The 57,521-nt window shown below is 67.1% G+C and carries 48 protein-coding genes, 2 tRNA genes and 1 riboswitch (2 of these 51 only partly in view); of the genes, 28 read left to right on the top strand and 22 right to left on the bottom strand.

Annotated elements, in window-relative coordinates; genetic code table 11:
* The 5 genes from AL3_RS09935 to AL3_RS09915 form a co-directional block, all read right to left on the bottom strand.
* On the bottom strand, window positions 1–653 hold the 5' portion of the coding sequence (locus AL3_RS09935; RefSeq protein WP_066300065.1) for a bacterial proteasome activator family protein. Its footprint begins 94 nt before the window's first position; 653 of the gene's 747 nt are visible here — the first part of the coding sequence; the start codon lies at window positions 651–653; its stop codon lies off the left edge, out of view.
* Window positions 654–693: 40 nt separating this feature from the next.
* The gene (locus tag AL3_RS09930; protein WP_066300062.1) at window positions 694–948 is read right to left on the bottom strand and encodes a hypothetical protein; all 255 of its coding nucleotides are present in this window, start codon (window positions 946–948) and stop codon (window positions 694–696) included.
* A gap of 115 nt (window positions 949–1,063) precedes the next feature.
* Entirely contained in the window at window positions 1,064–1,258 is a 195-nt protein-coding gene (locus AL3_RS09925; RefSeq protein ID WP_066300059.1) for a YbdD/YjiX family protein, read from the bottom strand.
* Window positions 1,258–3,573: a carbon starvation CstA family protein gene (locus tag AL3_RS09920; protein WP_083521641.1), complete on the bottom strand. Its 2,316-nt coding sequence runs from the start codon at window positions 3,571–3,573 to the stop codon at window positions 1,258–1,260. The genes AL3_RS09925 and AL3_RS09920 overlap by 1 nt, the downstream gene beginning before the upstream one ends.
* A 179-nt stretch (window positions 3,574–3,752) precedes the next feature.
* Window positions 3,753–4,730, bottom strand: coding sequence for an NAD(P)H-quinone oxidoreductase (locus AL3_RS09915; RefSeq protein ID WP_066300055.1), 978 nt, complete (start codon window positions 4,728–4,730; stop codon window positions 3,753–3,755).
* 62 nt (window positions 4,731–4,792) lie between these two features.
* On the opposite strand from AL3_RS09915, the gene AL3_RS09910 reads away from it, so the two are divergent.
* The 4 genes from AL3_RS09910 to AL3_RS09890 all read left to right on the top strand — a co-directional run bounded on the left by AL3_RS09910 (window position 4,793) and on the right by AL3_RS09890 (window position 12,695).
* Window positions 4,793–4,880, top strand: a tRNA-Ser gene (locus AL3_RS09910).
* A gap of 178 nt (window positions 4,881–5,058) precedes the next feature.
* Window positions 5,059–5,628: a septum formation family protein gene (locus AL3_RS09905; protein WP_083521640.1), complete on the top strand. Its 570-nt coding sequence runs from the start codon at window positions 5,059–5,061 to the stop codon at window positions 5,626–5,628.
* A gap of 219 nt (window positions 5,629–5,847) precedes the next feature.
* Window positions 5,848–10,314, top strand: coding sequence for an ExeM/NucH family extracellular endonuclease (locus AL3_RS09900; protein ID WP_066300050.1), 4,467 nt, complete (start codon window positions 5,848–5,850; stop codon window positions 10,312–10,314).
* A 1,286-nt stretch (window positions 10,315–11,600) separates the two neighbouring features.
* Complete coding sequence (locus AL3_RS09890) at window positions 11,601–12,695, top strand: chaplin family protein (protein ID WP_083521639.1); 1,095 nt, start codon at window positions 11,601–11,603, stop codon at window positions 12,693–12,695.
* 131 nt (window positions 12,696–12,826) lie between these two features.
* On the opposite strand, the gene ctaD is transcribed toward AL3_RS09890, so the two are convergent.
* The 6 genes from ctaD to AL3_RS09860 all read right to left on the bottom strand — a co-directional run bounded on the left by ctaD (window position 12,827) and on the right by AL3_RS09860 (window position 21,086).
* The gene (ctaD, locus tag AL3_RS09885; protein ID WP_066300042.1) at window positions 12,827–14,578 is read right to left on the bottom strand and encodes an aa3-type cytochrome oxidase subunit I; all 1,752 of its coding nucleotides are present in this window, start codon (window positions 14,576–14,578) and stop codon (window positions 12,827–12,829) included.
* Window positions 14,579–14,712: 134 nt separating this feature from the next.
* Entirely contained in the window at window positions 14,713–15,900 is a 1,188-nt protein-coding gene (gene hutI, locus AL3_RS09880; RefSeq protein ID WP_066300248.1) for an imidazolonepropionase, read from the bottom strand.
* Window positions 15,901–15,941: 41 nt separating this feature from the next.
* Window positions 15,942–17,351 (bottom strand): formimidoylglutamate deiminase, encoded by a 1,410-nt coding sequence (locus AL3_RS09875; protein WP_246168648.1) that lies wholly within the window; start codon window positions 17,349–17,351, stop codon window positions 15,942–15,944.
* A complete protein-coding gene (locus AL3_RS09870; RefSeq protein ID WP_066300039.1) occupies window positions 17,348–18,547 on the bottom strand; it encodes an allantoate amidohydrolase in 1,200 nt (399 codons plus the stop codon). Before AL3_RS09870 ends, AL3_RS09875 begins: the two co-directional genes overlap by 4 nt.
* A gap of 126 nt (window positions 18,548–18,673) precedes the next feature.
* A complete protein-coding gene (hutU, locus tag AL3_RS09865) occupies window positions 18,674–20,380 on the bottom strand; it encodes a urocanate hydratase (protein ID WP_066300037.1) in 1,707 nt (568 codons plus the stop codon).
* A 49-nt stretch (window positions 20,381–20,429) separates the two neighbouring features.
* Window positions 20,430–21,086 carry an IclR family transcriptional regulator gene (locus AL3_RS09860; RefSeq protein ID WP_066300035.1) on the bottom strand — a complete coding sequence of 219 codons (657 nt, stop codon included), beginning with the start codon at window positions 21,084–21,086 and terminating at the stop codon, window positions 20,430–20,432.
* Between the two features lie 215 nt (window positions 21,087–21,301).
* Between AL3_RS09860 and AL3_RS09855 the strand changes: the two genes are divergently transcribed.
* Window positions 21,302–21,733 (top strand): DoxX family protein, encoded by a 432-nt coding sequence (locus AL3_RS09855; protein WP_066300033.1) that lies wholly within the window; start codon window positions 21,302–21,304, stop codon window positions 21,731–21,733.
* 105 nt (window positions 21,734–21,838) lie between these two features.
* The gene (locus AL3_RS09850; RefSeq protein WP_066300247.1) at window positions 21,839–22,483 is read left to right on the top strand and encodes an NADPH-dependent F420 reductase; all 645 of its coding nucleotides are present in this window, start codon (window positions 21,839–21,841) and stop codon (window positions 22,481–22,483) included.
* 44 nt (window positions 22,484–22,527) lie between these two features.
* Here AL3_RS09850 and AL3_RS09845 read toward each other — a convergent pair whose 3' ends face one another.
* A complete protein-coding gene (locus AL3_RS09845) occupies window positions 22,528–24,564 on the bottom strand; it encodes an FAD/NAD(P)-binding protein (RefSeq protein WP_083521638.1) in 2,037 nt (678 codons plus the stop codon).
* A gap of 75 nt (window positions 24,565–24,639) precedes the next feature.
* Window positions 24,640–24,825 (bottom strand): hypothetical protein, encoded by a 186-nt coding sequence (locus AL3_RS09840; protein ID WP_066300030.1) that lies wholly within the window; start codon window positions 24,823–24,825, stop codon window positions 24,640–24,642.
* A 326-nt stretch (window positions 24,826–25,151) separates the two neighbouring features.
* Here AL3_RS09840 and AL3_RS18655 point away from each other — a divergent pair, with 326 nt between their 5' ends.
* The 11 genes from AL3_RS18655 to AL3_RS09790 all read left to right on the top strand — a co-directional run bounded on the left by AL3_RS18655 (window position 25,152) and on the right by AL3_RS09790 (window position 38,143).
* A complete protein-coding gene (locus tag AL3_RS18655; RefSeq protein ID WP_161599350.1) occupies window positions 25,152–25,241 on the top strand; it encodes a potassium-transporting ATPase subunit F in 90 nt (29 codons plus the stop codon).
* A complete protein-coding gene (gene kdpA / locus AL3_RS09835; protein ID WP_066300027.1) occupies window positions 25,241–26,929 on the top strand; it encodes a potassium-transporting ATPase subunit KdpA in 1,689 nt (562 codons plus the stop codon). Before AL3_RS18655 ends, kdpA begins: the two co-directional genes overlap by 1 nt.
* Window positions 26,930–29,116, top strand: coding sequence for a potassium-transporting ATPase subunit KdpB (gene kdpB / locus AL3_RS09830; protein ID WP_066300021.1), 2,187 nt, complete (start codon window positions 26,930–26,932; stop codon window positions 29,114–29,116). It abuts the gene before it with no gap.
* 64 nt (window positions 29,117–29,180) lie between these two features.
* Window positions 29,181–29,783 carry a potassium-transporting ATPase subunit KdpC gene (kdpC, locus tag AL3_RS09825; RefSeq protein ID WP_066300019.1) on the top strand — a complete coding sequence of 201 codons (603 nt, stop codon included), beginning with the start codon at window positions 29,181–29,183 and terminating at the stop codon, window positions 29,781–29,783.
* Between the two features lie 3 nt (window positions 29,784–29,786).
* Window positions 29,787–32,297: a DUF4118 domain-containing protein gene (locus AL3_RS18800; protein ID WP_066300017.1), complete on the top strand. Its 2,511-nt coding sequence runs from the start codon at window positions 29,787–29,789 to the stop codon at window positions 32,295–32,297.
* Window positions 32,294–32,968: a response regulator gene (locus AL3_RS18795; protein ID WP_066300007.1), complete on the top strand. Its 675-nt coding sequence runs from the start codon at window positions 32,294–32,296 to the stop codon at window positions 32,966–32,968. The genes AL3_RS18800 and AL3_RS18795 overlap by 4 nt, the downstream gene beginning before the upstream one ends.
* An 85-nt stretch (window positions 32,969–33,053) precedes the next feature.
* On the top strand, window positions 33,054–33,548 hold the full coding sequence (locus AL3_RS09810) for a MarR family winged helix-turn-helix transcriptional regulator (protein ID WP_066300004.1): 495 nt from the start codon (window positions 33,054–33,056) through the stop codon (window positions 33,546–33,548).
* Between the two features lie 795 nt (window positions 33,549–34,343).
* A riboswitch (TPP riboswitch) is annotated at window positions 34,344–34,433 on the top strand.
* Window positions 34,424–35,248 (top strand): hydroxyethylthiazole kinase, encoded by an 825-nt coding sequence (thiM, locus tag AL3_RS09805; protein WP_066300001.1) that lies wholly within the window; start codon window positions 34,424–34,426, stop codon window positions 35,246–35,248. (Overlaps the previous riboswitch by 10 nt.)
* The gene (thiE, locus tag AL3_RS09800; RefSeq protein ID WP_083521635.1) at window positions 35,245–35,967 is read left to right on the top strand and encodes a thiamine phosphate synthase; all 723 of its coding nucleotides are present in this window, start codon (window positions 35,245–35,247) and stop codon (window positions 35,965–35,967) included. The genes thiM and thiE overlap by 4 nt, the downstream gene beginning before the upstream one ends.
* Window positions 35,964–37,568 carry a bifunctional hydroxymethylpyrimidine kinase/phosphomethylpyrimidine kinase gene (locus AL3_RS09795; RefSeq protein WP_066299999.1) on the top strand — a complete coding sequence of 535 codons (1,605 nt, stop codon included), beginning with the start codon at window positions 35,964–35,966 and terminating at the stop codon, window positions 37,566–37,568. The genes thiE and AL3_RS09795 overlap by 4 nt, the downstream gene beginning before the upstream one ends.
* Window positions 37,569–37,633: 65 nt before the next feature.
* Complete coding sequence (locus tag AL3_RS09790; protein WP_151724005.1) at window positions 37,634–38,143, top strand: hypothetical protein; 510 nt, start codon at window positions 37,634–37,636, stop codon at window positions 38,141–38,143.
* 48 nt (window positions 38,144–38,191) lie between these two features.
* Here AL3_RS09790 and AL3_RS09785 read toward each other — a convergent pair whose 3' ends face one another.
* Window positions 38,192–39,076, bottom strand: a complete 885-nt coding sequence (locus tag AL3_RS09785) for a LysR family transcriptional regulator (RefSeq protein ID WP_161599351.1) — start codon at window positions 39,074–39,076, stop codon at window positions 38,192–38,194.
* A 145-nt stretch (window positions 39,077–39,221) separates the two neighbouring features.
* On the opposite strand from AL3_RS09785, the gene AL3_RS09780 reads away from it, so the two are divergent.
* Together AL3_RS09780 and AL3_RS09775 are read left to right on the top strand one after the other, a co-directional pair.
* On the top strand, window positions 39,222–39,995 hold the full coding sequence (locus AL3_RS09780; protein ID WP_066299992.1) for an SDR family NAD(P)-dependent oxidoreductase: 774 nt from the start codon (window positions 39,222–39,224) through the stop codon (window positions 39,993–39,995).
* 18 nt (window positions 39,996–40,013) lie between these two features.
* Entirely contained in the window at window positions 40,014–40,676 is a 663-nt protein-coding gene (locus AL3_RS09775) for a hypothetical protein (protein ID WP_066300241.1), read from the top strand.
* Between the two features lie 192 nt (window positions 40,677–40,868).
* Here the strand turns inward: AL3_RS09775 and AL3_RS09770 are convergent, their stop codons facing one another.
* The 5 genes from AL3_RS09770 to AL3_RS09750 all read right to left on the bottom strand — a co-directional run bounded on the left by AL3_RS09770 (window position 40,869) and on the right by AL3_RS09750 (window position 43,855).
* Entirely contained in the window at window positions 40,869–41,633 is a 765-nt protein-coding gene (locus AL3_RS09770; RefSeq protein WP_066299990.1) for an ABC transporter permease, read from the bottom strand.
* Window positions 41,630–42,406: an ABC transporter ATP-binding protein gene (locus AL3_RS09765; RefSeq protein ID WP_083521659.1), complete on the bottom strand. Its 777-nt coding sequence runs from the start codon at window positions 42,404–42,406 to the stop codon at window positions 41,630–41,632. The genes AL3_RS09770 and AL3_RS09765 overlap by 4 nt, the downstream gene beginning before the upstream one ends.
* Window positions 42,399–42,782, bottom strand: a complete 384-nt coding sequence (locus AL3_RS09760) for a DUF1048 domain-containing protein (RefSeq protein ID WP_066299985.1) — start codon at window positions 42,780–42,782, stop codon at window positions 42,399–42,401. Before AL3_RS09760 ends, AL3_RS09765 begins: the two co-directional genes overlap by 8 nt.
* A 2-nt stretch (window positions 42,783–42,784) precedes the next feature.
* Window positions 42,785–43,114, bottom strand: coding sequence for a PadR family transcriptional regulator (locus AL3_RS09755; protein ID WP_066299980.1), 330 nt, complete (start codon window positions 43,112–43,114; stop codon window positions 42,785–42,787).
* Window positions 43,115–43,222: 108 nt separating this feature from the next.
* Entirely contained in the window at window positions 43,223–43,855 is a 633-nt protein-coding gene (locus AL3_RS09750; RefSeq protein WP_066299977.1) for a TetR/AcrR family transcriptional regulator, read from the bottom strand.
* A gap of 110 nt (window positions 43,856–43,965) precedes the next feature.
* Here AL3_RS09750 and AL3_RS09745 point away from each other — a divergent pair, with 110 nt between their 5' ends.
* The 3 genes from AL3_RS09745 to AL3_RS09735 all read left to right on the top strand — a co-directional run bounded on the left by AL3_RS09745 (window position 43,966) and on the right by AL3_RS09735 (window position 47,907).
* Window positions 43,966–45,426 (top strand): purine-cytosine permease family protein, encoded by a 1,461-nt coding sequence (locus AL3_RS09745; protein ID WP_066299974.1) that lies wholly within the window; start codon window positions 43,966–43,968, stop codon window positions 45,424–45,426.
* Between the two features lie 37 nt (window positions 45,427–45,463).
* The gene (locus AL3_RS09740) at window positions 45,464–47,080 is read left to right on the top strand and encodes an amidohydrolase (protein ID WP_066299971.1); all 1,617 of its coding nucleotides are present in this window, start codon (window positions 45,464–45,466) and stop codon (window positions 47,078–47,080) included.
* 164 nt (window positions 47,081–47,244) lie between these two features.
* A complete protein-coding gene (locus AL3_RS09735; RefSeq protein ID WP_161599352.1) occupies window positions 47,245–47,907 on the top strand; it encodes a dihydrofolate reductase family protein in 663 nt (220 codons plus the stop codon).
* Between the two features lie 45 nt (window positions 47,908–47,952).
* Here AL3_RS09735 and AL3_RS09730 read toward each other — a convergent pair whose 3' ends face one another.
* The gene (locus AL3_RS09730) at window positions 47,953–48,591 is read right to left on the bottom strand and encodes a trimeric intracellular cation channel family protein (RefSeq protein ID WP_066299967.1); all 639 of its coding nucleotides are present in this window, start codon (window positions 48,589–48,591) and stop codon (window positions 47,953–47,955) included.
* Window positions 48,592–48,803: 212 nt separating this feature from the next.
* On the opposite strand from AL3_RS09730, the gene AL3_RS09725 reads away from it, so the two are divergent.
* From AL3_RS09725 to AL3_RS09705, 5 genes are all read left to right on the top strand, one after another.
* Entirely contained in the window at window positions 48,804–50,930 is a 2,127-nt protein-coding gene (locus AL3_RS09725) for a prolyl oligopeptidase family serine peptidase (RefSeq protein WP_066299964.1), read from the top strand.
* Between the two features lie 72 nt (window positions 50,931–51,002).
* Window positions 51,003–51,093, top strand: a tRNA-Ser gene (locus tag AL3_RS09720).
* Window positions 51,094–51,447: 354 nt separating this feature from the next.
* Entirely contained in the window at window positions 51,448–52,806 is a 1,359-nt protein-coding gene (gene mgtE / locus AL3_RS09715) for a magnesium transporter (protein ID WP_066299961.1), read from the top strand.
* A 53-nt stretch (window positions 52,807–52,859) separates the two neighbouring features.
* The gene (lhgD, locus tag AL3_RS09710) at window positions 52,860–54,062 is read left to right on the top strand and encodes an L-2-hydroxyglutarate dehydrogenase (RefSeq protein WP_066300239.1); all 1,203 of its coding nucleotides are present in this window, start codon (window positions 52,860–52,862) and stop codon (window positions 54,060–54,062) included.
* A gap of 104 nt (window positions 54,063–54,166) precedes the next feature.
* The gene (locus AL3_RS09705) at window positions 54,167–55,189 is read left to right on the top strand and encodes an aldo/keto reductase (protein WP_066299958.1); all 1,023 of its coding nucleotides are present in this window, start codon (window positions 54,167–54,169) and stop codon (window positions 55,187–55,189) included.
* Here AL3_RS09705 and AL3_RS09700 read toward each other — a convergent pair.
* Entirely contained in the window at window positions 55,186–55,854 is a 669-nt protein-coding gene (locus tag AL3_RS09700) for a hypothetical protein (protein ID WP_066299956.1), read from the bottom strand. The genes AL3_RS09705 and AL3_RS09700 overlap by 4 nt on opposite strands.
* Before the next feature lie 104 nt (window positions 55,855–55,958).
* On the opposite strand from AL3_RS09700, the gene AL3_RS09695 reads away from it, so the two are divergent.
* The gene (locus AL3_RS09695) at window positions 55,959–56,783 is read left to right on the top strand and encodes a crotonase/enoyl-CoA hydratase family protein (protein WP_066299954.1); all 825 of its coding nucleotides are present in this window, start codon (window positions 55,959–55,961) and stop codon (window positions 56,781–56,783) included.
* Here AL3_RS09695 and AL3_RS09690 read toward each other — a convergent pair.
* On the bottom strand, window positions 56,770–57,521 hold the 3' portion of the coding sequence (locus tag AL3_RS09690) for a sensor histidine kinase (protein WP_066299951.1). The gene runs 544 nt beyond the window's last position; 752 of the gene's 1,296 nt are visible here — the last part of the coding sequence; its start codon lies beyond the right edge, outside the window; it ends in the stop codon at window positions 56,770–56,772. The genes AL3_RS09695 and AL3_RS09690 overlap by 14 nt on opposite strands.

Here is a 57,521-nt window from a genome sequence, read left to right as displayed (position 1 = left end):
GGTTCACCGTCTTCCCCGACGACCACACCGGGGGCGATCACCGTGCCCGGGGGCAGCTGGCGCAGCTGCAGACGGCCCTGCAGCTGCTGGTTAGCGGTCTGTTGTGCTGCGATCGCGGTCTGAATTCCGCGGAACAATCCTTCAAGCCAGCCCACCAGCTGGGCCTGGGCGATGCGCAGCTCCGCGTCGGTCGGCGTCGACTCTTCCAGGAACGGCAGGTTGATCCGCTGCAGTTCGGTGACGAGCTCCGGAGCCAGGCCGTCGTAAAGTTCCTTGAGCGACCGCTCATGGATCTCAGCCAGCCGGTTCCGGGCGGCGTCGTCAAGGGGTGCGTTGCGCACTTCTTCGAGCAGCTGCTTGATCATGGTGCCGATCCGCATGACCTTCGCGGGCTCATCCACCAGTTCGTTCAGCTTGGCCGGGCCGTTTTTCTCATGGGAGCCGTCCGCCTGGCCGTCCGCACCCTGTGGGGTGCCTTGTTGGGTGCCCGGCTGGGCAGGTGCTGCGCCCTGCGCCTGGGCCTGGTCCTGCGTCGGAGGAGCCGCGGGGCGGGGACCGGCGCCGCCGGGCGACGGGGACTGGGCCGTTTCTCCGGCCGGAGCCGCAGGGGACTGTGCCCCGGGGGCGGCCGCAGATCCGTTCTGTTCAGTCATGGATTAATGCTCTCACGCTTGGGGCTGGTTGTTCCGGGCTTCAGTCGCTTTCCAGCTCTTCCTCCCGCTTTTCGGCATACTCGCCGTTCGGGCTCAGACCTGGCGCGTACTGCCCGGCGTTGAGCTGGCCCGAGGTGTAGTGGTGCGCGTCGAATTCGGGTCCGGCCGCCTGCTCGTCCGGCGGGAGGTTGATGTCCTCGGCCAGATGCTCATCCTCATTGTCCGGCTCCGGGAGCGGAAGGCTGATGTCCTCGCGAAGGTGGGGATCGTGCGGCAGATCGTCGTGTCCAGGCATCTATCCAGCAAAACAGGAACGGGCATCCGCTACAAGGGGGGCCGGACTGAGCTGGAAATGGAAAAGGCAGCGGGCCCGGTGCCCGCAAAACGGCACCGGGCCCGCTGGTGTTCTGTCAGCAGCAGCGTCCGCCGGGATTGTGGTCCTGGCGGTCCATCTTCTCCTTCCAGAACTCCCGCTCGGTCAGCGGCTCCCCGGCGCAGCCCGACGCGGCGTGGTGCGCCTGGTACTTGCGGTAGGCGTCCTCCCCCATCACGTCGCGGAAGAACCGGACGAAGCCGCGCAGGCTGCCGGCAATGGCCGCCGGCATCAGTGCCCGGCTCCCGCCGTCTTGGCCGCCGGTTTTTTGTCCTGCGGCAACGCCTTCCACTGCGCTTCAATCTCCTTCTCCAGCGGGGTGCCGAAGAACCCTGACGGCGCGAAGATGCGGGACGGCACCGCAGGGTCTTCGGCGCTCGGGGCGCCTCCGGAACGGTAGGAGCGGACGGAGGCGATGACCGCGGTAATGATCACGATGATCGCCAGGGTCACGAAGAGGATGGACAGGATTCCCTGCACAAAAGTGTTGCGGACCACGGCGTCCATGGCTTCCACGGTCTTGGCTGTGCCGAAGCTGGTTTCCCCGGCTTCCAGGGCGTTCCTGAAGGCGTTGTGCTGGGCCCAGTAGCCCACACCCGGGACCGGGGAGAAGATCTTGTACATCGAGGCTGTGATGGTCACGACCGAGGCGAAGCCCAGCGGCAGCACCACCACCCAGATGTATTTGAAGAGGTTCTTCTTGGCCAGGATCGCCAGGCAGATAGCCAGGGCAATGGCTGCGAGGAGCTGGTTGGCGATGCCGAACAGCGGGAAGAGCGTGTTGATTCCGCCCAGCGGGTCGGTCACGCCCATGATCAGGATCGATCCCCAGCCCGCGACCATAACGGCCGTACAGATCCAGGCTCCGGTCCGCCACGAAGTGTCGCGGAACTTGGGAACGAAGTTGCCGATCGAGTCCTGCAGCATAAAGCGGGCCACACGGGTTCCGGCGTCGACGGCGGTAAGGATAAACAGCGCCTCGAACATGATGGCGAAGTGGTACCAGAAGGCCATCATGGCCGGTCCGCCGATGAAACTCTGCATGATCATGGCGAGGCCGACGGCGAGGGTCGGCGCGCCGCCGGTGCGGGAGACCACGGATTCTTCCCCGACGCCGGCTGCCAGGGACGTGAGCATGTCCGGTGTCAGGTTGACCCCGGCCAGGCCGAGGGAGTTGACGAAGGCGACGGCGCCCTCCACGGTGCCGCCGGTGGCCGCTGCCGAGGAGTTCATGGCGAAGTAGATTCCGCGGTCAATCGAGAGCGCGGCGACCAGGGCCATGATGGCCACGAAGGACTCCATCAGCATGCCGCCGTATCCGATGAACCGGGTCTGGCGTTCCTTCTCAATCATCTTCGGCGTGGTGCCGGAGGAGATCAGGGCGTGGAACCCGGAGAGCGCACCGCAGGCGATGGTGACGAACAGGAACGGGAAGAGCGGCCCGGCGACCACCGGCCCGTCCGACCGGGACGCGAACTCACTGAACGCGGGAACGCTGATCTCCGGGCGGACAATGATGATGGCCACGGCCAGCATCACGATGGTGCCGATCTTCATGAAGGTGGAGAGGTAGTCGCGCGGGGCGAGCAGCAGCCAGACGGGCAGGACAGCGGCAATAAAGCCGTAAATGATGATGCCCCAGGCGATGGTGACCCGGTCCAGGGAGAACAGCGCTACGCCCCACTCGGTGTCCGCGATCCAGCCGCCGCCGACGATCGCCAGCATCAGCAGCACAAAACCGATGATGGAGACCTCGGTGACCTTGCCGGGCCGCAGGAACCGCAGGTACACGCCCATGAACAGGGCGATCGGAATGGTCATGGCGACGGAAAAGACACCCCAGGGGCTCTCTCCGAGGGCGTTGACGACCACCAGGGCGAGGATCGCGACGATGATGATCATGATGGTCAGCGTCGCGATCAGGGCTGCTGTGCCGCCGATCAGGCCGAGCTCTTCGCGGGCCATCTGGCCCAGCGAGCGGCCGCCCCGGCGCATGGAGAAGAACATCACCAAATAGTCCTGGACCGCGCCGGCCAGGATCACACCGACGATGATCCAGACGGTGCCGGGGAGGTAGCCCATCTGGGCTGCCAGCACGGGGCCGACCAGCGGTCCGGCGCCGGCGATCGCGGCGAAGTGGTGGCCGTAGAGCACCCGCCGGTCAGTGGCGGCGTAGTCCTTGCCGTCGGCCTTGTATTCGGCCGGGGTGGCGCGGCGGTCGTTGGGCTTGAGCAGGTGCCGCTCGATGAACTTGGAGTAAAAGCGGTACCCGATGAAGTAGGTGCAGACGGCGGCGAACACGAACCAGATGGCGTTGACCGTTTCACCGCGGACGATGGCAAGCATCGTCCAGCTGATGCCGCCCAGCAGGGCTATCCCGACCCACAGGACGATCTTGGCCGGTGTCCAGCGGCGATCCTCGGCCTCGGCATCGGCGTCATCCAACGCGACCGGAGGCAGATCCGGATCCTGGACCAGGACGTCTGGCCCCGTATCCACCGGATCGTGCCCGGCCGGCCCCTTCCGGTGCCGTCTGTTCTCACTCATGGTGCTTCCCCTTGTCAGCAGTGCGGTTCCGCACCTTGTGGCGGGGTGCGGGTGATGCGCACGAGGGTAGCAGCGGCAGGGGTGTTCCAGGTCACATACACACCGGCACGGCCACCGGTGTTCGGCGGCCGTGCCTGTTTTTGCGCTAAGTGGAGTTTTGCGGCGGGCGACCGCCGGGGCTAGACCGTCAGCAGGATTTTGCCGGTATGCCGGCCGGAATCGAAGTACTCGTGCGCGGCGGCTGCTTCCGCGAGCGGGAATGTGCGGTCCACCAGCGGCTTGACCGTCCCGTCCCGAAGCATCGGCCAGACGTACTCCCCGACGGCGGCCATAATGGCGCTCTTCTCTTCCTCCGGCCGCCCCCGCAGGGTGGTGCCCATCACCGCACAGCGTTTGGACATCAGGGCACCGAGGTCGATCTCCGCACGGGTTCCGCCCTGCAGCCCGATGATAACCAGCCGGCCGCCGGCCGCGAGCGCCTCGACGTTCCGCTGCAGGTACTTTGCGCCCATCACATCGAGGATCACATCCGCACCGTGACCGCCTGTGGCTTTCCGGACTTCTTCCACAAAGTCCTGCTCCTTGTAGTTAATGAGGCCTTTGGCTCCCAGGCTGCGTGCGAGTTCCAGCTTCGAGGCGCTGGAGGCAGTAACCAGCGGCACTGCACCGAAGGCGGCCGTCAGCTGGATTGCCATGGTGCCGATTCCGCCCGCACCGCCGTGGATGAGGACATACTCACCTTCCCGGACACCGGCAGCCATAAAAAGGTTCGAAAAGACCGTTGCGGCCACCTCCGGCAGGGCCGCGGCAGTGACCAGGTCCAGTTCCGGCGGCACCGGCAGCACCTGGCCGGCGGGCACCGCCACCTGCTCGGCGTAACCGCCGCCGGAGAGGAGGGCGGCGACGTCGGCCCCCACCTCCAGACCCTCGACACCCGTTCCCACCGCGGCCACCCGGCCGGAGACCTCCAGCCCGGGGTATTCGGGGGCGCCCGGCGGCACGGGGTAGTTACCCATCCGCTGCAGGACATCCGCGCGGTTCAGTCCGGCAGCGGCCACATCAATCAGGACCTCGCCCGGGCCGGGCACCGGGGCGGGGACGTCCCGGAGTTCCAGGACCCCGGGACCGCCCGGTTCGGTGATAACGATGGCTTTCATGAGGCCTCCTGAGGGTGGCGAAGATTTTGGCGAATTGGGCTCATCTGCCAGACTACTAGCGGGGAAGGTTGTCCGAGCGGCCGATGGAGCTGGTCTTGAAAACCAGTGTGCGGTAACCCCGTACCAAGGGTTCGAATCCCTTACCTTCCGCATTTGCACCCCGGTTCACTGAGCCGGGGTGCTTTTTTGTGCCGTTGCATGTCAACGCATATTGCACCCGCATATTACTTTGCGGATTCATCAGCATGCTTTCCCTCAAATATGGTTGACACGTGGTTTCCGGCCCATTTGGGGGGTGGACCACTAAACCATTTTCTATCGAGGAGCTATGACTATGTATTCGGCCCACAAGACGTCTCTGTCCCGAGCCGGAAGAATCCTCGCCGCAGCATCGCTGACGGCACTGCTGGCAGGCTGCGCCGTTCCGCTGTCCTCCGGCGGCGGCAATGCTGCGGCGGACGAGAAACCGTCCTCCGCAGCCGCTTCCCCTACCGCTGAGAAGGTAGTTGAAGAAGTTGAAGACGTTTCCCCGGAAACGGTGGACGCGATTGATCTGAACGTCGGCGACTGCCTGATCGAACCTGACGGCGATCAGATCACCGAAGTGGACGTCCTGCCGTGCACGCAGGAGCACGACAGTGAAGTTTATGCCGCCATGGACATGGCGGGCAGCGAGTACCCGGGCGAGACAGCCGTTGACGAAGCAGCGGCGGAATTCTGCGTCGCCGAGTTCCAGCCCTACATCGGCGCGGATTACCAGACCTCGGTCCTGGACATCGGCCTCATCACGCCGACGTCCTACTCCTGGACCCTGGGCGGGGACCGGGAAATCCTCTGCACGGTTTACCGGGTGGACGGCTCACCGCTGACCAACTCGGTGCGCAACGCGCAGATCTAACTTTCCGCCTGCAGGAGGGCCTCGGCACACACTGTGCCGGGGCCCTCTTTCACTTTGTCAAGAGCCAGTGCCGGTTCGGACTTCAAACCGGTGAATTCCACTGGTCAAAGCCCTTGGGCTGGGATATGCAAAGAGGGTTCACCGCACCCCACTGCCGTACCATCCGGGCCGCTTCTGCTTGCCCTGCTGCGGCACCACTTTCTTCGAGGAGCATGAGGCATGAGACCTACGAGATGGAAGGCGGTGCTGGGAACAGCACTGTCAGCCGGCCTGCTGGCCGGCCCCCTGGCGGCACTGCCCGCCCACGCCGAGGAAGGCGGGGGCGGCGTCATCATTAATGAGGCGTACCTGAGCGGCGGCAGCGCCAACGCCCCCTTTACCAATAAATTCGTAGAGCTCTACAACCCCACCAGCGCCCCGGTCAGCCTGGAGGGCTGGTCACTGCAGTACCGCGCCGCGGGAACAACCACGGCGCCGTCCGGAATCGGCCGGCTCAGTGGAACCATTCCGGCCGGGGGCCACTACCTCATCCAGGGCGCCAGCAACGGCACAACCGGCACCGCCCTCCCCACCGCGGATGCAACCATCGGGGCCAGCTTCTCCGGTGCCGCCGGAACCCTGGTGCTCGCCAACCAGGCGACGGCCGTCAACCCGCTCCCCACCGGCTCGGTGATCGGCCAGCCCGGCGTCGTTGACCTGCTGGGCTACGGCACCTCGAACACCTTCGAAACCGCACCCGCCGCCGCACCCGCGGGCAACAGCGACCCGAAGTCCTTAAACCGCACGGGATTCGCGGACACGAACAACAACGCGGCTGACTTCACGCTCAGCGGTACGGTCACCCCAACCAACACCGCCGGCGGCGGCACGGGCCCCGTTGATCCGACCGACCCGCCGGATCCCACGGATCCGCCCGACGGTACGGTCGCCATTGCCGCCATCCAGGGAACCGGCGATGCGAGCCCGCTCGTCGGGCAGAACGTCACCACCCGCGGCAAGGTCACCGCGGCCTACCCCACGGGCGGATTCAGCGGCTATTACCTGCAGACCCCGGGAACCGGCGGCACGATCGATCCCGCCACACACACCGCTTCGGACGGCATCTTCGTGTTCTCCGCAGCTACCGTGGGCCAGGTCGCTGTTGGCGACTACGTCGAAGTCACGGGCACCGTGGGCGAGTACTTCGGGCTCACGCAGCTCACGGTCGCCGCCGGCGCCCTGACCAAACTCACCGAGCCGGCCGAAGAGGTTAAGCCAGCCAACGTCGCCTGGCCTGCCACTGACGCGGAACGGGAAACCCTGGAGGGCATGCTCCTTGCTCCCCAGGGCGACTTCACCGTCACCGATAACTTCTCCCTGAACCAGTACGCGGAGATCGGCCTCGCAGCCGGTACCGAACCACTGGTCCAGCCCACCGCCGTCGCACCCCTGGGAACGCCGGAGCACGCGGCTGTTGCCGCAGGGAATGCGGCCAAGGCCGTGAAGCTCGACGACGGCGCCACCACCAATTTCCTTGCTGCGGCGAACCAGTCCAAACCGCTGCCGTACCTGACCCCGTCCGGCCCGGTCCGTGTTGGGGCGCCGGCTGCGTTCACCACGAATGTGATCCTGGATTTCCGCAACAGCGCCTGGAAGTTCCAGCCGCTCACCGAGCTGACCCCGGCCAACGCGGCCACGGTCCAGCCGGCGTCGTTCGAGAACACCCGCACCGCCGCACCGCAAAGCGTCGGCGGGAACCTCAAACTGGCGTCCTTCAACGTGCTGAACTACTTCAGCACCACCGGTGACCAGCTCACCGGCTGCACCTATTTCAACGACCGTTCCGGAGCCCCGATCACGGTCCGCGGCGGCTGCGACGCCCGCGGTGCCGCCGACGCGGCCAATCTGGAACGCCAGCAGGCCAAGATCGTCCAGGCGATCAACGCACTCGGCGCCGACGTCGTCGGGCTGATGGAAATCGAGAACTCCTCAGCGCTGGGGCAGGACCGTGACACGGCACTCGCCCACCTGACTGCGGCCCTGAACGCGGTGTCCCCCGGCACCTGGGACTACGTCCGCTCCCCCGCGGCCCTCCCCGACGCCGAAGACGTCATCCGCACGGCCTTCATCTACCGGACCGCGAACGCTGAACCTGTCGGCGAATCCGTGATCCTCAATGACGAAAGCGTGTTCTCCAACGCCCGTGAACCGCTGGCCCAGGCCTTCAAGCCTGCCGGCGGAGCGGACAGCGAATCCTTCGTGGCCATCGCGAACCACTTCAAGTCCAAGGGCTCACCCCCGGCCTCCGGGGAAAACGCGGACAACGGCCAGGGCGGCTGGAACGCCGACCGGGTCCGCCAGGCGCAGGCACTGGTGTCCTTCGCCGACACCGTGGCGGCCGACGCGGGCACGGAGCGGGTTTTCCTGCTGGGTGACTTCAACTCCTACGCCGCCGAGGACCCCATGCGCATCCTGGCAGAGGCCGGATACGTGAACCTGGGTGACGCCACGGGCAAGCACTCCTACGCCTTCGGCGGCCTGGTCGGGTCCCTGGACCACATCCTGGCGTCCCCGGCAGCGGCCGAAGACGTCACCGGAACGGACATCTGGAACATCAACTCCGTGGAATCCGTGGCACTGGAATACAGCCGGTTCAACTACAACGTAACCAGCTTCTACGCTCCGGACGCCTACCGGTCCTCGGACCATGACCCCATCCTGGTGGGCCTGAACCTGACCCCGGCCGAGGCGGAAACCACCGAGCTGAACCTGCTGAACATCAACGACTTCCACGGCCGGATCGACGGCAACACCGTCAACTTCGCCGGAACCGTTGAACAGCTAAAGGCCGCCGCGCCGGAGGGCAGTTCGCTGTTCCTCTCCGCCGGCGACAACATCGGCGCGTCCCTGTTCGCTTCCTCGGTGCAGCAGGACCAGCCGACCATCGACGTCCTGAACGCCCTGGGCCTGCGGGCCTCGGCGGTCGGCAACCATGAGTTCGACGGCGGTTTCGCCGACCTCACCGACCGGGTGGTTCCTGCCGCGGACTTCGAGTACCTCGGCGCCAATGTCTACCTCAAGGGCACCACCACTCCGGCGCTGCCCGAGTACGCCCTCCTGGACGTCAACGGCGTGAAGGTGGCCGTGATCGGCGCGGTGACCGAGGAGACCGGTACGCTGGTCAGCCCCGGCGGCATCGCCGCCCTGGAGTTCGGGGACCCGGTGGAAGCCGTGAACCGCGTGGCCGAACGGCTCGTGGCTGAGGGCCTGGCCGACGTCATCATTGCCGAATACCACGAAGGCGCCGGTGCGGGCACGCCCGACGGCGCCACCCTCGAGGAGGAGGTTGCCGGCGGCGGTGCGTTCGCGGAGATCGTGACGGAAACCAGCGCGCTGGTGGATGCCATCTACACCGGGCACACGCACAAGCAGTACGCGTGGGACGCACCGGTTCCCGGCGTCGAGGGCAAAACCCGCCCCGTGGTCCAGACCGGTTCCTACGGTGAGTTCATCGGTCAGATCGAGCTCGAGTACAACGCCGAGACGGACGAGGTGCTTTCCTACACGGCCGGTAACGTCGCACGGACCGCCACCCCTGCTGCCGAACTGGTGGCGGCCTACCCGGCCGTCGCTGAAGTGAAGCGGATTGTCGACGCCGCCCTGGCGTTCGCGGCCGAGGTCGGCAACCAGCCGGTCGGCTCGGTAACCGCGGACATCACGACGGCCTTTACCGGCGCCTCCCGGGATGACCGGTCCAACGAATCCACGCTGGGCAACCTCGTGGCGGACTCGCTGCTCTCTTCGCTGGGCGCTCCCGAGCGCGGCGGTGCGGAAATCGGCATCACCAACCCCGGCGGGCTCCGCGCGGAGCTGTATTACGGCCCGGATGGTGTCATTACCTACGCCGAAGCCAACGCCGTCCTGCCGTTCGTGAACAATCTGTGGACCACCACGCTCACGGGTGCGCAGCTGAAGGCAGTCCTGGAGGAGCAGTGGCAGCCGGACGGAAGTTCGCGGCCGTTCCTGGCACTGGGCCTCTCCGACAACGTCACCTACACCTATAACCCGGACCTGGCCCGCGGTTCCAGGATCCAGTCGGTAACCGTCAACGGCGCTCCGCTGGACACCGCCCGGGCCTACCGGGTGGGGACGTTCAGCTTCCTGGCACAGGGCGGGGACAATTTCTCCACCTTCGCCCAGGGCACCGACACCCGGGACTCCGGGCTGATCGACCGCGATGCCTGGATCAGCTACCTCCAGGCCAACAGCCCGGTCTCCCCCGATTTCGCCCGGCAGGGCGTTATCGTCAAGGGCGCACCTGCCACTGTGAAGGCGGGTGCCAGCGCCACCTTCACAGTGGAGAAGCTGGACCTGACCTCGCTGGGCAGCCCGGCCAACACCACGCTCGCAGTGAGCTGGGTTCCGGCCGCCGGTGCAGCCATCGCCCTGGGATCGGTTCCGGTGACCGGCGGAGCGGCGAGCGTTACCGCGGCCATCCCGGCGTCGGCATCCGGCAACGGTTCGCTGGTCCTCACGGCGGCCCCATCGGGGACCACGGTGACGATTCCGGTCACGGTCGAAGCCGGACCGCAGCAGCCGACCTGCGTGCGGCCCATCCCGCCGAAAAACTGGTGGGACCTGCGCGGCTGGCTGAAATACGCGGTTGACTATGCACGGTATCTGCTCTGCACGGTGGGCCGCGGCTAGTCCGCACCTGCTAGCTAATTCTGAGCGCTGACCAAGCGGCGCCGTCCGGGGTTCAAGACCACCGGGCGGCGCCGCTTCTCGTTCAGGACGGGAGCCAGACTGTAGACACCCTGTTTTTACTGTGCTTATAGTGAAGGAAGTGCTTATTTGTTGGACTGGGGGGCATCGGAATGAGGGCGTCACGAGGAGCTTGGCGGTTCGTCCGCCCTGTGCTCCTGGGAGCCGCCGCAGCCGCCTCCTGGCTGACTCTGTCGGCCACCGGTGCTTCGGCCGACCCCCTGCCTGAACCGGATTCCCTTCCAGCAAGCGTGAGTGTTTCTGCTGCGGGCCTCGTGGATTCCGCCGTGAATGCCGTCGATCAGGTGACGGACGGCCTGCTGCCTTCCTCACAGACACCGGCCCAGGCTCCCGCGCCGGAAATTTCCCTGCCAGATGTGCCCCGTCTCCAGCCGGCAGTCCATGGGGTAGCAACGGCAGTCGACGAGCTGGTACAGACCGTTCCGGTGGTGAGGACGGTGGTACCCGCGCAGACGTTGCCTGCAGCCACGGATCCCATCCTGACTGTGGTCGACGACATTGCCGGCTTTGCGGTAGAGACAATTCGGCCGACCGCAGACGGCCTCCTCGAGACTCTGCATCCCGTCCTCCCCCCGGCCAACGACGTCGGGGCTGGCCAGGGTTGTCCCGAAGGCCAGGGAGATCCCGCTGCCCCTCCCGCGGCTGGCTGCAGCGGGAGCCCGGTAATTCCAGCGCTTCCGGACATCGACGCGGTGACAGAGGGCACAGCCGACAGCCCCCGCTTTGCCCCAGACCGCCAACCGGCCCCTGAGCAGCTCCCGACGGCAACAGAACAGCTCGCGGATGAAGATGCCTTGGCCCCTGCGGTATCCGAGGTCATGACCAGTCATGGAGATACGGCTGTGGGTACGGCAGAGTCCTGCGCTGAAGTCTCGCCAGAGGCCGCACTATCCGTGTCTTCTGGCCCGGATTCCGGGGGTCCAGCGGGAGCACCGCAAGGTGGCCTCATGCCGGTGGGCTCCGGATCGTCGGTTGTGAGCCCTTCAGCAGCAGGCCCCTTACTGCCCGGCTGCCTATCCGGGCAGCATCTCAACATTCCGGCACTGGCTGCGCTGCCCGCCTATACGGAGCTGATGAAAGCCCCCTCACGTGTGTCGCTGGATCACGAGTCGTTCCCTGATTAGTTAGGCCTCTGTCCGTTATGCAGCCGGACAAATGCCATTCGGGCCCCATGGGCCCCATCCCAATTACTTGTCAGGAGAATTGCTATGCGTTGCACTATTCGACGAGGGCTGCTCGGCACCCTCTTTGCCGGAGGATTGCTGGCCCTTGGAACAACCGCGGCCAGCGCGGAACCCGTAACCTCCGGCTCCGACGGACTCCTCTCCGGAACCCAGATCACCGCACCCATCACCATCCCCGTCAACCTCGGCACCAACTCCCTCGCAGTCCTCGGCGAAGCCACCACCGAGACCACCAGGAACACCGAGACCACCGGGAACACCGGGACAGACGCGGCAACCGGGACACCGGCAGAGAGCGCGGAACCCGTAACCTCCGGCTCCAACGGACTCCTCTCCGGAACCCAGATCACCGCACCCATCACCATCCCCGTCAACCTCGGCACCAACTCCCTAGCAGTCCTCGGCGAAGCCACCACCGAGACCACCAGGAACACCGAGACCACCGGGACAGACGCGGCAACCGGGACACCGGCAGAGAGCACCGGACCCGTAACCTCCGGCTCCAACGGGCTCCTCTCCGGAACCCAGATCACCGCACCCATCACCATCCCCGTCAACCTCGGCACCAACTCCCTAGCAGTCCTCGGCGAAGCCACCACCGAGACCACCGGGACAGACGCGGCAACCGGGACACCGGCAGAGAGCACCGGACCCGTAACCTCCGGCTCCGACGGATTCCTCTCCGGAACCCAGATCACCGCACCCATCACCATCCCCGTCAACCTCGGCACCAACTCCCTAGCAGTCCTCGGCGAAGCCACCACCGAGACCACCAGGGACACCGGGACCAGCACCCCGGGCTCTGTGCCCCCAGCCGGGCCCCGTCCAGGAGTCACACTTCCCGTAGTGATTCCTGCTGGAACCACGCCTCCTGCAGGGACACAGCCGAATGTAGGACCTGAGCCGACATCTGTGTCCTTCGTTGCGGAGGAAACGACCCGGTTTACTTCCGTACCCGCTACCGAAACACCGCTCAGGACATCCGCGGCGACGGCTGAGGTTTCATCGAGCAACCTGGCTGACACCGGAGCAGCGGGCATGGTCCTGTTGTGGCTGGCGCTTCCGTTGCTCGGTGCCGGACTGGTACTGATCAGGCGAGCAGGCCGGCAAAGCAGCTAACCCGTAAACCCGGCGGACAAGGCGGGGTTCCGGTGCTGCCGGAACCCCGGCCTTTCCGTTGTGTTCGGCCACGGCGTCCGGGACGCACATGGGACCTGACCGATCAGAAGGGCACCCCGCGCTAGGAACGGCTACTGCCGGGGATCAGGGTTCTTGGGATCGGTGGAGCCCATATCCGCGGCACCCAGGACACTGGCGGCCAGGGAATCGGATTTCTGGTTGGCTCGCGGTTTGAGCTCAGGGTGGTGCAGGTCCAGGGCCGGCCGTTCGGACCTGATCCTGGGCAGGGACGTAAAGTTATGCCGCGGCGGCGGGCAGGACGTAGCCCATTCCAGGGAACCGCCGAAGCCCCAGGGATCGTCCACCTCAACCTTCTTGCCGCGCCGCCAGGTGATGTACACGTTCCAGAAAAACGGGATCAGGGAGAAGCCCAGAATCATGGAGCCGATCGTGGACAGCTGGTTCATACCGGTGAAGTTGTCCTCCACCAGATAGTCCGCGTACCGCCGGGGCATTCCCAGCACACCCAGCCAGTGCTGGATCATGAAGGTCAGGTGGAAGCCCAGGAAGAGCAGCCAGAAGTGGATCTTTCCGAGCCGTTCGTTGAGCATCTTCCCGGTCCACTTCGGCCACCAGAAGTAGAACCCGCCGAACATCGCAAACACCACCGTGCCAAAGACCACGTAGTGGAAGTGTGCGACGACGAAGTACGTGTCGGAGACGTGGAAGTCCATGGGCGGTGAGGACAGGATGATGCCGGTCAGCCCGCCGAAGAGGAACGTGATCAGGAAGCCCAGCGCCCACATCATCGGCGTTTCGAAGGTGATGGACCCGCGCCACATGGTGCCGATCCAGTTGAAGAACTTCACGCCGGTGGGCACGGCAATGAACATGGTCAGCAGGGCGAAGAACGGCAGGAAGACCTGCCCGGTGACGTACATGTGGTGCGCCCAGACAGTCATGGACAGCCCGGCGATCGCAATCGTGGCGAAGACCAGGCCCTTGTAGCCGAAGATCGGTTTGCGGCTGAAAACCGGAATGATCTCGGAAATGATGCCGAAGAAGGGCAGGGCAATGATGTAGACCTCGGGATGGCCGAAGAACCAGAACAGGTGCTGCCAGAGGATGGCGCCGCCGTTCTCCGGATCGAAAATGTGGGCGTCGAATTTGCGGTCCAACCCCAGCGCGAACAGGGCGGCGGCCAGGGGCGGGAAAGCCATCAGCACCAGAATCGCCGTCACCAGCGTGTTCCAGGTGAAAATGGGTATCCGCCACATCGTCATCCCGGGTGCGCGCAGGCAGATGATCGTGGTGACGAAGTTGACCGATCCCAGAATGGTTCCAAACCCGGACAGGGCGAGCCCAAAGACCCACAGATCACCCCCGATTCCCGGCGAGAAAGCGGTGTTGGACAACGGCGCATAGGCCGTCCAGCCGAAGGACGCCGCCCCCTGCGGAGTGAGAAACCCGGACACCGCGATCAGCGAACCGAAGAGGAAGAACCAGTACGCCAAGGCGTTGAGCCGCGGGAACGCGACGTCCGGTGCGCCGATCTGCAGCGGCATCATCACGTTCGCGAACCCGGCGAACAGCGGGGTGGCGAACATCAGCAGCATCAGGGTCCCGTGCATGGTGAACAGCTGGTTGTACTGTTCCCGCGACGCCACGATTTCCAGGCCCGGCTGGAAGAGCTCGGCGCGGATGATCAGTGCCATCACGCCGGCCAGGCAGAAGAAGATAAACGACGTGATCAGATACAGATAGCCGACCTTCTTGTGGTCCGTGGTGGTCAGCCAGTCCACCACCACCCGGCCCTTGGATACCGGGACCACCCGCGGCGGTACCGCTGTTCCGTCGTCGGCCGTGTACTTCAGAGTAGACATCAGCGCCACCTTGGGTCCGCAGGAAATTCAGCCCGGCCGCCGCACCTGAACAACGCAGCCCAGTCTGCCTTGTACTGTAAATCCCCGGCGAAACGCAGTCCAGAGTAGGAACCGGTTTCCCGCCGCCGCAGCCGTTAGGGCCGGCGCACCCTCTCCCCGGCCCGCCAGACTGCGGCCGTCAGCGGCATTCCGGGCCGGTAGGCCAGATGCGCGGCGGCCGGCGCGTTCAGCAGGTGCAGATCGGCCCGGTGTCCGACGGCGAGCGAGCCCACCGCACGCTTCCCGTCCTCATCCGCGCCGGTCTGCCGCCGCAGCGCCAGCGCCCCGCCGTACGTGGCGGCGCGCACGGCCTCAGCGACGCTGAGCCCCATCTGCAGCACGGCCGTGGCGACGCAGAAGTTCATGGAGGAGGTGTAGGACGTTCCGGGATTGCAGTTGGAGGCCAGGGCAACCTCGATACCGGCGTCCAGCAGCCGGCGGGCCGGCGCCAGCGGCTGCCGCGTGGAGAGGTCGCAGGCCGGCAGGCAGGTAGCCACCGTGCCCGGCAGCGACCCGGCGTTCCGGGGATCCCAGCCGGCCCAGGTACCGGCGAGCGCCGCGACGTCGGCGTCCGCCAGATAATTGACGTGGTCCACACTCGCGGCCCCGAACTCGACGGCCAGCCGCACCCCGGCCCCCGGCCCCAGCTGGTTGCCGTGCACCCGCAGCCCCAGGCCCGCGTCCCGGCAGGCGGTGAGCACCCGGCGGGATTGTTCCTCGCTGAAGGCGCCGCGCTCGCAGAACACATCGGCCCACTGCACGTAGGGGCGCACGGCCGCCAGCATGGGCCCGCAGACCAGGTCGGTGTATTCCTCCGGATCACTGCCGGCCGGGACCAGGTGCGCGCCGAGGAACGTCACATCGTCCACCACGGTGGACGCGATCCGGGCGCTGCGGGCCTCCTGCTCCACGTCCAGCCCGTACCCGGTTTTTGTTTCCAGCCAGGTGGTGCCGCCGGCGGCCGCTTCGGCCTGCCGGGCGAGCAGCATCCGGGTGAGGTCGTAGTCCCCGGCGGCGCGGGTGGCTTCGGTGGTGACGGCGATGCCGCCTGCCTGGTACGTTTCCCCGGCCATCCGGGCAACAAATTCGGCACTGCGGTCCCCGGCGAACACCAGGTGCGTGTGCGAGTCCACCCAGCCCGGCAGCAGCGCCCGCCCGCCGGCGTCGTGCGCCTCATCCGCCGCCGGTGCGGCAGCAGCCGGACCGATCCAGGCGATGCGTTCGCCCTCCAGCACCAGCGCAGCATCCGTCAGCACCGAAGCTGCGCCGCGGGATGGGTCCATGGTGGAGAGTTCACCGATGTTGGTGATGAGGGTGGAGGCGCTCACGGCTGTCCTTTCGCTGCGGTTCCGTGCATGCTCTTGAAGGTTTCCCCGGGGGCGGATGCGGCTTCATCGAGTGTCCGGATCGCATTGGCCAGCAGCAGCCCGGGATCTCCAAGCCGCAGGTGCCGTCCGTGCTCGGCGGTGAGCGTGCCGCCGACGACGACGGCGGTGACGTCCTGGGCGGTGGCGGCGAGGGCCAGCTGGGCCGGGTCGGAGCCGGCCGTCCGGGCACTGGCCGGGTCCACTGCCATCAGGTCGCACAGGCTGCCCACGGCGAAGCCCGGCGCCCGCCGGCCCTGGGCGGCAGCGCCGGCGTCGGACACTGCCGTGTGCAGCGCCGCAGGGGTAAACCGGCCGCGGACGCCGGAAGACAGGCGTTCCCCGTGTTCCAATGCCCGCATTTCCAGCCAGGGATCCAGTACGGCGTGCTGGTCCGAGCCCAGGGCGATCCGCGCGCCGGCAGCAGCGAGCGCCGCGGCGGGGCCGATGCCGTCCGCGAGGTCGGCCTCGGTGCTGGGGCACATCACCACGGTGGCGCCGGCCCCGCCCAGCAGTTCAATGTCCGTGTCCGTGAGGTGGGTGGCGTGGACGGCGGAAAGCCGCGGGCTGAGCAGTCCATGCCGGTGCAGCAGCTGCGCCGGGGTCAGGCCGGCGGCCGCCAGGCAGGCCTGGTTTTCCGCGGGCTGTTCGGAGAGGTGGATGTGCAGCGGCAGGTCCGGATCCAAACCGGCGGCGATGACCGGCAGCGCGTCCGCCGGGACCGCCCGCACCGAGTGCAGTGCCGCGCCGACACTTACTTCGGCCGGATCGAACTCCGCTTCCACAGCGGTCCGCAGGGCAGCCAGCCGGCGGAGCCAGCCCTCGGGGCCGGCGTCGCCAAAGCGCAGCTGTTCCGGGTTCAGCGGCTCCCCAAAACCGCCGGCCAAATAGCAGGTGTCCAGCAGGGTCAGCCGGATGCCGGCGGCCTGAGCGGCGCGGCCCAGCGCCAGTTCCATGGCGTGCCCGGGATAGGGCGTGCCGTCCTGGCGGTGGTGCACGTAGTGGAACTCCGCGACGCTGGTGTAGCCCGCCGCCACCATTTCGGCGAAAACGGCGGTGGCCAGCTCCTCGTAGAGTTCCGGGGTCAGGGCCCCGGCGGCTTGGTACATTGCCTGCCGCCAGGTCCAGAAACTGTCCGCTCCGCCAACGTGGGTGCGGCCGCGAAGGACCCGGTGGAAGGCGTGCGAGTGGGCGTTCGAGGCAGCCGGAAACACAACGCCGTGCAGCAGCAGGTCGCCGGGGCGGGGAGCAGCGCCGGTTTCCACCGCCGCGACGACTCCGGCGGAATCCACGGTCAGCCGGACACCGGACTCAACCTGCCCGTCCCGTACCACCCGTTCACACCACACACCCCGGGCACGCGGGTTCACAGCAGGGCCTCCAGGACATCGGCGAGGGCCTCGGCTGAGTAGTCGGCGTCGGCGTCTTCCACATATTCCTCCGGAGAATGCGAGATCCCGGTGGGGTTGCGGACAAAAACCATGCCCGCCGGGACGTGACCGGCGAGGATTCCGGCGTCGTGCCCCGCGCCCGTGGCCAGGACGGGTGCCTGCGGCAGGGCCAGCTGCAGCTGGCGCTGGAGCGCCGGGTCAAAGGACGTGGTGGGGCTGAAGGACTCCTGGCTTAGGGCCACGGTGCAGCCTTCGAACGCGGCGGTCTTCTGCGCCTTGCCGTGGATGGCCTCCACCAGCTGGGCGGTGACCGCGTCGTCTTCGTGCCGGACGTCCAGCCACAGCTGAACCCGGGAGGCGATCACGTTGGTGCCGCCCGGGACCGCCTGGATCCGGCCCACCGTGGCGCGTGCGCCGGGCTGCGCTGCGGCCGCCTGCTGCACGGCCGTGATGATCTGTGCCGCAGCCACCATGGGATCCGCCCGGTCCTCCATCAGGGTGGTTCCGGCGTGGTTGCCCTGCCCGTGCACGGTGAGCTTCCAGCGGCCGTGGCCCAGGATGGAACTGCCGACGGCGACGGCGGGGCCGTCCTCGCCGAGCCCGCGCCCCTGTTCCACGTGCAGCTCCACGAAGTCCCCGATCCGGGCCAGGGACTCCTCATCCCGGCCGAGGTGTTCGGGGTCCAGCCCGGCGGCGCGGGCGGCATCGGCAAAGGAGGTGCCGTCGGCGTCGCGCAGTGCGCGTGCCCGGTCCGGGTCGATGGCGCCGGTCAGCAGCCGCGAGCCGAGGCAGGCGACGCCGAAGCGGGAGCCTTCCTCCTCCGGGAATACGGTGATGGCCAGGGACCGGTTGGGCTGTACGCCGCGTTCGTTCAGGACGTCGACGGCGGCCAGCGCCGCCGCGACGCCGAGCGGCCCGTCGAACGCCCCGCCGCCGGGGACGGAGTCCAGGTGGCTGCCGGTGACCAGTGCGCCCTTGTGCGGTTCACCCCACCAGGCCCAGAGGATGCCGTTGCGGTCCGTCTCCACCCCGAGTCCGCGGCTCCGTGCCTCGGCAATGAACCAGGCCCGCAGGTCCGTTTCCGCGGCCGAGAACACGGGGCGGCTGTAGCCGCCGCGGACCGGGTCGCGGCCGATGCCGGAGATGGCGTCCAGGAGGGTGGTGACGGTGGCCATGCGGTTCCTTGCTGGGTCTGGTTGCTGATGGGGAGGGTGCCGGAAGGGCGCCGGTGGGGAGGCTGGCTGGGTGCTGAAGCTGGTGCTGGTGCTGGTGCTGGTGCTGGTGCGGAACTGAACCCCGGGCTATTCAGCCATGGGGATGCGGACGCCGCGTTCAGCGGCCACTGCCTCCGCTTCCGGGTAGCCGGCGTCGACGTGCCGCATGACTCCGGTACCGGGATCGTTGGTGAGCAGGGCCTCCAGCTTGCGGGCCGCCAGTTCCGTGCCGTCCGCCACGGACACCTGCCCGGCGTGCAGCGACCGGCCGATGCCGACGCCGCCGCCGTGGTGGATCGATACCCAGGTGGCACCGGAGGAGGTGTTGAGCAGGGCGTTCAGCAGCGGCCAGTCGGCGATCGCGTCGGAACCGTCCTTCATGGCCTCGGTTTCCCGGTAGGGGGAGGCCACGGAACCGGAGTCCAGATGGTCCCGGCCGATCACGATCGGCGCGGAGACCTTGCCTTCGGCGACCAGCCGGTTGAACAGCAGTCCGGCCTTGGCCCGTTCGCCGTAGCCGAGCCAGCAGATCCGGGCCGGCAGTCCTTCGAACTCGACGTGCTCCGCCGCGGCGTCCAGCCAGCGGTGCAGGTGCTCCTTCTCCGGGAAGAGTTCCTTCAGCGCGGCATCGGTGACGGCGATGTCCGCCGGATCCCCGGACAGTGCCACCCAGCGGAACGGGCCCAGGCCTTCGCAGAACAGCGGCCGGATGTAGGCCGGAACGAAGCCCGGAAAGTCGAAGGCCCGCTCATAGCCGCCCTGCCGGGCTTCGTCGCGGATGGAATTGCCGTAGTCGAAAACCTCGGCCCCCGCGTCCTGGAAGCCGACCATGGCTTCAACGTGCCGTGCCATGGAGGCCTGGGCTTTTTTGGTGAAGCCTTCCGGGTCTGCCTCGGCCTCGCGGTGCCAGTCCTGGACGCTGATGCCCTCGGGCAGGTAGCTCAGCGGATCGTGGGCGGAGGTCTGGTCGGTGACGATGTCGAAGTCCGCGCCTTCCCCGGCATTCCGGCGGCGCAGCAGCTCGGGGAAAACCTCGGCGGCGTTGCCGACCAGGCCCACGGAGAGGGCCCGTCCCTCGGCCTTGGCCGCCATCACCTTGGCGAGGGCTGCGTCGAGGTCGGTTTCGACGTCGTCGAGGTAGCGTTTGCCGGCCCGGCGCCGGAGCCGGGACTCATCGACGTCGACAATCAGGACCGCCCCGCCGTTCAGCGTCACGGCCAGCGGCTGGGCACCGCCCATTCCGCCGCAGCCGCCCGTGAGGGTGGCGGTGCCGGCAAGCGTTGCGTTTTGATCGTTGAAGAGCTTTTTGGCGATCGCGGCGAAGGTCTCGTAGGTGCCCTGCAGGATGCCCTGGGTGCCGATGTAGATCCACGAACCGGCGGTCATCTGGCCGTACATGGTCAGTCCCTCGGCCTCGAGCCGGCGGAACTCGGGCCAGGTGGACCAGTCCCCCACGAGGTTGGAGTTGGCGATCAGCACCCGGGGCGCCCATTCGTTGGTGCGGAACACACCGACGGGTTTGCCGGACTGGACCAGGAGGGTTTCGTCGTCGTCGAGGGTCTTCAGGGTGCGGACGATCGCGTCGAACGATTCCCAGTTCCGGGCTGCCTTGCCGGTGCCGCCGTAAACCACCAGGTCCTCCGGGCGTTCGGCGACCTCCGGGTCCAGGTTGTTCATCAGCATCCGCAGCGGTGCCTCGGTCTGCCAGCTCTTGGCATTCAGCTCGGTACCGCGGGGTGCGCGGACGGTCCGCGAGGTGTTTGCTGTGGTGGTTACGGGGTTATTTGTGGTCATGGGGTTCTCCGTCGTCTTTGCCGGGCGGTGGGGTGGGTCAGCTGTGCGGTTAGCCCGGTGCCTGGACCGCGGCTGTTGCGGCCGTGAGCACCTGGCAGATGTCTTCGATGCGGGCGGGCGTCATCCGGTAGCTGGGGACAACCACGCTCATTGCCGCCACGGCTTTCCCGCCGGCGGTCAGGGGAACGGCAATCGCGGTGACGTCGGGTTCGACGCCGTCACTCACCACCGCGCAGCCCTGCGGTCCGGCGTCGTTGTGGAGGGCTTTCCCGGCGGCGCTGCCTTCGAGCACAAAGCGCCGGCCCACCCAGTTGGCGTGCCGGACGGACTGCGTGCCTTCGGCGATGGCGATGTACAGGCCGTGGCCGCCCGCGGCGGGAACGCTGAGGTACGTGGATTCCCCGGTCAGCTCAACGATCCGGTCCATGGCGCCGCGGTACGTGGCAATCAGCGACTCCTGGCTAAGGGCGAGCACTCCGAGCTGCACGATGGCCGGCCCTGGCCGGTAGGTTCCGTTCTCTTCCCGCCGCACAAAGTCGGTTCCTTCCAGGGTGCGGAGCAGCCGCAGCGCCGTACTGGTGGAGAGGCCTGCGGCTTTGGCAGCCTCCGACTGCGTCACGGCTCCCTGCCGGCACACCACGCTGAGCAGGGACAGCGCGCGTTCGACTGTCCGGGTGGTGCTGTCTGCCTTCACTGCCTCGGCCATGCGCCTGCTTTCCCTCGGCCGGCTGTTGCCGTTCACCTGTCCAACTGTTGCCATCTAGTAAAACAGCAATTTCACTAGGTGGCTAGAGGCAGCAAATACATCTACTTAGTTGAAAGTACAACTAAAACCTGAAACACTACTTGAAGCTTCAAGCAATAGACCGGGTGACTGCCGGATATACCGCGCATTCACTCCCCGAAAGAACGGTAAGAATCATGATTCGCTCCTCTCCCTCCGCGACCACGGCCGTGACCGTACTCCGCGTCGTTGCCGGCTTCATCTTCGCGGCCCACGGCTGGCAGAAGTTCAGCCAGTTCACCATCACCGGGACGCAGGCGTCGTTCGCCCAGATGGGCGTCCCGGCTGCCGACCTGGCAGCCCCTGTTGTTGCCACCTTGGAGCTCGTGGGCGGGGCCGCCCTGATCCTCGGCGTACTCACCCGGGTCTTCGCGGCGCTTCTCGCCCTGGATATGCTCGGCGCTCTCTTCCTCGTTCACGCACCGGCAGGAATTTTTGCCGCCGACGGCGGTTATGAACTGGTACTCCTGCTCGCCGCCGCGGCCGCCGCAATCGCGTTCTTCGGCCCCGCACGCCTTTCAGCCGATCACGCCCTGTTCAGCCGCACCAGGTTCAAAGCACTCGTATAGCCCCTCAATCAGGTGCCGGAACGTTCGCTTCCCTCCCGAACTGCAACTCCCAATGAAACGATCGCCATGAATTTCCTGTCCCACCTTTTCGGAAAGAAGAAGAAAATGACTGATATCACCATCATCGGAACCGGCAACATGGCCCGCGGACTCGCAGCCCGGGCAGTTGCCGCCGGAAAGACCGTCCAGCTGCTCGCGCACGATGACAAGGCCAAGGCAGACGCCCTCGCAGCAGAACTCGGCGGCCAGGTCTCCGCAGGGCTGCTGGGTGAGGAACTCACGGGCAACCTCGTGATCCCAGCCGTCTACTTCGACGCCTCAAAGGAAATTCTCGCCCGGTACGGAGACTCCCTGACCGGGAAGGTCTACGTCGACATCACCAACCCGATCGACTTCGCCACCTTCGATTCCCTGTCCGTTCCAGCCGACAGCTCGGCCGCGGAGGAACTGCAGAAGGCAACCGGAGCGAAGGTCATCAAGGCGTTCAACACCACCTTCGCCGCCACGCTGGCAGAAGGTGCCGTGGCTGGACAGCCCCTGGATGTCCTGATCGCCGGGGATGATGAAGCCGCAGTCCAGGCCGTTGCTGATTTCGCTTCAGCAGCCGGGCTCACCCCGGTGGTCGTGGGACCGCAGCGCCGTGCCCGGCAGCTCGAGCAGACCGGCTTCCTGCACATCCTGCTCTCGGCCAACGACCAGCTCCCCGCCTACCAGTGGAACTCGGCGCTGAAGGTGGTCCCGGCGGCCTAGACAGCCGCCCGGAGCGGCCTGAGAGCCGCTGCGGAACGAGGCGGTTACGCCCCGGCACGAACCGCGGCGGCACCCGATCCGGCCGGATCAAGTCCCTGGCCTTCGGCGGAATCCCCCGCATGGCCTCCGGCAACCGCCCGGCCATCCTGGCCCGGACCGGCCAGGATGGCTGCGGCAATGTCATCGGCATCCCGCAGGGTCCGGGCGCCGGCGTCGGCCGGGGCTCCGGCCTCGGCCGCGATCGCCGTGCCCCACTGCACGGAGGAGAGCTGCAGGCCGAGCACATAGAGGTCCGGCTGCGGTTCGCCCTTAATATCCAGCGGACGGTACGGCGGCAGGGAAACGTCCAGCCCGGAGGTCATTACCGGGGTGCCGTCGGCGGCCATCATGACCTTCGTGCGGGCCAGGCCCCGGTGCAGCATTCCTTCGAGCAGCGGGGACAGGCTGGCGCTGACCCGGTTGGCCGGCATCATGGCCTCGACCAGGGTTTTCGCCGCATACTCCTCCGGCGACCAGGGGGAGGACGCCGTGAAGACGGCTCGGGCCTCATCCACGTCGAACCGCGGATCCGGGCCCACGAAGTGGATCAGGCCGGCACGGGTGAGTGCAGCCAGCTGCTCGATCCGCTCCGGCGGCGGACCGCTGGCAAGGCCCTCAACCAGGGGTTCGAACCAGCCACGCAGTTCGGTGAGCCAGGATTCCTCGGACAGGCCGCCGTCGGCCACCACTGCCTTGAGCACGGAGCGTCCGGCGTTCAGCGCTCCGATCGCCATCTTCAGCGGATCGTCCTCGCCCCTGGCCGATCCGGCGGCGTCGGCTTCCAGATAGGCCAGCACGGCCGCGTCCACGTCCGCGGCACCGCTGAAGGGCCGCCGGCCCAGCGGCTGGGCGAGGGCTTCCAGGCTGGTGCGGCGCCCGGCCGGAACGCAGCGGCGGAGCACTTCTTCCTTGGCGGCGTCCCAGTCCGGGCCGTCCACACTGAGCGCGGCGTCCAATTCCCGCAGGAAATCCCCGGCGCCAACGGTGAGGCACTCCGGGGAGATCCGGGCCAGCGTGGAGTAATAGGCCCAGATGGCGTCCCGGTGCAGCAGCGGCCAGAAGTCGTGGTCGAACCCGGGCTGGATTCCTTCGGCGGCAAAACTCCCCGCCGTTTCCCGCGTGAACCAGCGCAGCTTCACGCTGCGGGGCAGATAGCTCTGCAGCTGGGCCTTCGCCCGGTAGGGCGTGCCCCGGCGGGAGGCTGCAACCAGCACCGGTTCCCGTCCGCTGGGTTCGTAGCGCAGTGCCCGCCCCGCGGGTTCGCCGGTGGGCACAAACTGCCCTCCGCGGCCGAGCGTCACCTGCGCCATAATGTCGAAGAAGTTCAGTCCCAGGCCGCGCACCAGCACTGGTTCTCCGGCGGGCAGCACGGAGAAGTCGGCGTCGGAGGGCACGGCCGGCGGCAGGTAGCGCAGGTCCAGCCGCGCAGCGGCGTCGTTGAGCCGGGACTGTTCGGGGTTCAGGGCCGCGGGCAGATGCCCCAGGGCAAGAACGACGGCGTCTGCCGCCAGGGCTGCCTCGCCTGCAAGTTCCAGGGTGAAACCGGTGTCGGTGCGGGCCAGTGACAGGGCCTCGGTCCGGTGATGGACGACGGCGGCGCCGGCCTGCGCTGCCGCTGCGGCCAGGCGGGCATAGGTCCATTCCAGGTAACGGCCGTACACGGCCCGGCTGGGGAAGTCCCCCGGCCCGAGGCGCGCGATTTCCTCCCGGTCCCCTGCGCTGAGGGCCGGTGCCGGATCTGCCGCCATGGCCTGTGCCCAGTCACCGAAAGAGAGTCCGGAGACGGAAGGGGCAAATCCTTCGCCCGGGGCCGGGGCCACCGTGGGAAACAGGCACGGGGTGTTCATCAGGAACAGCCGGGGCTGGCCGGTGCGCCAGACGTGCCCGGGACCGGGTGTGAAGGGGTCCACCATCCGGATGTCGAGTGCCGGGCGGTCCTCAGCGGGCAGTTCGAGGTATCTGGCGAGCAGCCGGTCCAGGACAGAGATACCGCGCGGGCCCGCTCCGATGACGGCAACGCGAAGTCCCTGGGATTTGTCCATGATCTAAGGGTATCTGCCCGTTTGCCCCCGGCCGGGCCGTGGCGGTCCGGCTGGGCCCCGCCCCCTGGGTATGCCCTAGGTAAAGGACACGAAGATAAAAACCGCCGCCACGAACACGCCCAGGATCCAGAACCAGCGGTTGACCCGTTTCCTGCCCTCGATGTCCGCCTCCGGCACCCGTGACCCGCGGAAGATCAGCACAATCAGGACGACGGCGGCGATGATTCCGGCGAACAGCAGCACGGTGGTGAGAATCGGCACGGCGGGCCCCCTGGGGCGTCAGCGGATCTGCGTGCTGGCGACTCTACCGGGAGGGCCGCTGCCGCGGTACCGGCCGGCCGCCCCAGGCCCGAACCGCTTGGATTTCGTTATGGTTCGGCGGCCCCGCGTTAAGAATCCGTGAGGATTCCACGAGCGGGGGCCGGGGCGGTTTGTACTCGTTGAGGCGCTGCACGCGCCCTCCCGCCGGACCGGCGGGAGAGGAACGAGTTTCTTTGGGGGAACCCCTTGGTGGATGTATTGGCAATTCTGGGCACGGTGGCGGTTTTTGCCGTCCTGGCCCTGGTGGCACGGGTGGTGGAGAAGCTGTGACGTTCTTCGACTACGCGGCCTTGATCCTCGCCGCCGGCGCCGTCGTTTATGTGCTGGCGGCCCTGCTCCGGCCGGAGAAATTCTGATGACGGTGTGGCTGGCCTTCGGCCAGGTCCTCGCTGTTGCCGTGGTGCTGGTGCTGGCGCACCGGCCGCTCGGGGACTACATGGCCCGCTTCTACGCTTCGGACAAGGACCTGGCCGTGGAACGCGGTTTTTACCGGCTGATCGGGGTGGCACCCCGGTCCGGCCAGTCGTGGCAGGCCTATCTGTCCGGTGTCCTGCTGTTTTCGGCAGCCGGAGTCCTGGCCCTGTATCTGCTGCAGCGTCTCCAGCACCTGCTGCCCGGCTCCCTCGGGCTCCCGCCGGTTCCGGAAGGACTGGCCTTCAACACGGCCGCGTCCTTCGTCACGAACACCAACTGGCAGTCCTACTCCCCCGAGGCCACGATGGGCTATGCCGTCCAGGCTGCCGGTCTGGCCGTGCAGAACTTCCTCTCCGCCGCCGTCGGCCTGGCCGTGGCCGTAGCCCTGGTCCGGGGATTCGCCAGCCGGGGGTCCGCGGACCGGGGATCCGGCAGCGGCTCCGCCACGATCGGCAATTTCTGGGTGGACCTCACCCGGTCCCTGACCCGGCTGCTGGTGCCCGGGGCCGTGCTCGGCGCAGCCCTGCTCCTGCTCGGCGGGGTGATCCAGAACTTCAACGGCTTCACCGAACTGACCACCCTCACCGGCGGGACCCAGAGCATTCCCGGCGGGCCGGTGGCAACCCAGGAGGCCATCAAGCTGCTGGGCACCAACGGCGGCGGCTTCTTCAACGCGAACTCCGCGCATCCGTTCGAAAACCCGAGCGCCTGGACCAATCTGGTGTCGGTGCTGCTGATGCTCATCATCCCCTTCAGCCTTCCGCGCACCTTCGGAACCATGATCGGCGACCGCCGGCAGGGCTATGCCATCCTGGCCGCCATGGCAGGCATTTTCCTGGTGTCCGTCACGGCCATGACACTGCTCGAATACCAGGCGGCACAGGGTGCAGCGGGTTCGCTGGAGGGCAAGGAACAGCGGTTCGGCATCGCCGCCTCCACCCTCTTCGGCAGCACCAGCACCCTGACCTCCACCGGCGCGGTGAACGCGATGCATGACAGCTTCAGCCCGCTGGGCGGAATGATGGCCATGCTGAACATGATGCTCGGCGAGGTCGCCCCCGGCGGGGTGGGTTCCGGACTGTACGGCATGCTGATCCTCGCCGTGGTTACCTGCTTCGTGGCAGGCCTGCTGGTCGGGCGCACGCCGGAGTACCTGGGCAAGAAGATCGGCCCCCGGGAAATTAAGCTGGCAAGCCTGTACGTGCTGACCATGCCCGCCCTGGTCCTCACCGGCACGTCGCTGAGCTTCGCCCTGCCGGGCATCCGCGAAGAGATTGCCGGTACCTCCATCCTGAACAGCGGGCCGCACGGCTTCAGCGAGGTGCTCTATGCCTTCACCTCCGCGGCCAACAACAACGGTTCGGCGTTTGCCGGGCTGACCGCCAACACACCGTGGCTGAACACGGCTTTGGCCCTGGCCATGCTGCTGGGCCGCTTCCTGCCGATCATCTTCGTCCTGGCGCTCGCCGGGGCCCTGGCCGCGCAGCACAAGGTGCCCGTTACCGCCGGAACACTGCCCACCCACCGGCCGCAGTCCGTGCTGATGCTGGCCGGTATCACGGTGATCGTTACCGCCCTTACCTTCTTTCCCGTACTCGCGCTGGGCCCCCTGGCAGAAGGACTGATCTGAATGTCCACCCTCACCACGAAACACCGTCCCGAACCGGGCAGAGAACCCGGCAGCCAGCCGGCACCGGAGCCCTCCCGTCCCCCAACCCGGCGCAGCAGCGCCCTCTCCTGGTCCCAGCTCGCGGCCGCCCTTCCGGTGGCCCTGCGCAAGCTCGACCCCCGGCTGATGTGGCGCACCCCGATCATGCTGGTCGTGGAGGCCGGTGCCGTCCTGATCACCGCCATCGCCGTCGCGGAGTCCTTCACCGGCGCTTCCCCGGATTCCGGCGGCAGCCCGGTACCGGCCGGTTTCACCTGGCTGATCGCACTGTGGTTGTGGCTGACCGTTCTCTTCGCCAACCTCGCCGAAGCCGTGGCCGAGGGCCGGGGCAAGGCGCAGGCCGCCACCCTGCGCGCCACCCGCACCAGCACCGCGGCCCGGCGCGTGCCGCGCTACGACCCGGTTTCCGACGCCTCCGCCCTCCGCACTCCCACCGAGGACGTGGCCTCCGCCGATCTGGTGCAGGGCGACGTGGTGGTGGTCTCCGCCGGGGAAATCATTCCCGGCGACGGGGACATCATTGCCGGCATCGCCTCGGTGGATGAATCCGCCATCACCGGGGAATCCGCTCCGGTGGTGCGGGAGTCCGGCGGAGACCGCTCCGCCGTCACCGGCGGCACCCGCGTCCTCTCGGACCGGATCACCGTCCGGATTACCAGCCGCCCGGGTGAGACCTTCGTGGACCGGATGATCGGCCTCGTGGAAGGCGCGTCCCGGCAGAAAACGCCCAACGAAACAGCGCTGGACATCCTCCTCTCCGCCCTCACCCTGGTTTTCCTGATGGTGGTGCTGACCCTGAACCCGATGGCCGGCTACGCCGGGGCAGTGGTCAGCGTGCCGGTGCTCGTGGCTCTCCTGGTGTGCCTGATTCCCACGACCATCGGAGCGCTGCTGTCCGCCATCGGCATCGCCGGAATGGACCGGCTGGTGCAGCACAACGTCCTGGCCATGTCCGGCAGGGCGGTGGAAGCCGCCGGGGATGTCACCACGCTGCTCCTGGATAAGACCGGAACCATTACCTACGGCAACCGGCAGGCCGCGGAGTTCATCCCGGTGGCCGGAACGGACCCGGCCGAACTGATTCTCGCCGCCGCCCGGTCCTCTGCCCTGGACCCCACCCCGGAAGGGCGCTCCATTGTGGACCTGGCCGCCTCCCTCGGCGTCCGGCCCGGCCCGGACGGCGGGGCCGCCGGCGTTCCCTTCACGGCACAGACCAGGATGAGCGGCCTGGACTTTCCCGATGGTTCACAGCTCCGCAAGGGCGCCGGCTCCGCGGTCCTGGAGTGGGCGGAGGCCGCCGGCGGCGTTGAAATTTCGGTGCTCTCCGACCTGACCTACCGCGTGGACAAGGTTTCGGCCGACGGCGGCACCCCACTGGTCGTGGCTGTCCGCGACGCGTCCGGCACGGCCCGCATCCTGGGCATCGTGCACCTCAAGGACGTGGTCAAGGAGGGGCTGAAGGAGCGTTTCGCGCAGCTGCGGCTGATGGGTATCCGCACCGTGATGGTCACCGGCGACAACCCGCGCACCGCCAAGGCCATCGCCGCGGAAGCGGGCGTGGATGACTACCTCGCCGAGGCCACGCCGGAAGACAAGATCGCGCTGATCCGCCGCGAGCAGGCCGGCGGCCGGCTGGTGGCCATGACCGGGGACGGCACCAATGACGCCCCCGCACTCGCCCAGGCCGACGTCGGCGTTGCCATGAACACCGGCACCTCGGCGGCGAAGGAAGCCGGGAACATGGTGGACCTGGATTCGGATCCCACCAAGCTGATCGACATTGTGCGGATCGGCAAGCAGCTGCTCATCACCCGCGGTGCGCTGACCACGTTCTCCATCGCCAACGACGTCGCCAAGTATTTCGCCATCATCCCCGCAATGTTCGTGGGACTGTTCCCGGGGCTGGGGGTGCTGAACATCATGGGCCTGGCTTCCCCTGCGTCCGCCATCCTCTCCGCCATCATCTTCAACGCCGTGGTGATCCTCGCCCTGATCCCGCTGGCCCTGCGCGGCGTGAAATACCGTGCCTCCAGCGCCTCCGGGATCCTCAGCCGCAACCTCCTGGTCTTCGGCGTGGGCGGCGTGATCGCACCGTTCATCGGCATCAAGCTGATCGATCTGGCCGTTTCCCTCCTGCCGGGGTTCTGATGATTTCCGCCCACCGCCGGTTCCGCTCCCTCACCACCACCACCACCACCACCAAGGACAGACCATGACCGTGTTCCGCTCCACCGCCCGCCAGCTCGGCACCGCCGCCCGGGCCCTGCTGATCCTCACCCTCACCCTGGGCGTTGCCTACCCCCTGATCGCCACGGGCACGGCGCAGGTCGCCGCGCATTCCCTGGCAAACGGCTCGCTGGTCTCCGCGGGCGGCACGGAAGCGGGCTCGGTGCTGATCGGGCAGTCCTTCACCGACGACGCCGGTGCGCCGCTGCCGCAGTGGTTCCAGTCCCGCCCCTCGGCCGGGGAGTACGACGGCGCCGCCTCCGGCGGCACGAACCTGGGCCCGAACAGCGCCGCGCTGGCCGAGGCCATGGCCGGCCGGCGGAACGCCGTGGCCGAGCTCGAGGGCGTGGCTCCGGAGGAGGTTCCTGCGGACGCCGTGACTGCCTCCGCCTCCGGACTGGATCCGCACATCAGCCCGGAGTACGCCTACCTCCAGGCGGACCGGGTCGCCGCGGCGCGCAGCCTGGATCCGGCGGCCGTCCGGGCGCTCGTGGAGGAATTTGTCAGCGGACGGGCGCTGGGAGTCCTCGGCGAACCGGTGGTAAACGTGTTGGAACTCAATATCGCCCTGCAGGAGCTGGACACTTAACGGATGACACGCGGAGAACTCCGGGTCTTCCTGGGCGCCGCTCCGGGCGTCGGCAAGACCTACACCATGCTCGAGGAAGGCCACCGGCTGCGCGGCGAGGGCCTGGACGTGGTGGTGGCCGTGGTGGAAACCCATGGCCGGGCCGCCACGACCGCCGTCGCGCAGGGCCTGGACGTGGTTCCGCGGCGCCGGCTCGAGCACCGCGGGCTGGCGCTGGAGGAGATGGATCTGGCCGCCGTCCTCGCGCGGCGGCCGGACTATGCCCTGGTGGATGAGCTGGCGCACACCAACGCGCCCGGCCTGGAACACGCCAAGCGGTGGCAGGATGTGGACGCCCTGCTGGCCGCCGGCATCAATGTGCTCTCCACCGTGAACATCCAGCACATCGACTCGCTGAACGACGTGATTGAGGGCATCACCGGAACCGTGCAGCGGGAAACCGTTCCGGACAGCGTGCTGCGCGCGGCGGATCAGATTGAACTGGTGGACATTGCCCCGGAACTGCTGCGCGGCCGGCTGGCCGAGGGCATCATCTACCCCGCTGCCCGGGTGGACGCTGCCCTGTCCAACTACTTCCGGATGGGGAACCTCACCGCCCTGCGGGAGCTGGCCCTGCTGTGGCTCGCGGACGAGGTGGATTCTGCCCTGAACCGGTACCGCACCGAGAAGGGCATCCGCAGCAAATGGGAGGCCCGGGAACGGGTGGTGGTCGCCCTGACCGGCGGGCCCGAGGGCCAGACCCTGCTCCGGCGGGGCGCCAGGATCGCGGCGCGGTCAGCCGGCGGGGAACTGCTCGCCGTGCATGTCACCAACCCCGACGGGCTGCGCGAAAGCCACCCCGGCGAGCTGGCCGTGCAGCGCTCGCTGGTGGAGAAGCTGGGCGGCACGCTTCACCAGGTGGTCGGCACCGACATCCCGGAGGCCCTGGTCGGGTTCGCCCGCTCGGTCAACGCCACCCAGCTGGTCATCGGCGTGAGCCGGCGTCCGCGGCTGCGGGCCCTGCTGGGCGGACCGGGAATCGGCGCCACCGTCATCCGGCAGTCCGGGGACATCGACGTGCACATCGTCAACCACGGCGCCGCCGGCGGGCACCGCGGGCTGCCGCGGCTGGGCGGGGCGCTCAGCGCCCGACGCCGGTGGGCCGGGTTTGCGCTGGCGCTTGCGGGCGGGCCGCTGCTCACCTGGCTGCTGGTGCGGGTCAGCACCCCGGATTCCATTACCAGCGACGTCCTGGCGTACCAGCTCCTGGTCATCCTGGTGGCGCTTGCCGGCGGCTTCTGGCCGGCGCTTTTCGCTGCCCTGCTCTCCGGCGTGACCCTGGACTATTTCTTCATCCGGCCCCTGTACACGGTGACCGTCGCCGACCCCCTGCACCTGTTCGCCCTGGTGCTGTACGCCGCCAACGCCATGCTGGTCAGCTACGTGGTGGACCGCGCCGCGCGGCGGTCCCGGGCCGCCCGGCGGGCAGCCTCGGAATCGGACCTGCTGGCCGCCGTCGCCGGCAACGTGCTGCGCGGCGAGGACGCGGTGCAGGCCCTGGTCAACCGGGTCCAGGAGGCTTTCAGCCTTACCGGAGTGGCCCTGCGCACCGGGGAGACGGAACTGGCCCGCGCCGGCACCGTGCCGCCGTCGGGCCTCCCGTCAGCCCGCGTGCCGGTGGGCGGAACCGCGGAGCTGCTGCTCCACGGACGGGTCCTGGAAGGGATAGACCTGCGGCTGCTCGCGGTGGTCACGGCGCAGCTGCAGGCCGCGCTGGAGTACCGGGAGCTGTCCGCGAAGGCCGAAGGCATGGAGCCGCTGGCCGCCGCGGACAGGGTGCGCACCGCCCTGCTGGCCGCCGTCGGGCACGATCTGCGGCGCCCCCTGACCGCCGCCACCGCAGCGGTGACCGGGCTGCGTGCCCAGGACGTGGAGTGGTCGGCTGCGGACCGGGCGGAGCTGCTGGCCACCGCGGAGGAATCCCTGGCCACCCTGTCCGGTTTGGTGACCAGCCTGCTGGATGTAAGCCGGCTGCAGGCCGGAGCGCTGGCGGTGACCCTGGCACCGCTGGAGACCGCGGACGCCGTGCTGCCGGCCTTGGAGGAACTGAACATTGGGCCGGCAGAGGTGCAGCTGGACATCCGCAGCGGACTGCCGCCGGTCCTGGGCGACGCCGTGCTGCTGCAGCGGGTCCTGGTCAACGTCCTGGCCAATGCCCTGCGGTTTTCGCCTCCGGATGCCAAGGTGCTGCTGACCGCCAGCGAGTTCGGGGGCCAGGTGGAAATCCGCGTCATAGACTACGGTCCGGGAGTATCTCCCGGGCGCGGGGAGGACATGTTTGTGCCGTTCCAGCGGCTCGGCGACACCGACAACCAGACCGGGCTGGGCCTGGGCCTCGCGGTCGCCAAGGGATTCATGGAAGGCATGGGAGGAACGCTGGAGACCGATCAGACACCCGGCGGCGGCTTGACCATGGTCCTGTCCCTGCCCGCGGCAGATGCCCGCCGGCCCGCGGATGCGCAGGTGGCAGAGTGAAGATCCTGCTGGCCGACGACGATGTGCAGATCCTGCGCGCACTCCGCATCACCCTCACGGCCTACGGGTACGACGTTGTGGCGGTCCAGGACGGTGCCGCCGCCGTCCGCAAGGCCGTGGACGCCCATCCGGACCTGTTGGTCCTGGACCTGGGTATGCCCGGCCTCACCGGCATGGAAGTCATCGAGGCGGTCCGCGGCTGGAGTTCCATGCCCATCCTGGTGATCTCCGGCCGGTCCGATTCCGCGGACAAGGTTCGGGCACTGGACCTGGGCGCCGATGACTACGTCACCAAACCGTTCTCCGCCGAGGAGCTGCTGGCCCGGATCCGGGCGTTGAGCCGCCGGACCGCAGCGGTGCAGGACAGTCCGGAGGTCCTGTTCGGGAACGTCCGGGTGGACCTTGCGGCCCGCCGGGTTTCACGGCTCGACGACGGTGCGGCCATCCGCCTGACGCCCACCGAATGGCATCTGCTTGCCGCCCTGCTGCAGCGCCCCGGACGGCTCCAGACGCAGGCCCAGCTGCTGGGCGAGGTCTGGGGGCCGGGCACCACGGACACAGGATACCTGCGCCTGTACATGGCGCAGCTGCGCCGCAAACTGGAGCCGGATCCCGCCGCACCCGCCCATCTGCTGACCGAGCACGGCATGGGGTACCGGTTCCAGCCCTGATCCCCGGACGCAGGTAGGTTCCGCGGCAGACTATTTGGCGCGCAGAATATCTCCGCGCCCACATGCCGGGGCTATCATGAGGGCCATGAGCAAAGGCAGCAGCGGAACCAGCGGGACGTTGGGCCCGGAATCCGTTCCCGGCACCCTCGCCTGGAACCTTGCGGTGACGGCGGGCTGCTATCAGTCCCGGCTGGAGGAGGTCCTGGCCGATATGCCCGGCGGCCTGCGCGGCTTCCAGGTGGTCTCCGCCGTCATCCACCATGCTCCGGAGAACCAGCAGGCCCTGGGCGCCCGGGTTGGCATCGACCGGACGGTGCTGACCTATCTCCTCGATACGCTGGTGTCCGCCGGAGCCGTCGAGCGGATCCCCGATCCCTCCGACCGCCGGGCGCGCAAGGTCATCGCCACAGCCGCTGGACGCCAGACCCTGGCCCGCTGCGAGCAGCTGGTCGCCCAGACGGAACGGGAGCTGCTGGCAGGGCTGGACGAGCGTGAGTCCAGCCAGTTCCAGGCGCTGATCGGGCGCCTGGCCACCTTCATGCAGGGGTCCCCTGCAGCTATGGGCGCAGCGGAGCTGTAGGCGCCGCCGGAGCTATAGGCGCCGCCGGAGCTATGGGCGCCGCGGGGGCTGTAGGGGCCGCCGGAGCTGTGGGCGCAGCGGAGCTATGGGCACCGCCGGAGCTATGCGCCGCGGGGGCTGTAGGCGCAGCGGAGCTGTAGGCGCCGCGGGGGGCTGTGGGCGCAGCTGAGCTGTAGGCGCCGCCGGGGCCTGACTCCCCCGATCCGCCCGGCCGGGAGGCGCACAGCCCCCAGGATCGTGCCCGCGGGATCCTGCATCTGGGAACGCTGTTCCGGTTTCCCGCGCGCTTCCCTGCAGGCGACTTTCCCCGTTTTCCCTGCCTGCCGTCCGGTTCCCTCCGTTCTGGGTTAAATCGTCTCATTTGGCAATTCCCTGCCATGGCGCAGCGGAGGGAAATCCCATAACGGCTGGTTTCTCCCAAAGCGGAGGAAAACAGAGTCACAAAACCGTGGGAAATTCCCAAAACGGAGGGATCAGAGTCACAACATGTCGAGGGATTCCCAAAACGGAGGGAAATGATGAGGCGGCGCTGAACAAGGAAAGTTCCGGGACGCAGGCACAGATCGAAGCCGCACCCGCCCCGGGCCTGGAAGCCGGTGGCGCTGGCCCTGGGCCTGGCGCTGGCGCTGGCCTTGGGCCTGGCCCTGGCCCTGGCCCTGGGATGAGCGGAAATCAGGCTCGGCTGACTCCTTAGCGGACCGGAACAACTGTCAGCCTTGAGCCTGCCGGCGGGCTTTCGTCTCCGCAGGGCGGAGGGCCGGTTGGCCAACCGCCCGGTTCCGCCATAGAGTCGTGGGCAGTGACACGGGGTGCCGTTTGGCTGAGATAAGACCCGTCGAACCTGATCTAGTTAGGACTAGCGAAGGGATGTCGCCATGACTATTGGCCTGACACCATTGACCGTTTCCACCCTGCTTTCCCGCGTACGCAGCGAACCGCCGCTGGTGCAGTGCCTGACCAACACCGTGGTCACGAACTTCACCGCCAACGTGCTGCTGGCTCTTGGCGCCGCCCCCGCGATGACGGATATTCCCGGGGAAGCCGGGCCGTTCGCCCGGATTGCCTCCGGAGTGCTGATCAACCTCGGCACACCCCATGCGGAGCAGCGCACAGCCATGCTGGAGGCCGCCAATGCAGCCAACGACGCCGGCACCCCCTGGGTCCTGGACCCCGTTGCCGTGGGCAGCCTTCCCGTGCGCACCGCCCTTGCCGCGGATCTGCTGGAACTGCGCCCCACCGCCATCCGCGCCAACGCCTCGGAAATCATGGCCCTGGCCGGGCTGGGGGCGGGCGGACGCGGGGTGGACGCCACGGACAACGCCGAGGACGCCCTTCCCGCCGCGACGCTCCTGGCGCAGAAATACGGCACTGTCGTGGCCGTTTCCGGCCCCACCGATGTCGTCACGGACGGCACCTCCACGCTGCGGATCAGCAACGGAGACGCGCTGCTCACCCGGGTCACCGGAGGCGGCTGCGCCCTCGGTGCGGTCACCGCGGCCTTCCTCTCAGTGGCGGACGACGGCGGAGCGGACATCAGCGGACGACTCGCCGCGGTGGCCGCGGCCACCGCCGTGTACACGCTGGCCGCCGAGCTGGCCGCCGCCCAGGCAGCCGGGCCGGGCAGCTTCGTCCCGGCGTTCCTGGATTCCCTTGCGGACCTTGCCGGCGAAAGCATCAACGCAAGGCTGGTGGCGGCATGATTCCCGCAGCCGGCAGCCTTTCCCCCGTCCTCCGGCCCCGGGACCTGGCCCTGAACACGGGCATCTACCTGGTGACCGACACTGCCCAGTGCGGTGCCCGCGGCGTCGTGGACACGGTGCGCGCCGCCGTCGCCGGCGGGATCCGGACCGTGCAGATCCGGGAAAAGCACGCCTCAGCCGCAGACTTTTACGCTCTGGTCCTCGCCGTCGCGCAGGCAGTGAGAGACCAGGCAGCGAGCGACCAGGCCGGTGGGGACCAGACGCTGGTGCTGGTGGATGACCGGGTGGACATTTATCTGGCCGCACGGGCTGCCGGTGCCCGGGTCCACGGTGTACATGTGGGCCAGAGCGACCTTCCCGCCGCCGCCGTCAGGGCCGTCGTGGGCCCGGACGCCGTCGTGGGCCTGACCGCAAACACGGCGGCACACCTAGATGCCGTACGGGCACTCACGCCGGGGACCGTGGATCATCTCGGTGCCGGCGTCATCCGTCCCACCAGCACCAAACCGGACCATCCGGAGCCACTCGGCGTTGCCGGTTTCCAGGCCTTCGCTGCCGCGTCACCGGTCCCCTGCGTGGCGATCGGCGGCATTGAACTGGCGGACATCCCTGCCCTCCGGGCCGCCGGGGCCTCCGGCGCCGCCGTCGTTTCGGCCATCTGCACGGCAACGGATCCGCTGCGCAGTGCCCGGGAGCTGGTGGCAGCGTGGAACGCATGAGCCCCCTGCCCAGCGCGGAGACCGCAAAACCCGCGGACGCCGGCCGCAGCATTCCCCGGGTGCTGAGCATCGCCGGCACCGACCCCAGCGGCGGCGCGGGTATCCAGGCCGATCTGAAGTCCATTGCCGCCACCGGCGGGTACGGCATGGCTGCCGTGACGGCGCTGGTCGCGCAGAACACACACGGCGTCCGGTCCGTCCACACGCCGCCGCCGGACTTTCTGCGCGAACAGCTGGAAGCGGTGAGTGACGACGTCGTGATCGACGCCGTGAAGATCGGCATGCTGGGCACCGCCGAGGTGACGCAGACGGTGGGCAGCTGGCTCGCGGAGGCCCGGCCCCCGGCGGTGGTGCTGGACCCGGTGATGGTGGCTACGAGCGGCGACCGCCTGCTCAGCGAAGGTGCCGAGGATGCCCTGCGGGACTTGCTGCACCGGGTGGATCTGGTGACCCCCAACCTGCCCGAGCTTGCGGCGCTGCTGCGGGAGGACCCGGCGCAGACCTGGCCCCAGGCGCTGGACCAGGGACGCCGGTTGGCCGCTGCCTACTCGACCGCCGTGCTGGTCAAGGGCGGCCACCTGATGGGGGACGCGGCCCCGGATGCCCTGGTGGTGCCCGACGGCGCCGGCGGGTTTGCGGTCACTGAAGTCAGTTCGGGGCGGGTTGCCACAAAAAACACCCATGGGACCGGCTGCTCGCTCTCCGCTGCCATGGCCACGCTGTATGCCCGCACCGGGAACTGGGGCCAGACGCTGACGGTGGCCAAAACCTGGCTGCAGGAAGCCCTCGAAACGGCCGACCTTCTGGACGTCGGCACCGGCCACGGCCCGGTGAACCATTTCCACGGAGTCTGGGAGCGCGGGCTGGACCCGTTGCCCGGGCAGGTTGCAGTGCCCGAACGCGTCCTGCCGGCTCCTGCCGGCAGCTTGACCGCCGGCCTCTGGGAAGCGACCGCCGGGCTGCGGACCCGGATCGATGAACTGGACTTCGTCCGCGGCCTCGGCGACGGGTCACTGGATCACGGGTCCTTTGGCTTCTATCTGGCCCAGGACGCGGTTTATCTGCGCGGGTACGCCCGCGCGATGGCCCGGGCAAGCGAGCTGGCACCCCAGCTCCAGGAGCAGGTTTTCTGGGCGGCGGGGGCCCGCAATGCCCTCGAAGCCGAGCTCGATCTGCACCGGAACTGGCTTGGGCCTGCGGGCGGCACCGGCGTAGAACAGGTCCTCTCCGCTCCCGCGGGCACTGACCTCGCGGCCGCAGGGCCGGTCACACGCGGGTATCTGAACCATCTGCTCGGCAGGGACCGGGATGCGGAGGACAGCGTTGAGTACGCCCGCCTGGTGGGAGCCGTGCTCCCCTGTTTCTGGGTCTATGCGGATGTGGGAGCCCGGCTGCTGGAGTTGAACCATGCCACCCACCCCTACCGCGAATGGCTGGACACCTACGCGGATCCGGGCTTTGCCGCCGCCACCGAACAGGCCATTGGGATCCTGGAATCCGTTTTGGCCGGGGACGCCGCCGAACGGCAGGCCGCACAAGCGGCGTTCACCGGCTCGGTGCAGTGGGAACACGACTTCTTCGCGGCAGGTATGCTGCCCTAACCTGCCGCCGTTCCTGGGATCTGCCGGAACCGTGGCCCGTCCGGCATTTCTAGGGGGAAATGGTTATGCGCTCGAAGACAGCAGGACCGCGGACGATGAGGCTGCTGGCCCTGGCCGCGGTCCTCAGCTTGGCACCGCTGGCAAGCGCCTGCGGCAGCGCAGCTGAGGGTGACGGTGGGAATGAACGCGGGAGCAGCGGTGGGAGTCCGGGCGCGCTTCCCGCTTATCCTTCGCTGGCGGAGACCTTTGCCGCTGTCGACGGTGTTGCGGACTGTTCGCCCGGCGCACCGGAACCGCCGACGGTCATGATTCCGCCCGGGGACACCCCCGGCGAAGCGCAGATGTGCACCAACACAGTGATGGTGATGTGGTTCGACGACGGCGAGCCCATGGAACAGGTTGTCCAGGGTGCGGCCAGCAGTGCCGCCGGAGGCACGTCCGTCTACCTGGTGGAGGGCGCCAACTGGTTCGTCGCCGATGTCTCCGAAGTTGCGGTTGGCGCGGTTCCGGAGCGAAAACTCGATCTGGAGGACCTGGCTGACCAGCTCGGTGCCAAGTACAGCGTGGCCCGGTAGACGGCGTCCGTCGGTTCAAGACTGGAGTCCCGGCAGGCCCGAACCCGGTCAATTTTCCCGCCAGCTGGCCGCCCCTTCGGCTGACAAACGCAGGGCACGCACCACAGCGCGGCGATCCGATTTCCTTGTACAGAGGTCGACCTGGCAGTAGGAGGCATCGTCAAGGGGAAGGTAGGTGACTCCGGGATGCTTGTAGCGCTCGGCAACCGACTCGGCGGTGATCATGATGTTGTTTGACATGGCTACCGCTGTGAGTGCTTCTTCCATGGTCCTCGCCCAGGAGCCGTAGTTGACAGGCACCCCGCTGGGACGCGGATCCACGACCCAGTATTTGGTCCACACCTCGGCCGCACCCCGCGCACGGACGACGGCGCAGCCTTCGATATCCGCGAGTATCAGCGAACCGCGCACCGCAAGGTTGGAGCCCGCAGGGACCGCGACGACGCGGGGTTCCCGGTAGACCGTAATACGTTCAATCGCTTCCTCATGATCGAACGGCGGCCGGCCCAGCGATGCGTCAATATCTCCGGTTAGCAGGCGTTTAGTCTGGTCTCCCCAGCCAAGCTCAACAAAATCCACGAGCAGCTCAGGGTTTGAACGGCGTAATTCCACCAGGAATTCCTCGTCCATTCCCCGCGGGTAACCGTTAATAAAGCCAATGCGCAGGGTCGCTTGGATGTGCGAACCCAAAGCCCGCCCCGAGGCGTCCAAAGCTTCCTTTGCGTGCAGCATGAATCTCTGTCCCCGGACCGTTAAACGGACCGGCTGGCCGCGCTCGACCAGCCCATAGCCCACAAAGCCCTCGAGCCGCTTAATCTGCTGTGTCATGGCGGGGGCGGTCACATGGAGCCGGGCCGCGGCCTTGCTGAAGCTGCCCTCCTCGATCAGGATCTCCAATGATCTGACGTGAGCGAGATTGAGATGCCCAGTCATGCATCCCCCTCGCAGCATATTAATCATTCGGTTAATAGTGTGACTTGGATCTCAATTTACTGTCCTTCGGGGTCTTGTCAAGCTGGGCATCTACCCGGCGGGAGCCCGGTATCCGTATACACAGCAGGAGAAATGGAGATCCACTATGAATGCTCCCCGCAGCAACGGAGCTGCCCTCGTGACCGGAGCCGCATCCGGGATCGGACTGGCAATTGCCGAGAGTCTCGTGGCCGAGGGAACCCCTGTCGTTGGGTTCGATCTAAACAGCGAAGGCCTGGAAAAGGCAGCATCGCGTCTGGGTGAGGGATTCCGGCCCTGCGCAGGCAGCGTCACCGATGCCGCCGATGTTGACCGAGCGGTGAAAGCCGCCGAGGTCCATGGCGGGCACATCCGCAGCCTATATAACGTGGCAGGAGGCCTGCGTGCTGCTCCGCTGCATGAGCTCAGTGAAGAGGACTGGGACTTCACCGTGGACCTGGTCCTCAAAGGCGTCTTTCTCTGCACCCGCGCAGTAGCGCGGTCGATGATCGCGGCGGGTGCGGGCGGATCCATCGTCAATATCTCTTCCTTGAACGCGCATATTCCGCTTTACGGGGGAAGCGCCTATGCCGCCGGCAAGTCAGGTGTCGAGATGTTCGGAAAAAACGCCGCTTTGGAATTGGGCAGGCATGGCATCCGGGTTAACACCGTCCTCCCTGGCCTCGTGGATACACCCATGGCCGGATTCATCACGGCCAGTGAGGGCATCATGAACGAATTCAGGGAAAACGCGGTCCTCAAACGGCCCGCCCTTCCCGCAGAACTCGCCGCTCCTGCAATTTTTCTGGCAAGTGACGCGGCCAGCTACATCACCGGCACCAGTCTCGCCGTCGACGGCGGATATGAAGTCGGCAGCTACCCCGACCTGAGCAAGTACTAACCGAAGGAGAGCTTGACCGTGACCACAGAAGAACAAACCGCCGCCGAACCGAAGACTCAGTATGAGCACGAATTCGTCCACATGATGGACGACATCGACAAGGTCATCGATTCGACAACCATCCCCCTGCACCGGAAAATCCTGATCAATTACCGCAGGCATGGACTTTTGGAAGTCTCCGGACGCTACGACGAACTCCTCCAGCCCGAGATGACCGTCAGGCATCCCCATTACCGGCTATTTGAAGGCGGTGCTGCAACGATTCTTGACGGCATGGATGAAGTACGGAATTTCTACCGGCTCCTCGCGGACATAGACATGCTCGTTATGTGGACCGGCAAGCAGAAAATGGCAGTTTCGGACTGGGGTTTCGCCGGTGAAGCCGAATTCAGCCAGTTCGTCCCGGGCAAGATGCTTGGGGACAACGTCTTCGCGGCAATCGGTGAAAGCGCTCCGGAGACACGGGAATCCGGCTACGACCCTGACTCCTTCTACCTTGTACGGAGAACCTTGGCTTTCTTCTGGCCCTACGACGAAACAGGGAAAATGATCGGCGAACACGTGTACGAGGACACCGAGTCGAAATCCGTTACCAAAGTTGAAACCAGTGAAGTAATCACCGGTGTCCGTGCCGCTGAACTGCTGGCACCGATCATCGACAAGTACGAGCTTCCTGCATAGTCACAGCGCAGGTGTGACCGGCCCGGTATCCGGGTCGGCCACACCTGCGAGAAGCCCCCGGGCCCTGATTCGCGCCGTGCCATAGCCGTGCCCTATCAGTCCGGAGCCGCCGGGGTATCCCGGGAGGCTTCCTGCTCAACCACCGTCTCCTGTACCGCCTGCGGCCCGCAGGCCCGCAGCTGCCTGGGTGTCCTAGCCGATCCGGCGCCAGTACGCAGCCATCGAAAGCGCGTACGCCACAACCAGGATTCCGGCACACCAGGCGAGGGCAATCCAGATCCCGGTCCCCACCGGCTGCTGGGCGAACAGGGCGCGGATCGTGTTAACGATCGAGGTCACCGGCTGGTTCTCAGCGAACCAGCGCACCGGACCAGGCATTGTTTCCGTCGGCACGAAGGCCGAGCTGATGAACGGCAGGAAAATCAGCGGATAGGAGAAGGCGCTGGCCCCCTCCACCGTTTTTGCCGACAGGCCTGCGAACACGGCAACCCAGGTCAGCGCCAGGGTAAACAGGAACAGGATTCCGGCAACCGCAAGCCACTCCCCCAGGCCTGCTCCCGTGCGGAAACCCATCAGCAGGGCAACGCCCACCACAATGGCCAGCGAGATCAGATTGGCTGCCAGCGACGTCATGACATGCGCCCAGAGGGTGCTGGACCGGGCGATGGGCATGGACTGGAAACGTTCGAAGATACCGCCCTGCAGATCGGTAAAGAGCCGGAAGGCTGTGTACGCGATGCCCGATGCAACTGTGATCAGCAGGATCCCGGGCAGCATGTAGTCGATGTACTGAAAGGCACCGGTGTTGATCGCTCCGCCGAGCACGTACACAAACATCACCATGATGGCGATCGGCATGATGGCCGTGGTGATGATGGTGTCCGGGCTGCGCAGGATATGCCGCAGCGAACGCCGGGTGAGCACAGTGGTGTTGCCGTAGAAATGGGTTGCGGTCATCGTCCTTGCCCCTGGTTCTCATCGCTGCCGACAATGGCGAGGAAGACTTCCTCGAGGGTCGGCTGTTTCTCCACGTACTCGACCGTCGACGGTGGAATGAGCTGCTTGAGTTCGGCGAGCGTTCCGTTGGCGATGATCCGGCCCTGATGGAGGACGGCGATGCGGTCAGCGAGCTGCTCGGCCTCGTCCAGGTCCTGTGTGGTGAGCAGTACCGTGGCGCCCTGGGCGGCCAGCTTCCGCACCGTTTCCCACACTTCGAGGCGCCCCTGCGGGTCCAGGCCGGTCGTGGGTTCGTCGAGGAAGATGACGGACGGATTGCCGATGAGGCTCATCGCAATGTCCAGGCGGCGGCGCATCCCGCCGGAGTAGGTCCCGGCTTTCCGCCCGCCGGCATCGGCCAGCGCAAACCGCTTCAGAAGTTCGTCCGCCATCACACCAGGCTTTGGGACGCGCCGCAGCTGCGCCACCAGGATCAGGTTTTCCCGGCCGCTGAGTACCTCGTCGACGGCGGCGAACTGTCCGGTAAGGCTGATCGATTCCCGCACCTCCGCCGCATCGGCGGCGACGTCGAAACCATTGACCACTGCACTTCCGGCATCCGCCTTCAGCAGTGTCGCCAGTATCCGCACCACCGTCGTTTTACCCGCTCCGTTGGAGCCAAGGAGGGCGAAGATGCTCCCGGGTGCGACGTCGAAGTTCACGCCCCGCAGCACGCCCAGCTGCTTGAAGGACTTTTCGAGCCCGGCCACCCGGATCGCCGGCCGGTCACTCAGGCGGGCGGTCACGGTTCTCACCGCCGTCCTCTTCCTCGGCGCCGTCGATTGCCTGGATCAGGCGCTGGCGCTCCTTGTTAATCCACTGGCCGTCCGAGTAATTCCGAAGGAAGGTCTCTGCGAATTCCACCGGATCCTCTCCAACCACGGACCGGATGGAGGTTCCGTCAACGGCCGCGCGTTCGAACAGATCGGCCAGGTCCTCAACCATCGTCATCATGGTGCTGCCGTTGGTGATGGCACCGAAGTAGGTCAGGTAACGCTCGATTGCCTCAACGGACGTGCGGTAGGGAGCCGGAAGCGCCTTGACCCGCGCCTTGTACTCCCGCCACCGGCGCTTGTCGCCGAAGTCGCCAACTATCTTTTCAATCAACATGGTCACTTTTCTCCCTTATGGAGCTGTTCCAGACGTTCTGAGAGGAAGCTCCAGGTCCTCCAGAACTCGCTGAGATAGTCCTTCCCCGCCGCATTCAGGGAATACACCTTCCGCGGCGGGCCCTTTTCGGACGGAACCTTTTCGACGTCGACGAGGCCGCGCTGTTCGATCCTGATGAGCAGCGCGTAGATGGTTCCTTCGGCAATGTCGGTGAACCCCTGGTCCCGCAGCCACCCAGTGATCTCATAGCCGTGGGCTGACCGTCCGGAGAGGATCGCGAGGACGATGCCTTCCAGGACGCCCTTGAGCATCTCTGTCGCCTGCTTGCCCATCGGACACCCCTTGCTACCTAGTATCGTTGACTACCAGTACATAGTAACGCTGAGTACCTCGGAAACAAGCGCCTTCGATCAAAAAAACGAACAGGACTGGCCTCTGGCTCAGCCGCTCCGGTACCGCTCCACGGCGACCCGCAATTCGCCGGGCGGCAGACCCAGTGTCCACTCAGCGACTTCCGTGACGAAAGATGTCAGCATTTCGCTTTCCGCGGCGCCAACATAGTTGATGTAGGTGCCGGCGCCGTCAATGGCAACCAGGATCCGCGTTCCAGCAGCGCCAGGCTCGCCCGCTTTGAAGGCACCCCGGGCAGTGCCCTCCTCAATCAGCGAGGTAAGCCGGAGGTGGCCCAACTGTTCCTGGTGCCGCAGAGCCTCCCGCAGGGCCGGGCTGAAGCGGCAGAGATGCCGGGCGTTGAGCCACAGCTGCGTCAGTTCAGGTGCCCCCTCTATCCGCGAGATCAAGCAGGCCATTCGCTCGATGGGATCCTCCAGATCCGGAAAAAGATCCTCCCGTTCATCCGAAACGGCACGAACGAAAGCCGCAGCCACCAGGTCCTCCGCAGCTGGAAAGTAGTGGCTGATGAGCCCGGGGCGGACCCCCAGAGCGTCGGCAACGGCGCGCAGCGTGACCCGCTCCAGCCCTTCGGCGAGCGCTATGGAAGCCGCCTCGGAAACGATTTCAGCCCGGCGTTCTTCCGGATGTTTCCGGACCCGCGGGGCAGGGCTTGACATCATGCCCCGCAGTCTATTGGATTAGTGACCAATATCACTGTTGGTCGCTCGACCAACAGACAACCGGGTTCGTCTCCCAGCGTTTGTGCCGAACCGTCCCGAGAGGAACAGCGTTGCCCGAGCCCCGTGTCACTGACACCGTCAGCATCCCTGAAACACTGACCCAGCCCGAAAAGCGCGGCATCGAACTGGTCGAGGACTCCGAACGGCACGGACGTGCCCGCGACCTCTTCTCGGTCTGGGCGGCACCGAGCGTCAGCGTCCTGAGCTTTACCATCGGGGCCTCCCTGATCCTGCTCGGACTGGAGCTGTGGCAGGTGTTCGCTGTGATCATCGCGGCCAACCTGCTCTGGATCCTGACCGGCCTCGTGGCCATCAGCGGCCCGGCAGCCGGAACCTCCGGGTCTGTGATTACCCGGGCCATCTATGGAATACGCGGCAACAAGGTCATTGTCGCCTTCTACGGCTGGTTCATCTCCGCCGTCTTCCTGGCACTCAACTGGCTCGCGGCGTCGTTCATGGGCGCCGAGCTGCTGGCCGGAACCGGTTTCACCGATCCCGTGCTCGGCCCGGTACTCATCACGGTCGTCGTTGCGGCAATCACCGTCCTGGTGGCCGTCTACGGCCACGGCCTGATTCTGCGCATCTACCCCGTCGTGGCCTCGGTGCTGCTGGTGATCTTCCTGCTGGTTACGGCGTTCATCCTGCCCCACGTGAACTGGAACTATGCGCCGGCGGAGTCCCTGCAGGGTCTGCCGCTGTGGTCCGCGGTAACCATCGGATTTGCCATTCTGGCGTCAGGCCCCCTTTCCTTCTCCAACAGCCCGGACATGGCACGGTACCTGCCGCGGTCCACCAAACCCTCACACATCATCGCGGCCACGGCTCTCGGCGGTGCACTGCCCGGCATCTTCTTCACCGCTGTAGGTGCCCTGCTCGCCACCGGAATCGGCGCAGCGGCCATGGAACTCGGCATCGAAGCAGCGCTCTTGGCACTCCTCCCCGCATGGCTCGGGCCGATCTTCGTGGCCGGCGTCATCATTAATACGATCTCGCTCAACGGAATGACCACCTACACCGCCAGCATGGCATTCCAATCCATCGGTATCCCGATCCGGCGCATCCCCTCAGCGGTGGTGGTGGGCGTGATCGGTGCCGCGCTGACCGTCTACCTGGTGACGTCGACCAGCCTCCTTGAGGCGGTCAACCTGCTGCTGCAGCTGCTGATCCTCATCTCCGCACCCACCATGGCAATCTTCGCCACGGATGTGATCCTCCGCCGCAACCGCTACAACGGCGCGGACCTCTTCCAAGAACGTCCGGGCGGGGCCTTCTGGTACACCGGCGGCTGGAACATTCCCGGGCTCCTGGCTGCGGTACTCGGCGCCGGCGCAGCTTCCCTGTTCCTCAACACCAGCCTCTATGTTGGCCCTCTCTCCGCGGCCATGGGCAACATCGACCTGTCGGTTCCGGTCGCCCTCGCCGTCACCTCGGGCGTGTACGTCCTCTGGTCGCGTCTGGCCCCGGCCCCGCTGAGCCCGCCGGTCCGCACCGCCGAAGACGTCCCGGCCTAACCACCCCTGCCTGTTCCAAACCAAAGGAAGTTACCGCGTGACTACGCAGCTCTACACCAACGCCCGCATCTTCACCGCCGATACCCGGCGGTGGGCCGAGGCCCTGGTGGTCCAGGACGAACGGATCCTCTACGTCGGCGACACCGTCACGGCGGAACGGCTGGCCCCGGCAGCCGAAACGATTGATCTCCAGGGCAGGCTGCTGCTTCCCGGCTTCGTTGACGGCCATGCCCACGTGGTCGGCACCGGCGAAGCCCTGGGCCAGGTCAGCCTCTGGGGCGCGGGATCCGTGGAGGAAATCCAGCAGCGCATCAAGGCCTGGGACGCCGAACGCCCCGGTTCCGCCCGGGTGCTGGCCACCGGCTGGCTGCACGGCGCGATTCCCGGCGGCGTGCCGGACGCCGGGATGATCGACGCCGCCCTCCCCGGCGTACCGGTGTACGCCATCGCCTACGACTTTCACTCGGTGTGGGTGAACTCCGCAGCACTGGCGGAACTGGGGATCACCGATGAGACGGAGAACCCGCTGGGAGGCACCATCCGACGCGGTGCCGACGGGCACGCCACCGGCTACCTCGACGAGAACGCGTTCTACAACATCGTGCTTCCGTTCCTCGATGCCCAGGTCAGCGAGAACGAACACGCCGCGAGCATCGCAGCTGTCCAGCAGGCCTACCGGGAGTCGGGAGTGACCACCGCCTGCGATATGGGGTTCAACGAGACTGACCTGCAGGCCTTCACACGGGCGGCGGAGGACGGAACGCTGACCAGCAGGCTCATTGCCTACTGGCGGCTGAACAACACCGGATCCCTCGAACAGAACCTGGCGCAGGTCGAACGGGCGGCCGCCCTGGCCGCCGAACACCAGTCACCGTTCCTGCGGGTGGTTGGCGTCAAGGTCATCATCGACGGCACCATTGACGGCTGCACGGCTGTGCTCGGCACCCCCTACGCCGACGGATCGAATGCAGAGCCCATCTGGAGCCTGGCAGAGCTCGCGCCGGTGGTCGCGGCCGCAGATGCCGCCGGACTGAAGGTGGCGATGCATGCCATCGGGGATGAGTCCGTACGGATTGCGATCGCCGCGGTTGAGCAGGCGGTGGCGCAGAACGGTCCCCGCAGCCGGCGGCACCGGATCGAGCACCTGGAGCTCGTGGACCGGGCCGACGTCGACCGCCTCGCCGCACTGGGCATCACTGCCAGCATGCAGCCGGTGCACGCCGATCCCGCGATTGGCAGCAACTGGCGCGCCAAGCTCGACGACGAGCGCGTGGACCGCGGGTTCCCGTGGCCCTGGATCACGGATGCCGGGGGCTGCCTCGCGTTCGGCACCGATTCCCCAACCTCGCCGCACACCCCGCTGCCGAACATGTACGTCGCTGCAACCCGCGCCTCAGCGCTGGACGCATCAGCTGGCACCAACGTTCCGGAATTCGCGCTGCCACTGGCCGAGTCGATCGAGCATGCCACCCGCGATTCCGCCTGGACGGCCGGCGCCGAGCAGGAAATCGGCCGGCTCGCCGCCGGCCTCTACGCAGACTTCATCGTTCTGGATACCGACGTCCTCGCGGCAGATGACCCGGCTGCGCTCCTGGACGCCCGGATCGTGCGCACCGTCGTCGGCGGACGCTGCGTGTACGAAGCCGGCGAGTAGCCTCCACGCAGGCGGCCGGCTGTGACAGCGGGCCGGCCGCCCAGCCGGGCCGGCCCTGCGCTTGGCAGCCGTGCCGGGCAGTCTAATGACCGGTGCGGCCATTGGAGCCATCGGCGGGCTGCTGGCTCTGGCCGTCACCGCGCTGCGCGGGGACAATGGCGGGCATGACAGATGACGCGCCGGAGACCATCCCCGACAAAGAACCGGATAAGACAGCACCGGCCGTGCCGGAGCCAGGAGTCCAGGTGATCGTGCAGGAATGGATCTCGCTCGATGGGTTTGCGGCCGGGCCCCGCGGCGAATCCGACCTCTTCGCCGCCGTGGCTCCGGAAACCAGCGCAGCCGGCCAGGACTGGAACATGCGGCTCCTGCCGCACGTCGATGAAATCCTGATGGGCCGGACTACCTATGAGCTTTTTGCCGCCTACTGGCCCACGGCGGACGAGCCGATTGCCGGCGCGCTGAATACGGCCCGGAAAACAGTTGCTTCCCGGTCCCTCTCCTCAGCCCCGTGGGGCGCCTACCCGGAGGCCGCCGTGGTTCCGGATGCCGTCAGCTACGTCCGGGAACGCCGCAGCCAGGGTGGAAAGTTCCTCATCTGGGGTTCGGTGAGCGTTGTCCACGCCCTGCTGGAAGCCGGGGAAGTCGACGAGCTGGACCTCTTCATCGCTCCGATCATGCTCGGAGAGGGCCTGCGTGCCTTTCCGGAACGGTCCCTCCTGCTGCAGCTGCACAACGTCCGGCACTGGCGCGGCACCCTGCACGCGCGCTACCGGCCTTCTGCTCCGCGGGAGCCAGGTGCCGCCGCCCGCGACCTGGTCTTCTAGCCCTCGACGCCGGTGCCCGGGGCCAAGGGGGCCGTACCCACCGGTTTAGGCACCAGCGGGACCCTCCAGATCCGTTGCGCGGCCCTTCGCCAGGGGAATCCGCCAGCCGTAGCGCAGCGACAGCATCCGCAGCGAGAAAACCAGAAGCATCACCCCCAGCCCGATGAATGGGTTGTAGATGTCCGCGACGGAAAGCAGGGATACCAGGCCGGCACCGAACATGGCCGGAACCGCGTATACGCCGCGGGGATTGAACAGCTGCGGGATTTCGTTTGCGACGACGTCGCGCAGCAGGCCGCCGCCCACGGCAGTCATGGCGCCGAGTACGGCAGAAGTCGCCGGGTGCATCCCGGAATCCAGGGCGGTGATCGTACCCGAGACGCAGAACAGGGCCAGCCCGGCTGCGTCAAAGGTCAGGAGCGTCCTGCGGAAACGCAGCACGCCCAGCGGATGAACATAGACCAGCAGGACTGCCAGTACCGGGGGCAGCAGATACACCGGATCGGCAAATGCCTGCGGAACACCCCTGCCGATAATCACGTCCCGCAGCACACCGCCGCCCAGCCCGGCCAGGGATCCCAGCAGCAGCGACCCCACGACGTCGAAATTCCGCCGGGCGGCCAGCAGCGACCCGGAAACGGCAAAAAAGAACGTGCCTGCCAGATCGACGATCAACTGTGCCATGATGCCCCTCCCGCGCCCCTGCTGGGACTGTGCCCCCTCAGGGCGTGCCCCAATTTAGCCCATGAATGGTCAGCACCGTGGGTCCAGGCGTACCGGGACAAGCGGAAGGGCACCGTATTTCTGCCGGATTCCCTCCCAAGCTGCCGGGAGCGGCAGCCCGGACAGCGGCTCTCCCGGCAGGACTGTCCCGATCCGCCCCTAGGATGGGCTACATGACATCCGCGAGCGCAGAAACCCCGCAGGACACAGCAGATGAATTCCTCTGGCTGGAGGACATCTACGGCGACAGGCAGCTGGACTGGGTACGGGAGCAGAATTCCAAGACGGAGGCGCTGCTCTCCGCCACGGACTTTGAACGCACCGAGGAACGGCTGCTGGAAGTCCTGGACTCCACCGACCGGATTCCCATGGTGGTCAAGCGCGGCGACTGGTACTACAACTTCTGGCGGGACGCCGAGCATCCGAAAGGCCTGTGGCGCCGCTCCACCTGGGACAGCTACGCCGCCGCGGAGACGCAGTGGGAAACCCTGCTGGACCTGGATGCCCTGAGCGCTGCGGAAGACACCGAATGGGTCTGGGGCGGAGCCCGGTTCCTGCGGCCGGAGGACGGAGTGTCCTACCGCCGCGCGCTGGTGATCCTCTCCCCCGACGGCGGTGACGCCGCCCGCTATCGCGAGTACGACGTCGTCGACCGCGCCTTCGTCCCGGGTGGTTTCGACCTGCCCGTGGCCAAAACGCAGGTGTCCTGGGCAGCTCCGGATGCCCTGTACGTGGCCACCGATTTTGGGCCCGGCAGCATGACCGCCTCCTCCTATCCCCGGATGGTGCGGACCGTGCACCGCGGCCAGGACCCCGCCGACGCCGAACTGTACTTCGACGTTCCGCAGGACCACATGATGGGCTACGTCCACCATGACCAGACGCCCGGGTTTGAACGGGACGTGGCGCTGGACATCATCGACTTCTACGACAGCATCACCTACCTGCGCCGCGATGATGCTTGGCAGCGCGTCGAGGTGCCGCTGGACGTCACTGTTGACCTGCACCGCCAGTGGCTGCTGATGCGCCCGCGCACCGACTGGCTGGTCGGCGAAACGCTGCACAAGGCAGGATCGCTGCTGGCAGCGGACCTGGAGGAATTTCTCGCCGGGGAACGCAGCCTTCACACCCTCTTCACTCCGGAACCCACCGTCTCCCTGCAGTCCTGGAGCTGGACGCGGGACTATCTGCTGCTGAACCTGCTGCGGGACGTCTCCTCCGAAATCCAGGTTTTGGAGCCCGCCGCGGGCTGGCAGGCCACCGCACTGGATGCCTGCCCGCCGCTGCACACAGTGGATGCGTACGCGGTCGACGACGAGGACGAGACCGCAGGCAACGACTACTGGCTGATCAGCACCGGTTTCACCACACCGTCCACGCTCTCCCGCGGCACGCTTGGCGCCGCCCCGGGAACGGACGAGGGGACCGCCGCGGCGGTGAAGTCCTCGCCGTCGTTCTTTGATTCCTCCGACTGCACGGTGGAGCAGCACTTCGCCGTCTCCGCCGACGGCACCCGGGTCCCGTACTTCCAGGTGGCGCACCAGGGAATGGCGCTCGACGGCGGCAACCCCACTGTGCTGTCCGGTTACGGCGGGTTCGAACAGGCCCTCACCCCCGCCTACAGCGGCGTGGTCGGGCGCGGCTGGCTGGAGCGCAGCTACACCGACGACGGCGGGACGCTCCGGCGCGGCGTCTACGTCCTGGCGAACATCCGCGGCGGCGGAGAATACGGCCCCGACTGGCACCGCGCCGCCCTGCAGCAGAACCGGCACCGGGCCTACGAGGATTTTGCCGCCGTCGCCCGGGACCTCACTGCCCGCGGAGTAACTTCCCGCGACCATCTGGGCTGCACCGGCCGCAGCAACGGCGGCCTGCTGGTGGGCAACATGCTTACCCTCTACCCGGAGCTTTTCGGAGCGGTGTCCTGCGGAGTACCGCTGCTGGACATGCGCCGCTACACCAAGCTCTCCGCCGGCCATTCCTGGATTGCCGAATACGGCGACCCGGACGATCCGGAGCAATGGGAGTTCATCAAGACGTTTTCCCCGTACCACCTGCTGCGCGAGGACGTTCAGTACCCGCCGTCACTGATTTGGACGGCTACCAGCGATGACCGGGTTGGCCCTGTCCAGGCCCGGAAGATGGCGGCCCGGATGCAGGCACTCGGGGTGGACCGGGTCTGGTTCCACGAGGCGCTGGAAGGCGGGCATGCAGGGGCTGCGGACAACCGGCAGTCCGCGCGGATGCACGCCATGTCCTATGAGTTCCTCTGGGAAGCGCTCACCGGCCGGTTGTCCTGAACCTGTTTTGCCGAAAGCCCCCCGTTGTGGGTAGTCTTGACAGGCTGGCAGAGTGAAATCGCCAGGGTAACTGGAGACGTGCCAGAGCGGCCGAATGGGCTTCACTGCTAATGAAGTGTGGGCCTAAAGCCCACCGGGGGTTCAAATCCCCCCGTCTCCGCCAACGGAAACACCCCGGCCTTTGGACCGGGGTGTTTCCATATCCGATCATTCCTCGAAAGTCTGGAGGTGAACCGCACGCATGGACGACGGACATAGTCGATCTACCGCACCGCGCGGGCCTCGCCTTCGCCCCGGGGAAGCCGTTCCACACACCATCCAGGTGTCTGACGATTCCTGCCGTTAGCGGCAGCTTCCGAGCCGGTTCCGCCCTTTCCAGCCGAACCCCTCGATTCCCCTTCCCGGCCTGAGCCTGCGCGGCTGCGGTACTGCACCCCGGCACGCCTCACCCATTTTTTGCACATACCGCGGTCCTGCCGCGGCTCTTTATGTGCGCCCCACCGTAGGGAAGCGGATCATGATCAAATCACCCACTCTTTCATTCGATGCCAGCGCCGAACTGCTGGCCGATGCCCTCAGCAACAACAGCCTGCCCCAGGTGGCCCGTGCCCTGCAGCCGCTGGACGTGGCGGAAACGCTGGAACAGCTCGAACGGCTGAACACCATCGACCGGGCCCTGGCTTACCGCACGCTCCCAAAGGGCCGGGCGCTGGAGGTCTTCGAGCGGCTCGACGCACGGCTGCAGGCGGATCTCGTGTCCGGGCTGCAGGATGCACAGGTGGCCGAGGTTTTTGCCGCACTGAGCCCGGATGACCGGGTGGCACTGCTGGATGAGCTGCCGGCGTCGGTCGCCAACCGCCTGATCCTGGGGCTCAGCGAGAAGGACCGCGCGCTCACCACCATGGTGCTCGGCTACCCGCAGGGCGCCGTGGGACGTTACATGAGCCCGCAGTTCGTCACCACGCACCCCGGGACGACGGCGGGCCAGGCGCTGGCCCGGGTGCGGGCACAGCTTGACGACGCCGAGAGCATCTACACGATCCCGGTCACCGATGACAGCCGCCACCTGGTCGGCGTGGTGTCACTGCGGGACGTACTGCGCGCCGAGGAAACAGACCTGGTCTCGGAACTGATGAAGGACCCGATTTCCGCTCCGGCCACCCTGGACGCCGAGGAAGCGGCACGCTACTGCGCTGACGCGAAGGTTCTGGTCCTGCCGATCGTTGATGCGGAGAACCGGCTGGTGGGAATCCTGACCGTGGACGATGCGCTCCGGATCCTCGAGGACGCGGAAAGCGAGGACGCAGCCCGGGCCGGAGGCTCCGAGCCCCTGCGCCGCCCGTACCTGGCGACTCCGGTGCGCAGCATTGTCCGGGCCCGCGTTGTCTGGCTGCTGGTCCTGGCGCTGGGCGCAACCCTGACGGTGCAGGTGATGGACACGTTTGAAGCCACCCTGGCCGAGCAGGTGGTGCTCTCCCTCTTTATCCCGCTGCTCATCGGCACCGGGGGGAACACCGGGAACCAGGCCGCCACCACCATCACCCGCGCCCTGGCGCTGGGAGATGTGCGGCCCAGGGACGTCCTCAAGGTCGTTGCCCGGGAGGTCCGGGTCGGCGCCTGGCTGGGCTTGTTGCTCGGCGGGCTGGGCTTTGCCGTGGCGGCGGTCATTTTCACCGTGCCCCTCGGCCTGGTGATCGGCCTGACCCTGCTGGGGGTCTGCACCATGGCCGCCACCGTCGGCGGGTTGATGCCGCTGCTGGGGAAGGCCCTCAAAGTGGATCCTGCGGTGTTTTCCAATCCCTTTATCTCCACCTTCGTGGACGCCACGGGGTTGATCATCTACTTCCTGATCGCGTCGGCCGTCCTGGGTCTTTAGCTGCCCTCTACACTCTCTTCAGGACCAGGTGAAGGGCACGGGAGTGAGTGAACATGGTGAATGACCACCGCATTGCCGTCATCGGCGGGGGGATCGTGGGCATCGCCGTGGCCCGCGCCCTCATGCTCAGGGGCTTGGGCGAGGTGACGGTCTTTGAAAAGGAGGCCCGCCTTGCCGCGCATCAGACCGGGCACAACTCCGGGGTGGTTCATGCCGGCCTGTACTACCAACCTGGCTCCCTGAAGGCAAAGCTGTGCGCCGCCGGGCGGATTGCCCTCCAGGAGTACTGCCAGGAGAAATCCCTTCCCTACCGTGAGGCAGGCAAACTGGTGGTCGCCGTCGACGAGAATGACCTGCCGGCCCTGGCGGACATCGAGCGGCGCTCCCTTGCCGGCGGTGTCCCGGATCTGGCGCGGATTGACGATCCGGCAAAGCTGCGCGAAATCGAACCGCACGTGGCAGGCATCGCCGCCGTGCATTCCCCGCGCACCGCCGTCGTCGACTACGCCGCTGTCACCGAAGCCATGGCCCAGGAGGTGCGGCAGGCCGGGGGAACCATTCTGCTGGGACAGGAAGTGAACGCCCTGACGGTTGAGGGTCCGAAGGTCCGTGTCCGCACCCCTGTGTCCGAGCAGGTCTTCGACCGGGTTGTGGCCTGCCCGGGCCTGCAGTCGGACATTGTGGCCCGGCTGGCCGGGGCCGATCCTTCGCCCAGGATCCTGCCATTCCGGGGCGAATACTGGGCGCTGGACCCCGAACGCAGCCACCTGGTGAAGGGCATGATCTATCCGGTCCCGGACCCGGCCTTCCCGTTCCTGGGCGTGCACTTCACCCGCGGGGTCTACAACGACGTCCATGTGGGCCCGAACGCGGTTCCCGCCCTGGCCCGCGAGGGCTACAGCTGGTCCCGGATATCAGCGCGGGACACCTTCGAGTCGCTGCGCTGGCCGGGCGCCCTGCCACTGGCCCGGCGGTATTGGAAGATGGGAATCGACACGGTCGGTGAGTCTCTGATTAAACCTGTGTACTTCAGCCGGGCCAGGCGCTTCATCCCCGAGCTGCGGATGGCCGACCTCACTGCCAAGACGGCCGCCGGCGTGCGCGCCCAGGCCTGGGGCCGCGACGGATCCCTGGTGGACGACTTCGCGGTGGACCAGGCGGGACCGGTGACCCTGCTGCGCAATGCGCCCTCGCCAGCGGCGACGTCCTCCATGGCCATCGCCGACTTCCTGCTGGAGAAATACCTGCAGGCCTAGCCGCCGTCCGGCCCGCTCCCGCTCTCCTCCCGGCGGCCCCTGTTCCGGCCCGGGACACGGGCATAGGGTGGAGCGGAGCACAGGTACCGGCTGGGAGGGAACTCATGGAAATGCGTCTGCTGGGCAACAGCGGAGCCGTTGTCAGCAAATACGCCCTTGGCACGATGACGTTCGGCAACGAAACGGATGAGCGGACCTCGCACCGCATCCTGGAGGACTATCTGGACTCCGGCGGCAACTTCATTGACACGGCGGATATCTACAATTCCGGCGCATCCGAGGAAATTGTGGGTAAATGGCTGCACTCCAACCAGGCCGCCCGGGACTCGGTGGTCCTGGCCACCAAAGGCCGGTTTGCCACCGGGGACGGTCCGAACGACCTCGGCAACTCCCGCCGCCACCTGCGCCGCGCCCTCGAAGGCTCGCTCCGGCGGCTGGGCGTGGAGCACCTCGACCTGTATCAGCTGCATTCCTGGGACCCCCTGACACCGCTGGAAGAGACCCTGGGCTTCCTGAATGACGCCGTGTCCTCCGGCCTGATCAGCTACTACGGGTTTTCCAACTTCACCGGCTGGCAGCTCACCAAAGCCGCCTGGCTGGCCCGGCTGCACAACTGGCAGCCGCCGGTGACGCTGCAGCCGCAGTACAACCTGCTGGAACGGGAAATCGAATCGGAAATCGTGCCGGCAGCGCTCGACGCCGGCCTGGGCCTGCTTCCCTGGTCGCCGCTGGCGGGCGGCTGGCTGACGGGTAAATACCACCGGGAAACCGTCCCGGCCGGCAATACCAGGGTGGGTGAAAATCCGGCCCGCCAGTTCCAGGGCTGGGACCTGCGCAGCAGCAACCCGCAGACCTGGCACGTCCTCGATGCCCTGCACCGGATCGCCTCCGCACACGGCGCAGCTCCGGCGCAGGTCGCACTGGCGTGGCTCGCCGGACGCCCGGGGGTTACCTCGGTCATTCTGGGCGCCCGGACCCCGGAACAGCTCGAAGGAAACCTGCAGGCGGCGGATCTGGAGCTGACGGCGGCGGAACGGCAGGAACTGGACGAGGTCAGCACCCCAGCAGTGGGGAACTACCCCTATGGCCGGGACGGACTCACCCAGCGCTCACGCCGGCTGGGCTAGAAGTCTTCGGGGCGCAGGTTCTGCGCCCATTTGCTGATCTCCGCCTCGTCGGGAAGTGTCTGGGGATTGTTCCGCTTGCCCGCGTCCTTGGGTGTGCCAGGGGCGGGCGCGTCTGTTCCGGCCTTTTCCGGCGGGGCTGCCGCTGCGGTCCCCGGGTCTTTGCCCGTTTCCCCGGCATCCTTCAACGGCGGTGCAGCCTTGGTGTCTTCAGCGCCGGCGGGCCTCGTGTCTTCAGTGCCGTTGCCCTCCGGCCTGCCGGTTTCACCGGAGGGAGTTTCACCGGAGGGCGTCTCAGCTGCCGGCTTCGGTGCCGGTTTTGTGTACGGGACCGGGTGCGAGGCCAGCGACGCCACGGCGGCACTTGCTGCTCGGAGGCCGCAGCCGGTCAGCTGCGCATAGACCTGGATGGCACGGATGGGCTGCCCTTGGGCGATTGCTGCATAGACCTGCCGATGCCCGGCTTCATCAAGGCGGGAAACTGCTTCGCGGGAGGCTTCCGGCGATGCGCCTGCCGGGGCGCGCCCGGGGGACCTGGTCCCCTGGGCCTGGTTTGGTGCCGCCTTCGGTGCAGCCGGACGTCCCGCCCGGCGGCGCTGGGCGCGGCCCACCAGGAAGTTTACGAGCACGATCGCGGCAACGAACAGGATAATGACCACAAACTCCATACCTTGATCCTAGCTTTTCCAGCGCCGTGGTTCGCCCGGCCGCTGTATATTGACGCCCAAGGTCCAGCCACGCCGGATTTCCCGGCCCGTCAGTGAAGGATGCCATGACACCCGATTCCGCCCTGCGGTCCCTTCATGTCAAGATCAGCGGCCCGGTGGCCGAGGTGCAGCTGCTCGGGCCGTCCAAGGGCAATGCCATGGGGCCGGACTTCTGGGCTGAACTGCCCGGCGTCTTCGCGGAGCTGGGCGCCAACGATGAGGTCCGTGCCATCCTGCTCTACGGGTCCGGTGGTAATTTCAGCTACGGACTGGATCTGCCCGCCATGGAGCCGGTTTTCCGTCCGCTGCTGGAATCCAGTGGCACCGATGCCCGGCTGCGGAACGGATTCCGGCTGAAGATCAAAGATCTGCAGGATGCTGTCAGTTCTGTTGCCCGCTGCGGCAAACCGGTTATCGCCGCAGTGGACGGCTGGTGCATTGGCGGTGGTGTGGACCTGATCGCGGCGGCAGATCTACGGATCGCCTCGCCGGACGCGAAGTTCAGTATCCGGGAGGTTCGGGTTGGAATCGTGGCGGACCTCGGATCATTACAGCGCCTGCCCGGGATTATTGGCTCCGGAGCCACCCGGCATCTGGCCCTGACGGGCGAGGACTTCTCCGCCCCGCGTGCCCTGGAGCTGGGCCTGGTCACCGAACTGGCGGACGACGTCGTCGCTCGGGGCCGCGGGCTGGCCGCCCTAATTGCCGGGAATCCACCGCTGGTGGTCCAGGGAGTGAAGCGGGTCCTGGACCAGGGGGCCGAGGCATCAGTGCAGGCGGGCCTCGATTACGTCCAGGTGTGGAACACGGCTTTCCTGCCCAGCCGTGACTTTGCGGAGGCGGCGCAGGCGTTCGCGGAGCGGCGGCCAGCGTCCTTCACCGGGGACTGACACCGGCTGCGGATTCCCCGGCCATGGCGTTGGGCCTGTGATTCCGTGGATTTGCGGCCTCCACTGGAGGGAACTCAATTCTGGCCACCAGTCCCCCGCCCTTCCTGGCCTCAAGCTCCAACGTACCGCGATGCCGTTCGGTAATGGCGGCCACGATGGACAGGCCCAGCCCGTGGCCCTTCGCAGCCTGTCCGGCCGTTCGTCCGGCACCTTTGCGGAAGGGCTCCGTAAGCTGGGCGAGCGTGGCCCCGTCCAGCTGGGCGCCGCTGTTGGCCACCTCGATGATGGCGGTTCCCCTGGCCGAGGTCCGCGTCGCCACGGAGAGGAATCCGTCGTCGTTGTTATGCCGGATCGCGTTCTGGACGAGGTTGCCCGCCAGCTGTCGGATCAGCACAGGGTCGCCGGCCACTTCTGCCGTGTCGAGGTTCTGCTGGATTATCGTTCCCCGCACTGAAGCTTCCACGCTGAAACTCTGCAGCGCATCCCGGGCCTTCGCGGCCAGGTCGATCACTTCAGGCTGGGTGGTGGATGATTCGATGCTGGCCAGATCCAGCAAGGCCGTGACTGTTTCGATGCTGCGTTCATTCATGATCCGCAGCTTGGCCAGAATTTCCGCGTCGGGCACTTCCTGCCGGGCGATAGCGACGTCGAGCATGGCCCGGGTGGTAGCCAGGGGTGTGCGGAGCTCATGGGAGGCGTTCTGGGCAAAACGGCGTGACGCGGTGAAGGACCGCTCCA

The sequence above is a fragment of the Arthrobacter luteolus NBRC 107841 genome, assembly GCF_001552075.1.
GTDB classification, from domain to species: Bacteria; Actinomycetota; Actinomycetes; order Actinomycetales; family Micrococcaceae; genus Arthrobacter_B; species Arthrobacter_B luteolus.
The sequence above is the reverse complement of the archived record's forward strand: the minus strand, read 5'-3'. Positions and strand labels throughout refer to the sequence as shown.

What these genes read in the sequence shown, in the direction of transcription:
- AL3_RS09845 (WP_083521638.1), bottom strand. Translation starts at nt 24,564, where the DNA reads ATGGACAAATCCCAGGGACTTCGCGTTGCCGTCATCGGAGCGGGCCCG.
- kdpC (WP_066300019.1), top strand. Translation starts at nt 29,181, where the DNA reads ATGACCGTGTTCCGCTCCACCGCCCGCCAGCTCGGCACCGCCGCCCGG.
- AL3_RS09755 (WP_066299980.1), bottom strand. Translation starts at nt 43,114, where the DNA reads ATGGGCAAGCAGGCGACAGAGATGCTCAAGGGCGTCCTGGAAGGCATC.
- thiE (WP_083521635.1), top strand. Translation starts at nt 35,245, where the DNA reads ATGATTCCCGCAGCCGGCAGCCTTTCCCCCGTCCTCCGGCCCCGGGAC.
- AL3_RS18800 (WP_066300017.1), top strand. Translation starts at nt 29,787, where the DNA reads ATGACACGCGGAGAACTCCGGGTCTTCCTGGGCGCCGCTCCGGGCGTC.
- AL3_RS09905 (WP_083521640.1), top strand. Translation starts at nt 5,059, where the DNA reads ATGACTATGTATTCGGCCCACAAGACGTCTCTGTCCCGAGCCGGAAGA.
- AL3_RS09870 (WP_066300039.1), bottom strand. Translation starts at nt 18,547, where the DNA reads ATGGCCACCGTCACCACCCTCCTGGACGCCATCTCCGGCATCGGCCGC.
- AL3_RS09750 (WP_066299977.1), bottom strand. Translation starts at nt 43,855, where the DNA reads ATGATGTCAAGCCCTGCCCCGCGGGTCCGGAAACATCCGGAAGAACGC.
- AL3_RS09695 (WP_066299954.1), top strand. Translation starts at nt 55,959, where the DNA reads ATGACACCCGATTCCGCCCTGCGGTCCCTTCATGTCAAGATCAGCGGC.
- AL3_RS09890 (WP_083521639.1), top strand. Translation starts at nt 11,601, where the DNA reads ATGCGTTGCACTATTCGACGAGGGCTGCTCGGCACCCTCTTTGCCGGA.
- ctaD (WP_066300042.1), bottom strand. Translation starts at nt 14,578, where the DNA reads ATGTCTACTCTGAAGTACACGGCCGACGACGGAACAGCGGTACCGCCG.
- kdpA (WP_066300027.1), top strand. Translation starts at nt 25,241, where the DNA reads ATGACGGTGTGGCTGGCCTTCGGCCAGGTCCTCGCTGTTGCCGTGGTG.
- AL3_RS09860 (WP_066300035.1), bottom strand. Translation starts at nt 21,086, where the DNA reads ATGGCCGAGGCAGTGAAGGCAGACAGCACCACCCGGACAGTCGAACGC.
- hutU (WP_066300037.1), bottom strand. Translation starts at nt 20,380, where the DNA reads ATGACCACAAATAACCCCGTAACCACCACAGCAAACACCTCGCGGACC.
- AL3_RS09780 (WP_066299992.1), top strand. Translation starts at nt 39,222, where the DNA reads ATGAATGCTCCCCGCAGCAACGGAGCTGCCCTCGTGACCGGAGCCGCA.
- AL3_RS09725 (WP_066299964.1), top strand. Translation starts at nt 48,804, where the DNA reads ATGACATCCGCGAGCGCAGAAACCCCGCAGGACACAGCAGATGAATTC.
- AL3_RS09760 (WP_066299985.1), bottom strand. Translation starts at nt 42,782, where the DNA reads ATGTTGATTGAAAAGATAGTTGGCGACTTCGGCGACAAGCGCCGGTGG.
- AL3_RS09925 (WP_066300059.1), bottom strand. Translation starts at nt 1,258, where the DNA reads ATGCCGGCGGCCATTGCCGGCAGCCTGCGCGGCTTCGTCCGGTTCTTC.
- AL3_RS09795 (WP_066299999.1), top strand. Translation starts at nt 35,964, where the DNA reads ATGAGCCCCCTGCCCAGCGCGGAGACCGCAAAACCCGCGGACGCCGGC.
- AL3_RS09770 (WP_066299990.1), bottom strand. Translation starts at nt 41,633, where the DNA reads ATGACCGCAACCCATTTCTACGGCAACACCACTGTGCTCACCCGGCGT.
- AL3_RS09930 (WP_066300062.1), bottom strand. Translation starts at nt 948, where the DNA reads ATGCCTGGACACGACGATCTGCCGCACGATCCCCACCTTCGCGAGGAC.
- AL3_RS09900 (WP_066300050.1), top strand. Translation starts at nt 5,848, where the DNA reads ATGAGACCTACGAGATGGAAGGCGGTGCTGGGAACAGCACTGTCAGCC.
- AL3_RS09915 (WP_066300055.1), bottom strand. Translation starts at nt 4,730, where the DNA reads ATGAAAGCCATCGTTATCACCGAACCGGGCGGTCCCGGGGTCCTGGAA.
- hutI (WP_066300248.1), bottom strand. Translation starts at nt 15,900, where the DNA reads ATGGACCCATCCCGCGGCGCAGCTTCGGTGCTGACGGATGCTGCGCTG.
- AL3_RS09735 (WP_161599352.1), top strand. Translation starts at nt 47,245, where the DNA reads ATGACAGATGACGCGCCGGAGACCATCCCCGACAAAGAACCGGATAAG.
- AL3_RS09785 (WP_161599351.1), bottom strand. Translation starts at nt 39,076, where the DNA reads ATGACTGGGCATCTCAATCTCGCTCACGTCAGATCATTGGAGATCCTG.
- AL3_RS09700 (WP_066299956.1), bottom strand. Translation starts at nt 55,854, where the DNA reads ATGGAGTTTGTGGTCATTATCCTGTTCGTTGCCGCGATCGTGCTCGTA.
- AL3_RS09730 (WP_066299967.1), bottom strand. Translation starts at nt 48,591, where the DNA reads ATGGCACAGTTGATCGTCGATCTGGCAGGCACGTTCTTTTTTGCCGTT.
- lhgD (WP_066300239.1), top strand. Translation starts at nt 52,860, where the DNA reads ATGGTGAATGACCACCGCATTGCCGTCATCGGCGGGGGGATCGTGGGC.
- AL3_RS09850 (WP_066300247.1), top strand. Translation starts at nt 21,839, where the DNA reads ATGACTGATATCACCATCATCGGAACCGGCAACATGGCCCGCGGACTC.
- AL3_RS09810 (WP_066300004.1), top strand. Translation starts at nt 33,054, where the DNA reads ATGAGCAAAGGCAGCAGCGGAACCAGCGGGACGTTGGGCCCGGAATCC.
- mgtE (WP_066299961.1), top strand. Translation starts at nt 51,448, where the DNA reads ATGATCAAATCACCCACTCTTTCATTCGATGCCAGCGCCGAACTGCTG.
- AL3_RS09920 (WP_083521641.1), bottom strand. Translation starts at nt 3,573, where the DNA reads ATGAGTGAGAACAGACGGCACCGGAAGGGGCCGGCCGGGCACGATCCG.
- thiM (WP_066300001.1), top strand. Translation starts at nt 34,424, where the DNA reads ATGACTATTGGCCTGACACCATTGACCGTTTCCACCCTGCTTTCCCGC.
- AL3_RS09790 (WP_151724005.1), top strand. Translation starts at nt 37,634, where the DNA reads ATGCGCTCGAAGACAGCAGGACCGCGGACGATGAGGCTGCTGGCCCTG.
- AL3_RS09705 (WP_066299958.1), top strand. Translation starts at nt 54,167, where the DNA reads ATGGAAATGCGTCTGCTGGGCAACAGCGGAGCCGTTGTCAGCAAATAC.
- AL3_RS09855 (WP_066300033.1), top strand. Translation starts at nt 21,302, where the DNA reads ATGATTCGCTCCTCTCCCTCCGCGACCACGGCCGTGACCGTACTCCGC.
- kdpB (WP_066300021.1), top strand. Translation starts at nt 26,930, where the DNA reads ATGTCCACCCTCACCACGAAACACCGTCCCGAACCGGGCAGAGAACCC.